We start from the raw sequence: 57,671 nt of genomic DNA on the forward strand, positions 1-57,671 counted from the left end.
AAATATTTTATATATATAATATAATACATAATAATTAAGTATGATATACCATAATTGAAATGAAACCAAATATTAATAATAATAATTGTAATTGATTATAATATACATGTTTTTCATTTTTTTTTACGTATATCTATCTATATCGTTTTATATCTGTCATGATCATTTAATCAATTTATTATTATGCTGACTCCAGCAACTTTAAAAATATACAACGCATCAGCCGGTTCGGGAAAAACTTTTTTTTTGGTAAAAAATTATCTTTATATCTTATTCAAAAGCGTTCATAACGATGAATTTAAACGTGTTTTAGCCTTAACTTTTACAAATAAGGCTTCTGAAGAAATGAGAAGACGCATATTACAATGTATAAAAGAATTTTCTAATCAAAAAGTTAGTGAAGAATATCGTTCTTTATTCTCTCATTTTGAAAAAGATTTAAAACTAACAAAATATCAGCTATCCAAACGTGCTAAAAAAATATTATCTGCCATTTTACATGATTTTTCTTCTTTTTCTATAAGTACTATAGACAAATTTACTTATAGAACTATTCTATCTTTTTTCTACAAAAAAAATATAGATTTAGAAATGGATACCAATAGGGTTTTATTGAAAATAATTGACAATCTGCTATTAAGACTCACAAATTCAGAAACTTGGTCAAATGTTTTGGTACAATTTACCTTGGAAAAATTAAAAGAAGGAAAAAATTGGGATATACGAAATGAACTGTTTAAAATTGCTTCCCTTATAGTAGAAGAAAATAGTTTTTTTCCTATAAAAAAAATAAAAATGTATTCATTTCATGATCTGATTCTCCTAAAAAAAACTTTGTTAAACAGAACTAAAAAATTTGAAAAAAAATGCAAAAAACAAGGAAAAAAGTTTTTTGAATTTTTGAAAAAAACATCCATTCAAAAACATTCATTTTTTCATTCAGATTTACCTAGATTTTTCAAAAAATTATGTCAAGGAGATCTTTTTATAAATCCTTTTAATAAAAGACTTGAAAAGTTTATTCATATGGGGATATTATATTGTAAATGGATAGATATAGATCAAAAAACATTGATCTCTAAAAATAGAGATAAAATACTTCTTTTATATCAAGAAACAAAATCTCTATACAAAAAAGACATTTCTTCCTATCTTTTAGATAAACTTTTTTTAAAAAATTTTAGTGTTTTATCAATAATACATGAAATAGAAAAAGAATTACATTCCTTAAAAGAAGAAAGGAAAATTCTTTTAAATGCAGAATTAAATAAAATCCTTTATGAAAGGATTATTCAAGAACCATTTCCTCATATTTATGAAAAAATGGGAATCCAATATAAACATTATTTTATAGATGAATTTCAAGATACTTCATTTTTACAATGGCATAATATTAGAATTTTAGTTGAAAATGCTTTATCAGAAAATGGTTCAGCTATGATCGTAGGAGACCCTAAACAATCTATATATAGGTGGAGAGGTGGAGATCCTAAGCAATTTCTTAATTTAATTTCTTATTCATCCAAATCTTATCATAAACAAGTTTTTACGATAGAAACTAATTTTCGCAGTTATGAAGAAATTGTAAAATTTAACAATTCCCTTTATCAATCTGTATCTAAAATTTTTCATTCTTCCATTTACCAAAATATCTATAAGAATTCCAAACAAAAAATATTAAAAAAACCTGGAGGATATGTTGAATTAAATTTTCTTTGTGTAGAAAAAAATAATTATAAACAATATGTTTATTTACACATAAAAAATAGAATAAAAAAATTGTTAAAACAAAAGTACAAATTATCGAACATAGCTATCTTAGTTAGAAGTAACGAAGAAGGAAATTTTTTATCTGAAAAACTTATCAGAGATGGATTTATTGTAAATACTTCCGTATCACTTCTTATAAAGAATCATTTAGAAATAGAAATAATTATTTCTTTTTTTTATGTTCTTATCAAACCTCATTGTTATCAAAAAAGAGCTTATTTGATTTTGTTATTGTTACAAAATAAATTAATTTGTACTAGAAAAAAAAATCATGATTTTTTGATGGAAATTATTTTTTTACCATTAAATATTTTTTTGAAAAAAATTTTTTTTCAAAAAAAATCATTCGACTTAAATAATTTATATCGTCAATCTATCTATGATCTAGCAGAACAAGTAATTCAATCATTAGGTTTTTTCAACAACAATCAATCTTCTTATTATAATAAGACTTCATCAATTTATTCTTTTTTAGACTTTATTCATAGAACAATGAAAAGTGTAGGGAATTCCATTATAGATTTTTTAGAATCTTGGGAATTCAAAAAAAAAAAAGAAAGCATTATTGTTTCTGATAATATAGATGCTATTCGCATTATGACTATTCATCAGTCTAAAGGATTACAATTTCCTGTTGTCCTTCTTCCTTTCACAGACTGGAATGCTTGTTCAAGTTCAAGGAAAAAAAAAGAAGGATCATGGATTAATGTTCCCCCTCATTTATATCATGGATTAAATGCGCTCTATTTAGAAATAGAAGCCTCTTTTCAAAAGATAGATGATAATTATATCAAAAATTTTTATGAGGATTATTTATCAAATATTAGGTTTGATAACCTCAATTTGTTATATGTTGCAACAACCCGTTCTGTAGAACAATTATTTATTTTTTCTAAATATGAAAATGATAAATCTGTATCTTTTTACATTAAAAACTTTTTACGTGAAAAAAAATTATGGAATAAAAAAAAATTTCAGTATTCTTTTGGAGAAGAAAAAAATTTTTCATTAAAATAAAAAATATATTTTAGTTTGTTGTTATGTTCTTTTGTTTTTTTATTGAACATGTTTTTCTGCATGATAAGAAGATCGGACTAAAGGTCCACTTTCCACATATTTAAATCCCATTTCCAATCCTATTTTTTTATATTCTTGAAATTGTTCCGGTAAAACAAAAGAATGAACAGGGAAATGCTTAAAAGAAGGTTGTAAATATTGTCCCAATGTCAAAATATCAACTTTAGAATTCTTTATATCTCTCATTGTTTCTAATATTTCTTTCTTTGTTTCACCCAATCCCAACATGATTCCTGTTTTTGTCCTAATACTCTTATTTATTTTTTTAATAAATTGTAAAACTTCAAGACTACGATTATATTTAGCTTGAATCCTAACTTTTCTTGTTAATCTAGAAACTGTTTCTACATTATGAGAAATAACTTCCGGTTTTATATTAATGATTTGATCTATTATTTTTTTTTCTCCTTTAAAATCAGGAATTAATGTTTCTATTGTAATAGATGGATTAAGATCACGAGTTACTTTTATAGTTTTTATCCATATGGAAACACCCATATCTTTTAAATCATCTCTATTTACAGAAGTAATCACCGCATGTTTAATTTTCAATATTTTAATAGATTTAGCCACTTTTTCTGGTTCTTTCCAATCTACTTTTTCAGGACGTCCTGTTTGAACTCCACAAAATCGACAAGATCTTGTACAAATATTTCCTAGAATCATAAAAGTAGCGACTCCTTTTCCCCAACATTCTCCTATATTAGGACAATTCCCACTTTGACAAATCGTATTCAATTTGTGTAAAGAAACTAATTTCTGTAATTCATTATAATTTTTCCCCATTGGAAGTTTTACTTTTATCCAACTAGGTTTTTTTTTAATTATATTCATGGTCATTATTTTTTTTATTAGATTAGAATCAAATTAATTTTTTTTATAAATTTGTTCGTTTTTTTTGTGTTTTTTTTATGGAAATATTAGTCAAAGATATTATTTATCAATTAGAGGATTTAGCTCCTATAGAATATGCAGAATCCTATGACAATATAGGTTTAATCGTAGGATCATATGATCAAAAAATAAAAAATATTCTCATCACTTTAGATATTACGAAAGAAGTCATTATTGAGTCTATAAATAAAAAATGTAATTTTATTATTTCATTTCATCCTATCCTTTTCAAACCAATCAAAAGTTTAACTGGAAATACTTTTTCAGAAAGAGTAATAATTTCTGCAATAAAATATAATATAGCAATTTATATAATTCATACCAATTTAGACTCTATATGGGAAGGAACTCATTCTTATTTATCCAAACTGTTGGAATTTAATAGAGAAAAAGTTTTGCTTCCTAGAAAAGGAATTATGAAAAAATTAACAACATATGTTCCTATCTCTCATGCAGAAAAAGTAAGAAATTCTTTATTTGAGGCAGGAGCTGGGAATATTTCTAATTATAGTCATTGTAGTTATAATTTTGATGGATTTGGAAGTTTCATGGGAAACGAAAAAACCAAACCTTTTTCTGGAAAAAAAGGTGTTTTTCATATGGAAAAAGAAACTTGTATTAATGTTATTTTTCCATATCATAAATTAAATGTAATCAAAAAAGCACTTTTTACAAGTCATCCTTATGAAGAAATAGCTTACGAAATTTATAATATTGAAAATATAAGTTCTTATCTAGGAATAGGAGTGGTAGGATTTCTTACAGAAGAAATGAATGAATACGATTTTCTTATTTATTTAAAAAATAAAATGAATTTACCATGTATACGACATTCTCCATTTACAGGAAAAAAAATAAAAAAGGTAACAATGATAGCAGGTTCAGGAAGTTTTGGAATTGAAACTGCGATAAAAGAAAAAGCGAATGTATTCATTTCATCTGACTTAAAATATCATGATTTTTTCAAATCAGAAAATAAAATTTTGATTGTAGATATAGGACACTATGAATCTGAAAAATGCACGAAGCATTTACTAAAATATTTTTTAAAAAAAAAATTTGTTCATATTTCTATTTTTGAATCAGAAATACATACTAATCCAGTTAAATATTTCTATTAAAAAAAAAATATTATGGAAAAATGGAAAATAAGAAACAATCAGCTGTAACTGTAGTAGATAAATTAAGAGTTTTATATAATATTCAATTAATAGATTCTCGTATAGATGAAATACGAAATTTTCGAATCAATATTCCCATAGAAATAAAAATTTTGGAAGAAGAACTTGAAATAATGAAAAAAAAATTAAAAAATATTCATCACGATATTCTTTCTCTCAAAGAGAATATAGATAGACAAAACAAAGTCGTTAAATCATCAGATTTATTCATAAGAAAATATGAAAAACAAAAGAATAATATAAGAAAAAATAACAAAGAATTATATTCACTCGAAAAAGAAATTTCTTATCAAAAATTAGAAATTCAATTATCTAAGAAAAAAATCAAAGAAATTCATCTAAATATTCATAAAAAAAAAGAAATTTTAGAAAAAAAAAAGGAAATATTAAAAAATAAAAAAGAGCATATTTTTCATAAAAAAAAAGAATTAAATCAGATTTTTTTAGAAAATGAAAAAGAAGAAAAGATTTTACTAGAAAAATCTATTTTTTTTTCTAAAAAATTAGATAATAGTTTATTAAAAATTTATAAAAAAATAAGAAAGGGTGTAAAAAATGGGATAGCTGTTGCTCCAGTACAAAGAGGAGCTCCCTTAGGATCTTATTTAGCAATTACTCCTCAAAAATATTCAGAACTTATACAACGGAATAAACTGTTAATAGATGAACATAGTGGAAGAATATTAATAGATTATGAATTAGCTGAAGAAGAAAAAAAAAAATCTTTTATTTTTTGTTCAAAAAAACAGAAAAAGTAAAAAAAATTCTCTATTTAGAAAATCAATACTACAAAAAAATAAAATTATGGTACGTACTTACTCTTCCAATGAAAGAAAAAAAATCAAAATAAAAGATTTTGAATTGTTGGAGGCAAACTCTGGTAAAAAAAAATTTTTAAAAAATTTTTTTTCAGATAAGGCAACTGTAATTATGTTTATTTGCAATCATTGTCCGTATGTTAAACATATTAATGCAGAATTAGTTCGTTTAACGAATGATTATACCAAAAAAGGAGTTTCTTTTTTAGCTATAAATTCTAATGATATAGAAAAATATCCGGAAGATTCTCCTGAAAAAATGAAGGAAATCTCTCATCAATTACGTTATCCATTTCCTTATTTTTTTGACGAAACACAAGAAGTTGCCAAATATTATGGAGCTCAATGTACTCCTGAATTTTTCATATTTAATGGAACAGGAGAATTATGTTATCATGGACAATTAGACGATTCTAGACCAACAAATGGAATCCCAGTTACAGGATACGATGTCAGAAACATATTAAAAGATCTTATAATAAATGGAAGAGAAATCAAAAATATTATTACAAAACCTAGTTCTGGTTGTAATATTAAATGGAAAACATAAGATTTTTATAATAATTAGGAATTATATTTAAAAAATAATCAATAGATTCGGAAAGACTTTTTTCTAACGTTCCTCCTGCAGCATTTTTGTGTCCACCTCCTCCAAAATGTTTTCTAGCAAATTGATTGACATCAAAATGACCTCTTGAACGAAAAGAAATTCTAATTGGATATTGTTTTTTTTCTTCAAAAAAGAAAACAGAAAAAACAATGTTTTTTATTCCTAATCCATAAGTAATAATCCCTTCTGTATCTCCTTGCTTGTAGGGATAAAAATTAATATCCGATGCATTAATACTTGTATAAGCTGTACGATATTTTTCTATCACTTTCAATTTTTTTAATGCTTTAGACAAAAGTTTTAACCTATTTTCGTTGTATTTTTCGTGTAAATGATTGTATATTTTTTCTATGTTAATTCCTTTTTCTATTAATTTTCCTGCAATAAAATGAGTTTCAGACGTCACAGAAGGGAAACGAAAAGAACCTGTATCCGTCATTATACCAACGTATAAACACGTAGCTATCTCTTTATCGATTTTATCTAAATGATTCATTTCAGATATTAATCTAAATACTAAAATGCTGGTAGATGAAGCTGTTGGATCTGAAAACATAAAATCAAAAGAAAATGGATATGGATGATGATCTATTAATATTTTTTTTGCTTTAGAAAATAAAAAAAATTTATTTATAGTATTTATTCTGGAATAATTGTTAAAATCTATAAAAAAAATGTAATCGGAATCTATAATTTTTTCTTTTACCAAAGATTGAGTTTTTTCTGAGAAAACAATAATATCTTTACTTCCAGGAAGCCATTTTAAAAATTCAGAATATTCTGTAGGAGATATTAAATCTACATCATGTTTAAGTTTTCTGAAATAAAATAAAAGAGCTAAAGAAGAACCTAAAGCATCTCCATCTGGATGAACATGTGGTAATAATACAATTTTTTTTCTCTTTTTTCCGTTAATGCTAGAAAAAAACATATATTTTTAATTATTTTTTTTCAATCCTAAATCTTCTCCTTTTTTTAACATCATGAAATAAGCAGAATGAAATTCATTGGATATTTTTCCTTCTAAAATAGATTCTTTAATAAAATTTTTTATGATCCCTATTTCTTTGCATGGATGAATATGGAAAGCTTTCATAATATCATTTCCTGATATAGGAGATTTCCAATTTTTTATACGATCTTTTTCCTCTAATTGTTTAATCCTTTTCATTAAAAGACAAAAATTTTTTTTATATTGTTTCTTTTTTTCTAGATTGTTTGTAGTGATATCTGCTATACATAATTTGATTAAATCTCCTATATCTTCCCCCATATCAAATAATAATCTACGTATAGCAGAATCTCTAGTATTTTTTTCTATTAATGCAATAGGCCTGTAACTATGTTGTATCATTTTTTTTACATACTTCAGAGGGATTCCTTTTGGTAACTTTAAACGTTTAAAAATATTCGTAACCATTTTGGATCCTACAAATTCATGCGAATGAAAAGACCAACCTATTTTTGGTAAAAATTTTTTAGTATAAGATTTTCCTATGTCATGAAGTAAAGCGGCCCATCTTAACCAAATAGAATTGGTTTCTTTACTGATATTATCTACTACTTGTAAAGTATGATAAAAATTATCCTTATGTTTATATCCGTTTTTTTCCTCTATTCCTTGCAACAATGTTAGTTCTGGTAATATTATTGATAATAATCCAGATTTATATAATAAAAATAATCCTATAGAAGGATTTTTAGATAAAAGAATCTTATTGAATTCGTCTATAATTCTTTCTATAGAAACAATATTGATTCTATTTTTATTTTTTTGAATAGATAGAAATGAAGATTCTTCAATAAAAAATTGAAGTTGAGTCGCAAAACGAATTGCTCTCATCATTCGTAATGGATCATCAGAATAAGTGATATCTGAATTTAATGGAGTTTTTAAAATTTTTCTTTTTAAATCTAACAACCCTCCAAATGGATCTATCAATTCCCCATAATTATTTTCATTTAAGCTAATAGCTAAGGCGTTAATTGTAAAATCTCTTCTATTTTGATCATCTTGTAATGATCCAAATTCTATAACAGGATGACGACTATGAGAACAATACGATTCTTTTCTAGATCCTACAAATTCTATTTTTTGATTATTATACTCTAACATAGCAGTTCCAAAACGTTTAAATATATTTATTCTAGGAGAAGGTTTTATATATTTAGAAACTTCTTTTGCTAGGAGAATTCCTTCTCCTATAGTTAAAATATCTAAATCTTTGGAATCATTTTTACCTAATAAAAAATCACGAACATAACCACCTACGACGTAACAATCTTGTTGTATCTTCTTGGCTGAACGACTAACAATGCGAAATATTTCCTTATTATGAAGAGCAGAAACTAATTTCATGGAAATTACATCCGTAATATTTTAATCTTATTATTTGAAACAATTTTAATTATGGAAGAACCATTATATCTAGATTTTTCTTTTCTACGAAAATTCACTGCATAATCTATTTGATTTAAAATAGAAGGATTAATTTCAGAAAAAGATTGAGGAGGAGGAAATCCTGATAAATTAGCAGAAGTAGAGACTATTGGTCTATCTAATTTTCTAATTAAATGAGCACAAAATGGATCTTTTGTTAAACGGATAGCTAGAGTATTGCTTTTATTTTTTTTACTAAATAAATTCGTAACTGTTTTACGAATATTCTCGTATACAATAGTAATGGGTTTTTTCCTATGAGAATAATTCTCATTTATTAATTTTATAACTAAATCAGGAATCTCTTTTACTAATTCGGATAAACGCTCCATACTTTCCACTAAAAGTATCATATTTTTAGAAAGATTTCTGTTTTTTATTTTATATATTTTCTCTACAGCATGTAAATTAAAAGCATCACATCCCAATCCCCATACGGTATCTGTAGGATATAATAAACACTTTCCCCTTTTTAAAAAAGTTACACTTTTTTTTATTTCTCTATAAAAAAAAAACATAATAATTAATTCACAAGATTATGTGTTCTTAACGCTTCGTTTAAAGAAGTTTTTTTGTTCGTACTCTCTTTTCTTTTTCCTATAATTAACGCACATGGAATAGGATATATCCCTGAAGGAAATTTTTTTGGATAAGATCCAGGGATCACTACAGAAGATTTAGGAATAATTCCTTTCATCTCAACAGGTTCTTCATTTGTCACATCCAAAATTTTAGTAGATGAAGTTAAGACAACATTTGCTCCTAATACGGCTTCTTTTTCTATAAGAACTCCTTCTACTAAAATACATCTAGATCCAATAAAAACATCATCTTCTATAATTACTGGAGAATCTTGTATTGGTTCTAAAACTCCTCCTATTCCTACTCCTCCACTTATATGAACACGACTTCCAATTTGAGCACAACTTCCTACTGTTGCCCATGTATCTATCATCGTATTTTCTCCTATATAGGATCCTATATTTACATAAGAAGGCATCAAAATGACTCCAGGAGAAATATAAGAACCATAACGAGCTACAGCATGAGGAACTACACGAATTCCTTTATCTTTAAATTTATTTTTTATAGGAATTTTATCATAAAACTCTAATGGTCCTAATTTGAATACATTCATTTTTCTAATAGAAAAGTATATTATTATAGCTTTTTTTACCCACTCATTCACTATCCACTTTCCACTTGAAAATTCAGCAACTCTTATATTTCCTTGTTCTATATGATCAATAACTTCAAGGACCACATTTTGGATATTACTATCTGTATTCCACGTCTCTTTCTTATTATTCCAAGCTTTTTCTATTTTAATTTTCAGATTCTCCACTTTTCACAAATCTTTTTTATAAAAAAACAAAAGTAGTAAAAAATAAATAAGATAACAAGTATATCTTTGTTTTTTAAGAAGAAAGAATGACAAAAATATTGGGAATAGATTATGGAAATGTAATCACTGGATTATCTATAACAGATTCTGAAAAAATATTTGCATTTGGACTAAATGCAATCCCTACTCAAAAATTAATGAATTTTTTATCTATGCTTATAGATAATGAAAAAATAGAAAAAATTGTTATAGGATTACCAAAAACATTAAATAACAAAAATGCTTTAATAGAAAAATCTATTCAAAAATTTATTTATAAATTTCATAAAAAATATCCTCAAATTATTATAGAACGATTAGATGAACGGTTTACATCTAAAATGGCTTTTTATACTATGATTGAATTAGGATTCAAAAAAAAAAAAAGAAAACAAAAAATAATTTTGAACCAAATTAGTGCTATTCTCATTCTGCAATCTTATCTTAAAAAAATAGAAAAAAAATAAGGTATGGTTTTACCTATAGTCATTTATGGTAATCCTATTCTTAGGAAAAAATGTATAGATATCGATATTTTTTCCTTTTGCAATAGGAATAGGAGAATAAAAAAAAAAGAAATCAATCAATTAATAAAAGATATGTTTGAAACTATGCACACAGTCAAAGGAATAGGATTAGCAGCTCCTCAAGTTGGAAGAAATATAAGACTTTTCATAATCGAAGTAGAAACGACGACATATTTAGAATATGGTAAAAAAATAGATAATAATTATAAAGAGGTTTTTATTAATGCTAGAATCTTAAAATCTTATGGAGAAGAATGTCAATTTTACGAAGGATGTCTTAGCATTCCTGGAATCATGGGATTTGTAAAGAGAAAATCTCATGTATTAATAGAATATTATGATCATAATTGGAAAAAAAAGAAAAAAATTTTTAAAGGGATATGTGCTCGAGTGATTCAACATGAATATGATCATCTTAATGGAAAACTTTTTATAGATTATTTTTCTTACATGAAAAAAAAATTAGCAAAAAGAAAACTAATTAATCTATTAAAAACAGTACAAAAAAAATGACTATGATATAAAATTATGAAATAATATGATCAACTAATTTTTTGAAAGTCTCTGGATCGTTCATAGAAAAATCGGAAAGAAACTTTCTATTGATTTTAATTTTTTTATCGGATAATTTTTTCATAAAAACAGAATAGGAAATTCCACCATGTTTACGGATTCCTGCATTAATACGTTGAATCCAAAGAGATTTAAAATCTCTTTTCTTTTTTTTTCTACCTGAAAAAGCATAACTAAAAGATTTTTCCACAGCATTTTTAGCAACTGTATAAACTTTACTTCTTGCTCCATAAAAACCCTTTGCTAATTTAAGTATTTTTTTTCTTCTTCGTCTAGAGGAAACTGCATTTGTAGATCTAGGCATAAGTTAAAGTTGTTTCTTTATATTTTTTTGATCTGAATTTTTCAATATCGAAAATCTAGAAAGATTTCTTTTTCTCTTTTTCGATTTTTTGGTTAAAAGATGATTTTTGAACGCATGTTTCTTTTTGAGATATCCATTAGATGTTTTTTTAAATCTTTTTTTTGATCCTGATTTTGTTTTTAATTTAGGCATATTAAAATTTTTTAGGAGATAATATCATATACATTCTTTTTCCTTCCATAACCGGCATTTGCTCTACTTTCCCATATTCTTCAATTTCTTCTGCAAATTTTAACAATTTTATTTTTCCTTGATCTTTGTACACGATAGAACGTCCTTTAAAAAAAACAAATACTTTCACTTTATCTCCACGCATTAAAAATTTTTCAGCACTTTTTATTTTTACTTTTCCATCATGATCCCCGATTTGGGGCCCAAATCGTATTTCCTTAGTATTAACTTTAACTTGTTTTGCTTTAAATTGTTTTTTTTTCTTTTTTTGTTCATACAAAAACTTTTTGTAGTCCAATATTTTGCATACTGGTGGATTCAATTTAGGATTGATTTCAACCAAATCTAATTCTTTATCTTTAGCAAGTTGAAGAGCTTCTTGAATAGAGTAAATTCCATTTTTTATAAAAGAATCTACACCAACCAATCTAACTTCATGGAAATCAATATTTTCATTGATCCTATGTCCCTCTTTTTTTTGTGGTAGTGGACGGAAAACTTTTTTCTTTCCTCTTAAAAATTTCTTTTTTATAATGATAGATATATTTAATTAAATTCTTTTTCTTTAAAAATGGTTTCTATTCCATTAGGAATAGTGAATAATCCCATGTGACCTAACCCATGACGTCTAAGTGAAATCATCTCATTTTTTTCTTCTTTTTCTCCTAATATAACCATATAGGGAATTTTATGATCTTCCGAATCTCTTATTTTTTTATTAATTTTCTCATTTCTACTATCAATAAATACACGAATATCGTTATTTATCATCAAATTTAAAATTTTTTTTGCATATACTATATATTTATCACTTATAGGAAGTATAACTACCTGGTTAGGAGCTAACCATAAAGGTAGATTTCCCTTTGTATGTTCTATGAGAATAGCTATAAGACGTTCTAAGGAACCAAAAGGTGCACGATGAATCATTACGGGACGATGTTTTTCATTATTTTTTCCTTTATAAGACAAATTAAATCTTTCAGGTAAATTAAAATCTATCTGAATAGTTCCTAGTTGCCAGTTTCTCCCCAAAGAATCTTTGATAAGAAAATCCAATTTTGGTCCATAAAAAGCAGCTTCTCCATAATTTATAGATGCTTGTATTTTTTCTTCTTGAACTATTCTTAAAATAATTTTTTCAGCTTTATCCCAATTTTTTTCTGATCCAAGATAGGTTTTTTTTGGATCTCTAAGAGAGACTCTCACTGTGTACTCTAAAAAACCTAGACGACGAAATACGTAAAAAACTAAATTTATTACTTGTTTAAATTCTTCTAATAATTGATCATATGTACAAAAAATATGTGCATCATCTTGTGTAAAACATCTAACTCTTGTCAGACCCTGAAGTTCTCCAGTTTGTTCATAACGATATACTGTTCCAAATTCTGCAAAACGTTTAGGAAGATCACGATAAGACCATTCCTGTGAACTATAAATTTCACAATGATGAGGACAATTCATTGGTTTTAAAAGAAATTCTTCTTTTTTGCTAGGAGTTTGAATAGGTTGAAAACTATCTTCTCCATATTTATTCCAATGTCCGCTAATAACATATAATTTCTTATGTCCAATATGTGGAGTAATAATCATTTCATATCCTGATTTTTTTTGAATATTGGTTAAAAATTCTTCTAAATTTTTTCTAAAAATTGTTCCTCTAGGCAACCATAATGGTAATCCTCTTCCTACTCTATCAGAAAAAATAAAAAATTTTAGTTTTTTACCTATTTTTCTGTGATCTACTACTATATTTGGATCTTCTTTTGTTGAAGTTGAAACTGAAGATTTATCTGACATACACTTAAAAAAAACCAGAAAAAAATTTTTTTAATAACTCTAAAAGAAGTTACGAGTTTTTTCTTATAATATAACTTATTATAAAAAAAAGAATAAATATAATACAGAAGCAATTATACTTCCTACAATAGGTCCTAATACAGGAATGAAAGCGTAATTCCAATTACTTTTACCTTTTCCAGGTATTGGAATGATAGAATGTATGATTCTTGGTCCTAAATCACGAGCAGGATTTATAGCATATCCAGTTGTTCCTCCTAAGGATAACCCAATTCCCAATACAATTAAAGCTGATGGAAAAGCTCCTAAAAAACCTAATTTTACAATAGAATATTTTTTTTCATTTAAAAAAATCAATTCTTCTGTAAGAAAGAAAGAAACAAATACAAAAACAAAAGTAGCAAAGACTTCGCTTAAAAAATTTGAAAAAAAATTTTTTATAGAAGGAATTGTAGCAAAAACAGATAATTTATCTTGTTCATTTTTAGTTTCTAAAAAATGATCTTTATATAAAATCCATACTAATAAAGATCCTAACATTGCTCCTATAAATTGAGAAATAATATAATAAGGGACAAGATCCCAGTTAAACTTACCAACTATAGCTAAACCTATTGTCACAGATGGATTTAAATGTGCTCCACTATAAGGAGCAGAAACTAAAATTCCCATAAAAACAGCTAAAGACCATCCAATAGAAATAGTCAACCATCCTCCATCTTCATGTCCTTTAGTTTTAGACAGAATTACATTTGCTACAACTCCATTTCCTAAAAAAACCAGTATCATTGTTCCTATTATTTCTGCATATATTTTTGTCATGTTCAAATATAAAATAAATAAAAAAAATATTAGTTTTTTAGTTAAGTTAGTTTAGGAGTAAGAGGAATAAGGAAAATAAATAGTAGTAGTAAAAGGAATAGAATAAGTTCACCAACCACCTACCTATCTATTCCTTATTACTAGAAGACCAAGAACGAGTTGTTTTTATTGCTCTTTTCCAACCTTGAATTCGTTCCCAACGACTTGACATTCCTTTTGGTTCAAAAACTTGTTCTAGTTGCCATTTGTCTTGAATCTCTTCAAGACTTGTCCAATAATTGACTGCTAATCCTGCTAAATAAGCAGCTCCAGCTGCTGTAAGTTCAGATATTTTAGATTTTACAACTTTGACATTTAAAATTTCAGATTGAAATTGCATTAATAATTTATTTACTGTTGCTCCTCCATCTACACGAAGTTCTTTGATAGAAATTCCAGAATCTGCTTCCATAGCTTTAAGAACATCCATATTTTGAAAAGCAATACTTTCCAAAGCTGCTCGTACAAAATGAGCAGAAGAAGTTCCTCTTGTAATTCCAACAATAGTCCCTCTTGCTTGTTGATCCCAATAAGGAGCTCCTAACCCAGAAAAAGCTGGGACCATATACATTCCTTCTGTATTTTCTACAGAAGAAGCAAGTGTTTCCGCTTCACTAGAAGATAATAATAAACCTAATCCATCTCTAAGCCATTGAACAACAGCCCCTGCAATAAAAACACTTCCTTCTAAAGCATATTGAACTTGATCTTTTATTTTCCAAGCAATGGTAGTTATTAAATTATTGTTAGAAAAAACCGGGGTTTCTCCTACATTCATTAACATGAAACAACCCGTCCCATAAGTATTTTTTACCATTCCAATTTTCGTACACATTTGACCAAAAAGGGAAGCTTGTTGATCTCCTGCAATTCCAGATATAGGAATTTTATGAGAAAGAATATGACCTGTTGTATATCCAAAAATTTCACTAGAAGATTTAACTTCTGGAAGCATTGTTTTTGGAATATCAAATAAATCTATTAATTCTTGGTCCCAATTCAGTGTATGAATATTAAAAAGCATGGTACGAGATGCATTAGTTACATCTGTAACATGAATTTTTTTTCCGGTTAAATTCCAAATTAACCATGAATCTACAGTTCCAAAAGCTAATGTTCCAGAATGAGCTTTTTTTCTAGCACCTGGAACATTATCTAAAATCCATTTAATTTTAGTGGCAGAAAAATATGGATCTATAATAAGGCCTGTTTTCTTTCTAATCATTTCAGTCAATCCATCACATTTGATTTGATCACAATAATTTGATGTCCGTCTGTCTTGCCAAACAATAGCATTAAAAATAGGTTCTCCTGTTTTTTTATCCCATATAACAGTGGTTTCTCTTTGGTTAGTAATTCCTATTGAAACAATATTTTCTCCTTCTAAATTTGCCTTTAAAACGGCTTCCAAAGCAACTGAAGCTTGCGTAGACCATATTTCTTCTGCATTATGTTCTACCCATCCAGGATAAGGATAAATTTGTGTCAATTCTCTTTGAGCAACAGAAATAATGTTTCCAATTTTATCAAAAATAATAGCTCTAGAACTAGTCGTTCCCTGATCTAATGATAGCACATATTTTTTCATAAGCATATATGATAATGGTGTTCCAACTTTTCTCTAATCTTCTTCTACTTCTTATTCTTATACTTCTTTCTTCTACTCGACTCTACTTACTAACTATTCTACTATTGGATAATAATATTGCATAGCTAACTTTTTGAAAGAAGATACCTGTGATTTTTTCCATTCTTCATTTCGAGAAAGTTCTTGAGCCATTAATGCTGCTACTCTTGGGGCTATATCTATTGCTATTTTAGCATTTAAGAATAATAAACGAAATCTTCTTGCTAAAACGTCTTCAATTGTTCTAGCCATTTCATGACGTACCATCCATATAACTTCTGCTTTAGTACAATAATAAGAAGAAGTGTTTTGTGAAATTAATGAATCTCCTAGTAAAGGATTATCTTTTATTAGTTTTTTTATATGATATTCATCTTCTCCATATTTATTCCAATAAGAATTGGAATTTTTGCATTCATAAGAAACGGATCCATAAATTTTTAAATTTCTTGTTGAAGAAGGGACTTTATTTAAATTTCCTATTTCAATAGCTTTATTAACAGTTTCCTCTGCCATTTTTCTATATGTCGTCCATTTTCCACCTATAATTGTAACTAGTCCAGAAGGACTTATCATAAGTTTATGAGATCGAGAAATATCTTTAGGAGCCGAAGTAGGAGGATGAGTATGAGGAATAGGAGAAGATAAATGATGAGAAACAACAAGAGGCCGCAATCCTGAAAAAGCACTTAATATATCCGATTTTTTAGGAGAATGAACAAAATATTTTTTAAAAGTTTGTAAAATAAAATCTATTTCTTTCTCTAAAGGTTTAGGTTCAAGAAGACACTTATCTAAAAAAGTATCTGTGGTTCCTACTAAAACGTGATCATACCATGGGACACTAAACAAAATCCTTCCATCCGAAGTTTTTGGGATAACTATCGCATTAGAACTACTAAAAAAATATTTTCTTAATACAATATGTGTCCCTTGACTCGGTTTAATCAAAATAGGACATGTGCATTCATCCATTTTGGAAATGGAATCAGAAAATACTCCAGTAGCATTAATAACTGTTTTTGAATAAATAGAATATTTTTTTTTTGTTTCAATATCATAAGCTATAACTCCAGATATTTTATTTCCAACTTTTTTGATAAGATTTTTTACTTGAAAATAATTTAACAAAACTCCTCCTTTTTGAACACAAGTTTGGGCTAAATTAATAGCTAAACGAGCATCATCAAATTGACCGTCATAATATAAAATTCCTCCTTTTAATTTTTTATCAGGTTTAATTTCAGGAAAAATTTTTAATATTTCATTTCTGGATAAAAATTTTGATTTTCCAAAACTTAATGCCCCAGACAACCATTCGTAAAGTTTTAAACCACTCCAATACAAAAACCCCATTTTCCAACTAAAAATTGGAATAACAAATCGTTGTTTTTTAACTAAATGAGGAGCATTTTTCAACAAAAGGCCTCTTTCTTGTAATGCTTCATAAACTAATTTTATATTTCCTTGAGCTAAATACCGTATTCCTCCGTGAACCAATTTAGTACTTCTACTCGAAGTTCCCTTAGAAAAATCCGATTGTTCTAAAAGAAGAGTTTTATATCCCCTAGAAGCTGAATCCAAAGCAATTCCTAATCCTGTAGCTCCTCCTCCAATAATGATAACATCCCAAATTTTTATATCCTCTAAAATGTTCAAAAATCTATCTCTATTTAACAAAAAACTTTTCATCATGGTTGATTCATCATATAATAATTATTACAAACACGGAATAATGTTCATATTCTTTTTATCCTACAATTTTAGGATACAAAAATTATCAATATTAAATTGGACAAAATTAAAAATATTTTCAATAAAAGACAATTTCTATTACAAATAATTTAATTTTATCATTGATTTATTTTTTTATTTTTGATAATAAATTTTTTATTATTTGTTGTCCATAATGAGAATTAGAATTAATAGTTTTCATCATTCTACTTATGCTAGAAAATTGTTTTAAAAAAAGATCAATTTCTTTTAATGAAATTCCAGATCCTTTTGAAATTCTTTTTTTTCTTCTTACATTGTCAAGTTTTTTTGGATTATTTCTTTCATTAGGAGTCATAGATAGAATAATGGATTCTATTTTTTTGAAAGAATTTTTTTTATTTTTATCAAAAAAATTTTCTATTCCAGGAATCATGGAGACAATATTCCCTATGTTTCCTATTTTTTTTATTTGTTGAATTTGTTCTAATAAATCATTAAAATTAAAACGATTTTTTGAAATTTTATGAAAAATTTTTTGAGTTTTTTCCTCATCAAATTGTTCTTGAACTTTTTCTACAAAAGAGACTATATCTCCCATTCCTAAAATTCTATTAGCTATTCTATCTGGATAAAAAATTTCTAGATCTTCTATCTTTTCTCCATTGCTAATAAATTTAATAGGTTTTTCAACAATACTAGACATAGTAATAGCGGCACCACCTCTGCTATCTCCATCTAATTTGGTCAGAACTATTCCATCAAAATTCAAAATTTTAGAAAAAATTTGAACAGTATTGATAGCATCTTGTCCCGTCATTCCATCTACAACAAACAAAGTTTCATTTGGTTGACATGATTGATAAATTTTTTGAATTTCATCCATCATTGTTTTATCAATAGCCAATCTTCCAGCAGTATCAATGATAATCACATCGTGTTCTTTTTTCTTAGCATAAGAAATAGATTTTTGAACAATTTCTATTACATTTTTACTTTCTTTTTTAAAGAAAAGAGAAAGATTCATTTGATCTGCAATAATTTTCAATTGATCTATAGCTGCAGGACGATAAACATCTGCAGCTACTAATAAGGGGGATTTTGATTGATTTTTTTTTTTCAAAAAAAAAGCTAACTTGGAAGAAAAAGAAGTTTTTCCACTTCCTTGTAATCCACAGATTAAAATAATGGAAGGTTTTTTTTTGGAGATATTTATTTCTACACTTGTTCCCCCCATAAGAGAAACAAGTTCATCGTAGACTATTTTAATGATTAATTGTTTTGGATTTAAAGAAGTAAGAACTTTTTTACCTAGAGATTTTTCTTTGACTTTTTGAATAAACGTTCTGGCAATTTTATAATTCACATCTGCATCTATAAGAGCTATACGGATTTCTTTTAGTGTGTTTGCAACATTGATTTCAGTAATTCTATTATTTCCCTTCAAAAGATGAAGAGCTTTATCCAGTTTTTTTTGTAATTGTTCAAACATAATTAATTGTTGATTGTTGAATTAATAATTGTTTTTTATTTTATTCTTTTTCTTTTATTTTTTTTTTATTATTACATACGATCCAGCATTTTTATGCCTAATAACCTCATTCCAGATTTTAAAATATTTCCTGTAATATGAACAATATTCATTCTAATATTACTCTGAATAATATCTAGAGGATTTATTATTTTTTTATTTTGATAAAGATGATTAAATATCTGAGAAACTTCATAAATATAATTAGCAATCAAAGAAGGATTCAACTTTTCTGCTGATTTTTTTAATATGAATGGATACTTTTGAAGAATTTTAATCATATTTCTTTCATATGTATCAAATTTAGCATTATCCCAATATTCATGAGTTAATGAACATAAATCAAAAAATTTTCGTTCTAAAGAACGAATTCTAGAATAAGTATATTGAATATATGGGCCTGTATTTCCTTTAAAATCTATAGATTTTTCAGGATAAAAAAGAATTCTTTTTTTTGGATCGACTTTAAGAAAATGATATTTTATAGCTCCTATTCCTATTATTTTAGAATATTCTTCTTGTTCTTCTTTTGAAAAATCTTTTAATAAATTTTTTTTAGCAATGGAATACATTTCTAATATTAGACTATCCGCATCTATAATGTTTCCTTCTCTAGATTTCATTTTACCACTTGGTAAATCAACCATTCCGTAAGAAAGATGAGATAATTTATTGGCCCATACATATCCCAAACGGGATAATATCCTAAAAAGGACTTGAAAATGATAATCTTGTTCTTTTCCTACAATATAAATTAACTTATCTATCTTATATTTTCTAAACCGTTCTACAGCAGTTCCTATATCTTGAGTTATATATACAGAAGTTTGATCCGATCGTAAAAGAAGTTTTTGATCAAAACCTTCTTTTATCAAATCTATCCAAATTGATCCATCTTTTTTTTGGAAAAAAATTCTTTTTTTCAGACCTTCTTTTAGAATATTTTTTCCAACCTCATAAACATTACTTTCATATTCTACTTTATCAAAAGTTATTCCTAGTTTTTCATAAGTTTCTTTAAACCCCTTATAAACCCATTTATTCATCTTTTTCCAAAGAACTATAGTTTTTTGATCTCCAGATTCCCATTTTTTTAATAAATTTCTAGACTTTTGTAGAATTGAAACCTGATTCTTATTCTGTTGATCTTTGGAATTATTTCTGATTTCTTCACGATAAACTTTATCAAATAAACAATAATATTTTCCTACAAAATGGTCTCCTTTCATTCCTATACTATCTGGAGTTTCTCCTTTCCCAAACTCTTTCCAAGCTATCATCGATTTGCATATATGTATTCCTCTGTCATTAATTATCTGAATTTTTATTATTTTATGTCCAACCATTTTTAATATTTCTGATATAGAGGAACCAATAAGACTATTTCTAATATGACCTAAGTGAAGAGGTTTATTGGCATTAGGAGAAGAGTATTCAACCATTATATTTTTGGATGAAAATTTGAATTTTAAATCATATAAGTAATTGTTACTTAACATTTTTTTTAAAAGATGAAGATAATAATTATCCTCAAAAATAAAATTTAAAAAACCTCCAATAATAGAAAAGGAGATCAATCCCATTAATTGATTATGGACATAATTCCCAATATGTTTTCCAATTTTTTCTACAGGTTCTTTTAATTTTTTAGATAAAGGAAATAAAATTAAAGTAATATCTCCTAGATATTCTTTTTTGGTATATTGAAAGTCTAATTTCGGACAAGGATTTAATCCATATAAAATAGATATGGATTGTTTTGTCACTTCCTCTATAGATTTAAAATCATTAGTAGTATTATTATTACTCATTATACTCATCCATATAAAACTAAATTCTTAAATCTAAGAATAACATTTTAATTTAATTAATTATATTCTTTTCTGCAGAAGAATTCTAGTAGAATTTTTCTGAAAATAAAGTAGTCTAGAGAGAAGAGAGACTCCTTAACTTTAAGGATAAAAAAAACTATTAGATACTCTATTTAATTTTATAATATCTATTATCCCCTATAAAATATCTCCTTAAGTCAAGTAAAGTAAGTCAGTAGTAGTTAATTTAATATAGGTTAAGTAGAAAATTTTTTTAATCTAAATCTCCATCCAAAAGGATCTTCCGATAAATTATGTTGTATGTCTAATAAATTTTTTTTTAATCGAAGAGAAATTCTTTTTTTCTCTGGAAGATCCGGTAGAGAAAAATCTGTTCCTTGATAACTAATTGTTTTAAAATAATTAACAACTACTGCTGTCCCACATCCAAAAGCTTCTTTTAAGACTCCATTTTTTAATCCATCTATAATTTCTGAAACTCTTAAATCTCTTTCTTGTACATCTATTCCTTCTTTTTTAGCTAAAGAAAGAATACTATTACAAGTGATTCCACTTAATATATTCTCGTTAGCTTGTGGAGTAATAAGTTTATTTTTTAACCAAAAAAAAACATTCATCGTTCCAGACTCTTCTATTAATGTATGAGTGGAAGAATCAGTCCATAAAACCTGATCAAACCCTTCTTCTTTTGCTAATTTCGTGGGATAAAAAGAAGATGCATAATTTCCAGAAGCTTTAGTAAAACCTACTCCTCCTGATGCAGAACGACTATATTTTTCTTCTATTTTTATTTTTAAAGAATCTTTATAATAATAAGAATCTGCAGGTGTAGAGATAATCATAAACAAATAATCATTAGATGGTTTAGCGGATAAAACCCCATCATCTATTGCAATTAAAAAAGGACGAATATATAAAGATTGTCCATAATTTTTAGGAATCCAATCTCTATCTATATCTATTAATTTTTTTAATCCATTCATAAAAATAGATTCTGGAATAGTAGGCATTTCCAAACGAATAGCAGATTTATTTATTCTTTTAAAATTTTCTTTTGGACGAAATAAAAAAACTTCTTCATTTTTATCTTTATAAGCTTTCATTCCTTCAAAAACAGCTTGTCCGTAATGAAAAACAAGAGAAATAGGAGAAATCCATATATTTCCAAATGGTTTAATCATGGAATTCTTCCATTCTCCATTTCTAAACTCGGAACAAAACATATGATCCGAAAAATGATTTCCGAAAGAAGAAATATGATTAAAATTTATTTTATCTATTCTTGAATGCAAAGTTTTTTCTATTTTCATACAACAACAATAAAAAAACTCAATTTTTGTTTGATACAAAGATAATAATAATTATTTTTTTTATCTACGACTATCTATTTATTATCATGCATCATTTGCAATACTTTTTCCACTACATTTTCAACAGAAGGTTTTGAAAAATAATCTCCATCAGATCCATAAGGAGGACGATGTTCTTTAGCTGTAATTGTAATAGGAGGATTATCTAAATAATAATATCCATTTTGTTCTTCCAATATTTTTTGTAGAAGATAAGCAGATGCACCTCCAGGCACATCTTCGTCGATAATTAATAATCGATTTGTTTTTTTTAAACTTTTTCCAACATCCTTTTGGATATCAAAAGGTAATAAAGATTGAATATCAATAACTTCAGGATATATGTTATGAATTTTAGACAATTCTTCTGCGGCTTCATTCACAATTCTCCATGTAGAACCATAAGTCACAATAGTAATATCTTTTCCTATTCTTGTTATTTCTACTACTCCTATTGGAGTTCTAAAATAACCCAAATTTTCTGGTAATTTTTCCTTTATTCTATAACCATTGAGGCATTCTATCACTAAAGCTGGATCATCTCCAGCTAACAAAGTATTATAAAATCCAGCCGCTTTTACCATATTCCTAGGAACAAGAACTAAAATTCCTCTTAAATAATTAATAATCCCACCCATAGGAGATCCAGAATGCCATATACCTTCTAAACGATGACCTCTCGTTCTAATAATAACAGGAGCCTTTTGACCTCCTCTGGTTCTATATTGCAAACAAGCAAGATCATCACTCATAATTTGCAAAGCATACAATAGATAATCTAAATATTGAATTTCAACTATAGGACGAAGTCCACGTATTGCAAGACCTATTCCTTGTCCAAGGATAGTTGATTCTCGTATTCCAGTATCAAAAATACGTGTTTTTCCATATTTTTTTTGAAGTCCTTCCAATCCTTGATTGACATCTCCTATTTTCCCAACATCTTCTCCAAAAATTAAAAGATCAGGATATAATTCTAATAATTTGTCAAAATTATCTTTTAAAACAATTCTACCGTCTACTTCAAAAATAGTATTTTTATTATATATCGGAAGAACTTCCGTTATTTTTACAGATGCTTTTTCAGATAAACTATACAAATGTGAAGAATAGTTCTCTTGTTCTTGATTGTATTTTTTTTTTACCCATTTTTTTAAAAAATCTTTTTGATAAGATTTTTCTTTAGAAAGAAAATATAAAGATTTTCGTACAACACAAAAAATGGATTTTTTTGTATATAAGTATTTATAAGCATGTAATTTTTTTATAAATTTTTGAATCCATTTTTTATTAGGAAATGTATCTTGCAATTTTTGTAGAAAAAAAACAGCTTCATTTTTTATTTTTTTAATAGGTTTTTGAAAAGCTTCCCAAGCTATTTTTTGTTCTTTTTTAACATATTCTTTGGCTTCTATATCTATTTTATTTAAAGAATAAACATTAGCAATATGACGAAATTCCCCTTTATTTGTTTTAAACCGAAAATTCAAAATCCAATCTCTAAATTTTTTGATTCCATCGTTTTTCATTTCCCATTCTAAACGTTCTTTTGATTTATATCTTTCATGAGATGAAGATGTAGAGTGTCCTTGAGGTTGAGTTAAATCAGTAACATGAATAATTACTGGAATATGTTCATAACGAGCTATTTTTTCTGCTTGAACATATGTTTTTGTCAGATCTATATAATTCCCCCCATTTACACGTATAATTTCTATCCCATTTTCTTTTGTTGTTCTCTGAAATCCAGAAAAAAGATCACTGAGATTTTTTTTTGAAAATTGGTACTTATTAGGAACTGAAATTCCATATTCATCATCCCAAATAGAAAGAATAATAGGAATTTGCAAAACTGATGCAGCATTCACAGTTTCCCAAAATAAACCTTCAGAAATACTTGCATTTCCAATAGTTCCAAATGCTACTTCATTTCCATTGTTAGAAAATATTTTATGTGTTTTTCTTAAACTTTTTAATTCTTTATAAATTTTAGAAGCTTGAGCAAGACCTAATAATCTTGGCATTTGAGCCGCTGTAGAAGAAATATCCGCAATAGAATTCTTTTGTTCTACAAGATTTTTCCAACTTCCATTATAATTCAATAAACGTGTACCAAAATGTGCCGTCATCATTCTTCCAGATGAGACAGGTTCCGCTTCTAAATCAGAATGTGCATATAACTGAGAAAAAAAACTTCTTACATTCAAAACTCCAATAGCCATCATAAAAGTTTGATCTCTATAATAACCAGATCGGAAATCTCCATTTTTAAAAACTTTTGCCATAGCTAATTGAGGGATTTCTTTTCCATCTCCAAATATTCCAAATTTTGCTCTGCCATTTAAGACCTCTTTACGCCCTAAAAGACTTGTTTCACGACTAATACGTGCTAATTTATAATCATTTAAAATCATCTCTTGAAACGAATCAAAAGATGAAATTTCATAATTAGAATTAATATTCTTACTACTGTTAGTAGTATGATTCTCTTTATTCATGATCAGGAATACAAAAATTTTTTTTTGTAAAATACAGGAATTTTCCTTACAATGTAAGGAAATGACATAAATAACAAATAATTTAGTTGTTGTTAATTAATTGAAAAAATATATTTATGATTTCTCATTTAACTGGAAAAATTACATGTGCCATTATAAAACCTGACGCCGTTAAAAAAGGATATATAGGAAATATCTTATTTCAAATTACAAATGCTGGATTTCATATTAGAGCGATTAAAATGATGGAACTTTCAAAAAAATCTGCTAAAAAATTTTATTCAGAACATAAAAAAAGTTCATTTTTTGAATCTTTGGTCAAATTTATATCTTCTGGTCCTATTGTATCAATTCTCTTAGAAAAAGAAAATGCCGTGAAGGATTTTAGAACTTTAATAGGAGATACAAATCCAATTTACGCAGCAGAAGGAACCATTCGAAAAAAATATGCAAGTTCTTTAGAAGAAAATGCTATTCATGGATCAGATAGTAATCAAAATGCTTTTAAAGAATGTCAGTTTTATTTTTCTAATAGAGAAATTTTTTTGACAGAATATTTTTATTAGGATTATGATTCAAAATTTGCAAATTTTGTAATTTGTTGTAAAATTTGAAAAAATGAAAAAAGTTTTTTTAATTACAATTTCTACTATTTTCATATTTTTATTTGGAATAGGAATATGGATAACTGGAATATACAATCAATTGGTTAAACTGAATGAAAATATAAAAACACAATGGGGACAAGTAGAAACTGTTTATCAACGTAGAGTAGATTTAATTCCAAATTTAGTTAATACAGTAAAAGGATCTGCTTCTTTTGAAAAGAAGACATTAAATCAAATAATAGAAGCAAGAGCAAAAGCAACTTCCATTAATATAAATTCAAATGATTTGAGTCAAGATAAAATAAGAAAATTTCAAAATGCACAAGAAGGATTAAACAATTCTGTTAGTAGATTATTATTAATTGTGGAAAACTATCCGGATATTAAATCTACACAAAATTTTTACGAATTACAAAATCAATTAGAAGGAACAGAAAATCGTATTAGTGTAGAAAGAAATCGTTTCAATGAAAAAGTAAATAATTTTAACACTTATAGAAATCAATTTCCTAAATTTATAATTGCAAATTCTTTTTCTCAATTTAAAGAAAAAGGATATTTTCAATCTCAAATTTTATCAAAAAAAGCTCCTATTATAGATTTTCATGATCATAATTAGAAAATCAATCAATTTAAAAACAGATAAATCATAAATAATAATAAATTTACTCATAATAATTGGTTATATTAGGGGTATATTTTTATAAAAAGTATGATTTTTCTATTTTGTTTGAAAAAAAAGTTCGTGATGAAAAACTACATAATAAAAACTTTCAATTTTTTATTCTTTTTATTTATTACAACTAATTTAGTGCAAGGGAAATTTTACATCCCTGATCCTCCCCAAAAAAGAATATATCCTATTCAAGATTATGCAGGTGTATTGTCTAGAAGACATATAGTGACCTTAAACAAAAAACTTATTTCATATTCTAAAATGACATCTACAGAAATTTTAGTTTCTATAGTTCAAGATATTCATGGGGAAGATCCAAATATTTTGGCTTCTAAATGGGGAGAACAATGGCGTATTGGAAAAAAATATAATAACAATGGAATTATTATATTATTATCCATCAAAGATAAAAAAATATCTATCCAGAATGGATATGGAATAGAACCCTATTTGACTGATTTGTCTACTAGACATATTATACAAAAAATAAAACCTATGTTAAAAAACAATCTTTATTATAAAGCTATAGATTTTAGTACTAAAGAAATTTTTCAAAAATTGAAAAAAAAATATAAAAACAACAAAAAAAAACAAAATAATAATTATTTATGGATTTTTTTTATTCCTATAAGTCTTTTTTTTATTACATTTTTCCTTTCTCAAAAAAATGAGATAGAATTTTCTTCATTATTCATGAATACATTTTTTTTAACTGATTTTTTATTCAGAAATCAATTCCACCAACATGATCATGATGAAAATGAAGATAATTTTGATGGATTTGGTGGAGGAGGATCATTTGGAGGTGGTGGATCTAGTGATAACTGGTAAAATTTTATTTTCTATTGATTTGATTTATTCTTAAACTTAAAATGTTCTTTAAGAATAGCTATTTTTTTTAATGTATCATTTTCTTTCTTTTTTTCTTTTAAAAGAATTTGTTTTGGAACAGATGTTACATATTTTTCATTAGATAAATTTTTACGTATCATTGATAATAAATTGGAAAAATATTGAATTTTCTTTTCAATTTGAATCAAATCTATTTGATTAGATTGATCATTAAAATTATCCTTATTTTCTAATTCTAAAAAATATCTTTCTTCCCCTAAAAGGAAGGAAAAAAATTGTATTTTTTCAGGTTTTTTTAAAACAGGAATAATTTTAGATAAGTTTGCTAACTTTAAAATGATTGAATCACATTTTTTTTTATTTTTGCTGTTTCTTATTGAGAATAACACAAGTTTTTTTTTATAAGGAATCTTTCTTATATTTCTGATATGACGGATTTGAGACACAATTTGTGTAGCTTTTTCAAAAGAAACTAATATATCATGATTATAGGATTTTTTTTCAGGCCAAGGAGAAATAATTAATGCTTCTTTTAAAGTTCTTTTTTTAAGAAGATTCCAAATTTTTTCTGAAATAAAAGGCATATAAGGATGCAATAATTTTAACACATTTTCAAAACATTTAACAGTATTTAAATACACGATTTTGGATATTCTATTATCAGAAGGTTTAATAATTTCAAGAAAATAAGAACAAAAATCATTCCAAATAAATTTATATAAAATCATTAACGATTCATCCAATTTATATTCTTGAAAATATTTTTCTAAAATTTCTAAAACATAATAAAAACGATTTTCAAACCATGTGAAAGCAATCTTAGATGATACAGAAATATTTTTTTTATTTTTTGATCCTATTTTCCAACTTTGAATTAAACGAAAAGCATTCCATATTTTGTTAGAAAAATTTCTTCCTTGTAAACATATTTTTTCTTCAAAATGAAAATCTTTTCCTGCACTAGTTCTAAACATAATTCCCATACGCACAGCATCTGCTCCATATTTTTCAATCAAATTCATAGGATTGGGAGAATTGTTTAATGATTTAGATATTTTTCTATTTTTAGAATCTCTCACTATTCCAGTAAAATAAACATTTTTAAATGGTCTTTTTTTTTGAAAAAAAAATCCTGCCATAATCATACGTGATACCCAAAAAAATAAAATATCCGAACCTGTAATTAAATCCTCAGTAGGATAATAATAAGAGATTTCATGATTATTAGGATGATGAATTCCGTCAAATACAGATATAGGCAAAATCCAAGAAGAAAACCAAGTATCTAAAACATCTGTTTCCATCCAAATTTGATCATATCTCAATTTTTGATTTTTGCTTTTATTTCTGGCTTTTTTTAATGCTTTTTCCAAATTTTCTGCTACAACAAAATCATCATTATGTTTTCCATAATAATAAACAGGAATACGATGTCCCCACCATAATTGTCTAGATATATTCCAGTCACGAATTTGATCCATCCATTGAAAATAAATCTTTTCAAATTTATTTGGATGAAATTTAATTTCCCCATTTTTGACTGCTTGTATAGCGGGAATAGATATTTTTTTCATTTTTAAAAACCATTGAAGAGATAATTTTTGTTCTACTATAGATTGAGTTCTTTCTGAAAAACCTATTTTATGATTATAATTTTCTTCTATATTAACTATAGTTTTCAACTGACATAATTCTTTAATGATTTTATTTCTAACTTCAAAACGATCTATTCCTTTGTAATGAAGTCCTTTTTCATTGAGAGTCGCATCTTCATTAAAAATATCTATAATCTCTAAGTGGTATTTATCCGCAATATTTTTATCATTGATATCATGGGCTGGAGTTATTTTTAAACATCCCGTTCCAAAATTTGGATCTACGGATAAATCTTGAATAATAGGAATTTCTCTGTTTATTATTGGAACTATAACCTTTTTTTTTCTTAAATGAAAATAACGGATATCATTTGGATGAAAACAAACAGCAGTATCTCCAAATATTGTTTCAGGACGAGTTGTAGCAACAGTTACATAATTTTTTTCTCCTTTTATTGGATATTTTATATAATAAAGTTTTCCTATTTGTTCTTTATAGATCACTTCTTCATCAGAAAGAGTAGTTCTGGCTTCCGGATCCCAATTAACTATATGATAACCTCTATATATATATCCTTTTTCATATAAATCTATAAAAATTTTTGTAATAGATTGAGATAAATTTTTATTCATAGTAAATTGAGTTCTATTCCAATCACAAGAACATCCTAATTTTCTTAATTGATTAAAAATAATATTTTGATGTTTTTTAGACCATTCTAAAACATGAGACAAAAATTTATCTCTTCCTATAAGAATTTTAGATAAACCTTTTTTTTTTAATAAGTTAACAACTTTTGCTTCTGTAGCAATAGAAGCATGATCCGTTCCAGGAATCCAACAGGAATTGTACCCTTTCATTCTAGCATATCTAACCAATATATCTTGTATAGTGTTATTCAAAATATGTCCTATATGAAGTATTCCAGTAATATTGGGTGGAGGCATCAAAATTGTATACGGGGGCCTATTGTCTGGATAAGAAGCAAAATGATTCCCCTTCATCCAATGATGGTATATTTTTTCTTCTACAGACTTAGGATCATATTTAATAGAAATATCCATAAATTGCTTTTTTTTTAAAAAAAATTGAAATATTAATAATGACAATTATTCTAATTGCCTCTGTTTCTAAAAATGGATTTATAGGAAAAAACAATAAACTAATGTGGCATTTACCTAATGATTTAAAACGTTTTAAAAAACTCACTCTTGGAGAAGTCGTTCTTATGGGACGAAAAACTTTTGAATCCATTGGAAAAATTCTTCCAAAAAGAAAAAATATTATTTTAACAAAAAAAAACATCCATTTTTTATCCAATCATAATATAATAAAAAATAACAGGAATAGTGTTAAAATCTTTTCTTCTTTAAAAGAAATATATCATTATTTAACTTATTATAAAAAAATATTCGTTATAGGAGGAGAGAAAATCTATAATTCGACAATAAAAAAAGCAAATATTATAGAATTAACTATTGTTCATGAGAAATTTTATGGAGATGCAAGATTCCCAAAAATAGATTTAAAAAAGTGGAAAAAAATATATGAATTTTCTTATGAAAAAGACAAACATCATTTGTATGACTATAGTTTTATCAGATATGAAAGAAAAAATACTTCATTCTCTTCTATCTAATTCTTTCTTAATACGTGCTGCAAGTTCATAACATTCATTCACTACTGCATGATTTAATAAAGCATTAAGATCTTTTTCAGTCATTTTTTCTAAATCTTGTTGAGTTTTTTCTTGAAAGAAAATAGGAATAGTATTTTCATCAACACCTCCTTCATAATTCTCACTATCTTCTTTATCTTTATCAATAGGAAATCCATTTTCAAAATAGATACCCGCTTTATCAAAGATTTCTTTTGTAGTATAAATAGGAGCTTGAAATCTAACAGCTAAAGCTACTGCATCTGATGTTTTTGAATCAATTTTATGTTCTTTTTTATTTTTTTCATTATCTTTATTATTATCTCTATCTTCTCCTTCAAATAAAATATAAGAAAAAAATATTCCATTTACTAATTTATAAATTACAACTGCTTTTAACTTAATATGAAATATTTTTGCAAAAGTAAGAAATAAATCATGAGTAAAAGATCTGGAAGGATCCCTTTTCCCCAAAGCAGAAGCAATGGATTGAGCTTGTAAACTTTCTATAATAATGGGAAGTTTTATTTTTCCAGACTCCTCTTCTTCCAGTAATAAAACATATATCCCAGATTGTATTTGACTTAAGGAGATTCCACGTATAACTAATCTGATAAGTTGTTCCATAGAAAAAAATATATAAAAAAATATTGATTAAAGTAAAGATACTAAATTTGAAAGTAATTTTTTGTTTTTTTATTCTAATTTTAATTCACGAATTAATAAATAATACTAAAGAAGAAAATAGAAAAAAAATATAAATTTTTTTTTCAAAAAATTGTCGTTATATGGAATATTTTTTTTTATATATTTATAATGTAAAGTGAGTGAAAATGAGAATGAAAATAAATATCCCTCTATTTTTATTTATTTACTTTATTCCGAGTGTAACTTAAAATTAATTATTATTATGAATACTAATAAATTTCTAATTCCAACAATTTTTTCTTTAACGTTCGTATTTTTTCTTCTATCCTGTAATGATGAAGAAATATCTTCTTCTACTTCTACTACTACTATTCCTGATACTCCTAATTCCAACATTCTTTCTAAGGAAAATCTAGATTCTCAATTTCCAAATTCTTATCCTTTTCCTCTTCCTCCTCATTATCCTATTACAGAAAATTTTAATTACTACAATCCTAATCAGGAAGAAAAAAAAGATCCTATTCTAACGACTAAAGATATTTCAGAGATTGATCCTGAAGTTTTATCTAAAAAAATAAAAGAAACAGGAGAGAAAATAGAAAAATTAGAAAAAGAGAGCGAATATCATCATAATGAATATTATGATATGGTAAAAGTTCAAAAAAAAATCTTGAGTAAGATAAAAAAAAATAAAATGCTGATGAGATCTTCTCCTGTTGGTTCAAAAGAAAAATTGGAAGCTAAGAAAGAATTTGAAAATCATAAAAAATTGGGAAAAGAAAGATTAAAAAAACTTAGAGAAAAAAATAATTTTTTGAATCAAATTATCAATACTATATCAAATACAAAAAACGAACAATTAAATCTTAAAAAAATACAAGAAAAATTATTGCAAAATCAAAAAAAAACAAAAAATACTACTGATATAGATAAAAATCCTTCTTCTTCTACTACGGAAGAAAAAACAACCATCACACAACAACAATAACAACAGAAGAAAAAGAAAAAAACAAACGATAAACAATAAATAATTGTTTGAATTTCGATACGGAAAGGAAAATTTCATTCCCTTTCCGTTATTGATTTTATTGTTTTTTATGTTTGTTTATAAAATATAAATTTTTATGAAAAAGATGACCTTTCGGGAAGTAATCGCTGAAGCGATGAGCGAAGAGATGAGAAGAGATAATTCTGTATATCTCATGGGAGAAGAAGTGGCTCAATATAATGGGGCTTATAAAGCCTCTAAAGGAATGCTAGATGAATTTGGACCAAAAAGAGTGATTGACACTCCTATATCAGAATTAGGATTCTCTGGAATAGGAGTAGGTTCTGCCATGAATGGATGTAGACCTATTATTGAATTTATGACGTTTAATTTTTCTTTGGTAGCAATGGATCAGATTATTAATAACGCGGCGAAAATACGTTATATGAGTGGAGGACAATGGAATATTCCTATTGTTTTTAGAGGACCAACTGGTTTTGCTGGTCAATTAGGGGCGACACATTCTCAATCTTTTGAAAGTTGGTATGCAAGTTGTCCCGGATTAAAAGTCGTCATTCCATGTAATCCATATGACGCAAAAGGACTTTTAAAATCTGCAATAAGAGATAATAATCCCGTAATTTTTATGGAATCTGAACAAATGTATGGAGATAAAATGATGATTCCAGAAGAAGAATATATTCTTCCTATTGGAAAATCAGATATAAAAAAAGAAGGAACTGATATAAGTTTAGTTTCTTTTGGGAAAATAATGAAAATGGCTTTAAATATAGCAAAAAAACTAGATAAAGAAAATATCAGTGTAGAAGTAATAGATATTCAAACTATTCGTCCATTAGATTACGAATCTATCCTTTTTTCTGTGAAAAAGACTAATCGTTTAGTGATTTTAGAAGAATCATGGCCATTTTCTTCAATAGCATCTGAAGTTACGTATGTAATACAAAAAAAAGCATTTGATTATTTAGATGCTCCCATTAATAGAATCACGATTCTTGATACTCCTGCTCCTTACGCTCCCAATTTAATTCAAGCTTGGTTTCCCAATGAAGAAAAAATAATAAAATCTATCAAAGAAACTCTTTATTATACATAATTTTTATGGTTATGTCTTATTATTAATTAATAAATAGCTTGAACTATTTTATAAATATTTTCTGGTTTATCCATTGTATAATAATGAATCACTTCTATTCCAGAATTTTTTAACTCTTTAGATTGATGTATAGCCCATTCTATTCCAATAGAAGAAACTATTTTTTTATCTTGAGCTTTTTCAATTTCTTTTACCAACTCATTGGGAATATTTAAATAAAAACGAGAAGGAAGACTATTCAACTGTTTTTTAGAAGAAATAGGTTTAATTCCAGGAATTATAGGAACAGATATTCCTTCTGATCTACATTTTTTAACAAAAGAAAAAAATTTTTTATTATCGAAAAACATTTGAGTGACAATATAATTAGCACCTGCTTCTATTTTTTTTTTCAAAAAAAATAGATCACTTTCAATATTTGGAGCTTCCAAATGTTTTTCAGGATATCCAGCGACTCCAATACAAAAATCAAATAATGTCGTATTTTTTCGTTCGAAAGTTTTATCAAGATACTTTCCTCTATTCAAATTTTTAACTTGTTTTACCAGTTCTACTGCATATTGATGTCCATCTTTTTTAGCAAAAAAACTTTTTTCAGATTTTAGAGGGTCTCCTCTAAGAACCAGCACATTATCTATTCCTAAAAAATTTAGATCTATTAAAGCGTTTTCCGTCATTTGTCTATTAAAACCACCACAAATAAGATGTGGAACCGCATCTATTCCGTATTTATTCATAATTGCAGAACAAATTCCTACAGTTCCTGGACGTTTTGAAATAGTTCTTTTTTGTAAAAGTCCATTTTCTTTTTCTACATAAATAAATTCTTCACGATGATATGTCACATCAATGAAAGGAGGATTGAATTCCATTAAAGGATCCAAAGTATAAAAAATATCTTTAATATCATGTCCTCTTAAAGGAGGTAAAATTTCAAAAGAAAACAAACTTTTTTTAGCTTTAGCTATATGATCAATTACTTTCATCTCAAAAACTACTTTAGTTATTTTTAATTTATTTGATATAATCAAATCCTGTATAAGGAATTAAAACTTTTGGAATGTTAATTTGATTTTTTGTTTGATTATTTTCTAATAAAGCGGCCATAATACGCGGTAAAGCTAGAGCGCTTCCATTTAAAGTATGACATAAATCGATTTCCCCTGTCATAGTTTTATATCGAAGATGTAATCTATTTGATTGAAAATTAGTACAGTTTGAAACTGAACTCACTTCTAACCACTTTTTTTGTCCTATAGAATAAACTTCAAAATCATAAGTCATTGCAGAAGAAAACCCCAGATCTGTTCCACTTAAACGAATAAGTCTAAACGGAAATTCTAAAGATCTTAAAATTTTTTTAATATGCGAAATCATTTCATCTAAATAATAGTAAGAAGTATCAGGTGTAGTGATTTGAATAATTTCAACTTTTTCAAATTGATGCAATCTATTTATACCTCGTACTTTAGATCCATAAGATCCGGATTCTCTTCTAAAACAAGAAGTATAAGTTGTTGCTCTAACAGGGAGATCTTTATACGTAAAAAGATTATCTCTAAAACAATTCATAAGAGGAACTTCTCCAGTTGGAAGAAGATAAAGATTATCTTTTTCTATAAAATACATTTGATCTTCTTTATCTGGTATTTGTCCAGTAGCATATACAGACATTTCATTAATAAGATAAGGTAAACTATACTCTAGATACGAAGCACGTATATTTTGATCTAAAAAATATTGAATTAAACTTCTTTGCAATTTAGCGACTTTTCCAAGATAAACGGAAAATCCAGATCTACATATTTTTGTTCCTAAATCTGAACTAAATAAATGAAATTTTTTGGATAACTCCCAATGAGGAAGAGCTTCTTCAATGGTTTTTGTTGTTGTCCTATTATTAGGACTCCAAACAGCATCTTCTGTATTTTTCTCTTTGATTTTTTCGTCAGGAATATTAGGTATTTGATTTAGTTTTTCTTCCAAATTTTGAACAATATTTTTGAATTCTATATTTAAATCTTTTTTTTTCTTTTTAAAAAAAATAGATTCCTCTTTCAAAGAATTGATTTGTAAAGAATTCCCTCTTTTAAGAATAAGATGACTTATTTTTTTAGAGATCAGATTTTCTTTTTCTGATATTTTATTCAGAATATATTGTACTTTCTTTTTTTTTTGATCTAAAATTAATATTTCATCTATCAGATGAATTTTATGAAATTTTCGTTTACTTAATCCGAATAAAACTTTTTTTCTATTTTTTCTTATAAAAGATGTTCGAAGCATATCAGCATAATAAAGAATTCAAATCATATTATCATATTTACAAAATACAAATATTATATTATTTTTTATATTTGTAAAATGCGAAGGTGTTTCTATAATAGAAAAAAATTAGATCAACATTTTTTGAAAGATAAAAATATAGCTGAAAAAATTGTCAAAAATCTTTCTTTTCAGAACTATAATACAGTTGTTGAAATAGGACCAGGATTAGGAATCCTAACTAATTATTTGCTAAATGTATGTTCTAGGGTTTTTTTAATAGAAATTGATGAAGAATTAATCTTTTTTTTAAAAAAAAATTTTTCCATTTCCAATCATCAAATAATACATAAAGATTTTTTAAAATGGAATCCTGAAGAAATTAAACTTAAAAATTTCGCATTAATTGGAAATTTTCCTTATAGCATTTCTTCTCAGATATTGTTTCATATATTGAAATATAATCAATATATTCCAGAATGTATTGGAATGTTTCAAAAAGAAGTAGCAGAACGTATAATTTCTCATGAAGGGAAAAAAACTTATGGAATTTTATCCGTTCTTGTACAAACATTTTACGATGTAAAATATCTTTTTACTGTTAAAAAACATGTTTTTTTTCCTGTTCCCAATGTACAATCAGGAGTTATTATCCTAAAAAGGAAAGAAAAAAAAATAGAGATTTGCAATAAAGATCTTTTATTCAAATGTGTAAAAATGGCCTTTAATCAAAGAAGAAAAATATTGAAAAATTCTCTAGAATTTTTTATAAAAAAAATACCAGATTTTTATAATCTTCCATTTTTGAACAAAAGAGCAGAACAATTATCCGTAAGAGAATTTCTTCAATTAACCAATGAAATAGAAATTAGAAAATGACTAAACTATTAAATGGAAATCAATTGTCAAGAGAAATAAGAAAAGAAATATCTAAAAAAATAGATCAAGATATACGAAAGAAAAAAAAACGTCTTCCTCATCTTGGAATTATTTTATCAGGAAACAATAGTTCTAGTTTGACATATGTTAATAGTAAAATACAAGAATGTAAAAATATAGGAATACAATACTCTTTAGTCCATTTACCAGAATACAGTTCGGAACAGGATATATTAAAAGAAATTCAAAAAATGAATAATAATTCATTAATAGATGGTTTGATTGTACAGCTCCCTCTTCAAAAACATATTAATGAGGAAAATATCATTTTATCTATTAATCCAAAAAAAGATGTAGATGGATTTCATCCTGAAAACTTTGGAAAAATGTCTTTAAATATGAATGCTTTTTTTCCTGCTACTGCATTAGGAATATTAACTCTTTTAGAGAGAAATCAGATAAAAATATCTGGAAAACATACTGTAGTTGTTGGAAGAAGCAGGATTGTAGGAAGACCAATCAGTATTTTAATGAGCAGAAGACAAAATCCTGGAAATAGCACTGTAACTCTCACTCATAGTCACACTACTAATATAGAACACTATACAAAACAAGCAGATATAATTATTACAGCAGTAGGAGTTCCAGGTTTTTTAAAAGGAAAAATGATTAAAAAAGGGGCTGTAATTGTAGATGTAGGAATCACCAGAATCCAAAATAATGAAAATAAATCTTTTTTAATAAAAGGAGACGTTGATTTTCATAGTGTTTATGGAAAAGCTTCTTATCTGACACCCGTCCCAGGTGGAGTCGGTCCCATGACACGGATTATGCTTATAAAAAATACTTTAATAGCTGCATTAAATAGATTGAATAATTCATGAAAAAAAAAAAACTATAACGACTATTACTACTAATAATAATCAAACAACAACATCTTTTTTTCCTGTCAAAGAATCCTTTTATTCTCTTCAAGGAGAAGGACATCATTCTGGAATAGCTGCTTATTTTATTCGTTTAGAAGGATGTAATATAAGATGTGATTGGTGTGATACTAAAACAAGTTGGAACATAAATAAAAATAATTTTTTAACAGTGAATCAAATTATTCATAATATAAATAGTAAAGTGAAAACCATAGTTATTACTGGAGGGGAACCTATGATGTGGAATTTATCCCCTTTAACTAGAATTCTTAAAAAAAAAGGATATCGTATTCATGTAGAAACTTCAGGATCCTATCCTATTCATGAAGATTTTATTGATTGGATTACTATATCCCCTAAAAAAAAGAAACTTCCTTTAAAAGAAAATTACAAAAAAATGAATGAGTTAAAAATTATTATTTGTGATGAAAATGATTTTTTTTTTGCGGAAGAACAAGCAGGTTACGTAAAAAAAAATTCGCATTGTGTATTATTATTACAACCTGAATGGAATCAAAACATAAAAATCATTCCAAAAATAATTTCTTATATAAAAAATCATCCTAAATGGAAAATTTCTCTTCAAATTCATAAAATGTTAAATATTCCTTAATCATTATCTTTTTTTAAATGTCTTTTTTTTAAAATTTCTATAACTTCTTGAATAGAAGAATTTTTACTATATAAAAGTATAAGATAATGAAATAACAAATCTGCAGATTCATTTAAAAACAAGTTTTTATTCATATCTTTGGATTCAATAATAACTTCTACAGCTTCTTCTCCAAACTTTTGAGAAATTCTATTAATCCCTTTTTTGAAAAGTTTAAATACATAAGAATTTTTGTTTTCCTTATTAATTTTATTAGAAATTATATTTTCTAAATAAAATAAAAAATTGATTTTATTTATTTCTTTCCAACAAGTATCCGTTCCTTTGTGACAAACAGGACCTGTTGGATTGACTTTAATTAATAATGCATCTTGATCACAATCAATTAATATATTTTGAATCAAAAGATAGTTCTTACTGATTTCTCCTTTAGTCCATAATCTTTTTTTAGATCTACTATAAAAAGTTAGTTTTTTTTCTTTTATGCTTTTTCTATATGCTTCTTGATTCATATAACCTAACATTAAAACTTTATCTGTTTTTGAATCTTGAACAATAACAGGAATCAATCCATCTTTAAAATTAATTTTTTCTTCTTGAATATATTTTTCCATTTTATAATATAATAAATAATATAATAGTCATTCGTAGTAAATAAGGAGTAGTAGTTCGATTATTCTAATCGAATAGGAATGTTCTTATTGATTAGATAATTTTTTAATTCAGGGATTTCTATTTCTTTATAATGAAAAATACTAGCAGCTAAAGCTGCATCTGCTTTTCCATTTTTAAAAACTTGATAAAAATCTTCTAATTTTCCAGCTCCTCCTGAAGCAATAACAGGAATAGAAAGTATTTCAGATATTTTTTTAGTGATATCTAAAGCGAATCCACTTTTTGTTCCATCATGATTCATTGAAGTTAGTAAAACCTCTCCTATTCCTCTATTATAAGCTTCTTTTGCCCAATCTAAAGTTTTTCTTTTAGTGAAAACCCTTCCTCCATTTAAATAGACCCACCATTCATTTTTTTCGTATTTTGTATCAATAGCTAAAACAATACATTGACTTCCAAATCTACTAGAAAGACTTTCTAAAAGTTTTGGATTTTCAAAAGCTGCAGTATTAATAGATATCTTATCTGCACCTGCAGATAATAATAATTCAACATCTTTTTCTTTTCTAATTCCTCCACCTACAGTAAAAGGAATATTAATATGACGAGCTATTTCTCTTACTAAACTCAATAATAAAGTTTTACGTTTTTCATTTGTAGCTGTAATATCTAAAAATATTAATTCATCTGCTCCTTGTTTTGTATACCAACTTCCCAATTCAATTGGATTTCCAGCATCTTTAAGATGTTTAAAATTCACTCCTTTTACAGTTCTTCCATTTTTTATATCTAAACAAGGAATAATCCGTTTATTAGCTAACATTTTTTATTTTTTTGATTATTCTTTTTTTTCCAATTCATAAGTTCTGATAATGATATTTTATTTTCATATATAGCTTTTCCTATAATCGCTCCATAGCATCCTAAATCGGATAATTGATTTATATCTTCCATATTTCTAATTCCACCACTTGCAATAAATTCAATATTTGGAAATTTTTGAATAATTTTTTTATATAAAGAAAAAGAAGGTCCAGAAAGAACTCCGTCTTTAGATATATCCGTACAAAAAATTTTTTTTATACCATGACTGCTTTTTTCTTTTAAAAAATCCCAAAAAGAAATTTCAGAAACCTTTGTCCATCCATTAATCGCTATTTTATTATTCTTCTTAACATCCACTCCAAGTAATATTTTGTTTTCTCCGTAAATATGAATCCATTTTTTTAAAAGAAAAGGGTTTTGTACAGCAATACTTCCAACAGTAGCTATATATCCTCCACTGTCAAAAACAAGACGAACATCATTATCTGTATGAATCCCTCCACCAAAATCAATAATTAGATGTGTATATGTCGCTATTTTTTCTAATACTTTCCAATGAACCACTTTCCCTTTTTTTGCTCCATCTAAATCTACCAAATGCAATCTAGATATCCCATTATCTTCTAATAAAAATGCAACATCTAATGGATCATTATTATAAATTTTTTTCTTATTATAATCTCCTTGTATTAAACGAACACATTTTCCATCTATAATATCTATAGCAGCAATAATATTCATTAGTTTGAATTTTTTTTATTATAAACGAATAAAATTTTCTAATATTTTATGTCCTACATAAGAAGATTTTTCCGGATGAAATTGTACTGCATAAAAGTTTTTTTTTTGTAAAGCAGCGCTATAAGAAACTATATACTCTGTTTTAGCTACAGTGTATTTTCCTAAAGGAGCATAATAACTATGTACAAAATATTGATAACTTCCATCTGGAATCTTTTCAAATAAAGGACCTTTTAAATTGTGAATTGTATTCCATCCTATTTGAGGAATTTTGTCATTTTTATTTTCTGATTGAAATTTTTTTACTAACAAATCAAAAATACCTATACATGTAGTACTTCTTTCTTCTGAATGCTTACAAAGCAATTGCATTCCTAAACAAATTCCTAATACTGGTTGTTCTAATTTAGAAAGAAGAATATCTAATTTTTTTTTTTTCAAGTGTTTCATAGCAAAATTAGCTTCTCCTACACCAGGTAGGATAACTTTTTCAGCTTTTTGAATAGATTCTTGTGAATCTGTCACCACCGCTTGTACTCCTATTCTTTCCAAAGAAAAAAGAACAGACTGGACATTTCCAGCAGGATATTTTATAATAATTGTTTTCATAATTATTTTTTTCATTAAATTTTACAAGATCCCTTTAGAACTCGGTAAATGTAATTTACGATTAGGATCTTTTTGTATAGACATCTTGATAGCTTTGGCAAAAGCCTTAAAAATAGATTCTATTTTGTGATGTTCATTATTTCCTGTAGCATGGATATGAATGTTGCATTTTGCAGATGAAGAAAAAGATTGAAAAAAATGGAAAAACATTTCCGTAGGAATTTTTCCTATTTTTTCTCTGTAAAATTGTACTTTCCAAGATAATTGACTACGTCCTCCAAGATCCAATGCAACTGTGGCTAAACAATCATCCATAGGAAGTGAAAAAAAACCGTAACGTTCTATTCCTCGTTTATCTATAGCTTGATAAAATATTTCCCCTAAAGTTATTCCAGTATCTTCTATTAAATGATGTTCATCTACATGAATATCTCCTTTTGTATGAATATTTAAATCTATTAAACTATGAAACGAAATCTGTTGTAAAAGATGATCAAAAAATCCAATTCCCGTTTGTACATGAGATTCTCCTTTTCCATAAAGTCGAATAATTATTTTTACATCTGTCTCTAATGTAGTCCGTTTATGGACAAGAAATTTTTTGGATGTCTCTTTTAATTTTGATAAAAATTCATAAATTTCTTTCCAATTATCAGTTTGTAATACAACTACATTTTTGATTAGAATATCCTTATTTATTTTTCCAAAATAAAATTTTTCTTCTTTTTTTGTAAGTTGATCATTATTATGATGTTCCTTTATCCATATGGATTTACATCCTAAATTTTTGGCAAGTAAAACATCTGTAATTCGATCCCCAATAACAAAAGATTTTGATCTATTATAATTAGAGTTTTTTAAATAAGAAGTTAGCATTCCTGTCCCAGGTTTTCTATTGGGAGATTTTTCTTCTGGAAAACTTTTATCTATATGAACAGAAGAAAAATTGATTCCTTCTGTTTTTAGAATTTTTAATATATGATTGTGTATAGGCCAAAAATTTTTTTCTGGAAATTTTTCAGTGCCTAATCCATCTTGATTGGTCACCATGACTAAATCATAATTCAATTCATGAACTATTTTTGATAAAAAAAATATAACCTTTGGATAAAAATTTATTTTATTAATGTCATCAATTTGATAAGTAGGAGGAACTTCTTTAATGATTGTTCCATCTCTATCTATAAATAATATTTTTTTCATTTCAATTTTATACAATTACTTTCTTTTGTATGAGACATTTAAACATTTTTCAGAATATTTTTTAATTTTTTTTATTAAATATTCATTTTCCTCATGAGTTCCTACTGTTATTCTTAAACATTCATTACATAAAATAATTTTTGAACGATCTCTTACTATTATGTTATTTTCAATCAAATATCTATAAAGATTTTTTGAATATTTGGTTATTTTAACTAGCAAAAAATTTGAAGAACTAGGATATACTCTCTCTATTATGGAAATCTTTTTTAGAGATTCTTCCATATACTTTCTTTCCGAAAGAATATTTTTTAAATGATAAAAAAATAGATCTTTATTATCCAATGCTTGGATCGCTATTTTTTGCGAAATTTGACTAACATTATATGGATATTTTATTTTATTCATCCATTGAATAATTTCTTCAGAAGTAATAGCGATTCCTATTCTCAATCCAGCTAATCCCCAAGATTTAGAAAGCGTTTGTAGAATAATCAAATTAGGATATTGATCTATTTCTAGAGAAAAAGATTCTTGATCTGAAAAATCAATATAAGCTTCATCTAAAACAACTATTCCTGTAAATTTTTTTATAATATTTTGAATATCCTTTTTTTTTATATCATTTCCAGTAGGATTGTTCGGAGAACAAATAAAAATGATCTTACTATATTGAGTGATTACATTTTCTATTTTTTTTAAATTTAATTGATATTCTTCTTTTGTTAGAAAAATTTTTACAACATCTACTCCATGAATTTTTCCGATAACTTCATACATTCCATAAGTAGGAGGAAAAATAATAGAATGATCAATCTTTGGACGAGAAAAAATACGATAAATTAAATCAATTATTTCATCACTTCCATTTCCTAAAAATATTTTAGATGAAAAAACATTTTTTATTTTTGATATTTTTTCTTTTAATTCCATTTGAAATGGATCTGGATATCTATTATATGAATTAGAAAATGATAAAGGAGATCCAAAAGAATTTTCATTAGCATCTAAAAAAATAAAATCTTTTTCTTTTTGAAATTCTTCTCTAGCTGAGAGATAAGGATCTATATTAAGAATATTATCTCTTATTAAGGAATTTAAATCAAAATTTGAACAGGTAATAGATTGTTGATTCATAATTCATTATTTAATCTAATTTTAATAGATTTTTTATGTGCTATTAATCCTTCTTCAGAAGATAAAATCTCTACACATTTTGATAAATTTCGTAACCCTTTTTTAGAAATTTTTTGAAAAGTCACTTTTTTAAGAAAACTATCTACAGATACCCCACTATAAGATTTAGCGTATCCATATGTAGGAAGAACATGATTTGTTCCAGAAGCATAATCCCCCATACTAACTGGGGAATAATTTCCTAAAAAAACGGATCCAGCATTTTTTATTTTATTTCCCCAATAAGAAGCATTATGACAATTAATAATCAAATGTTCTGGAGCTACTTTATTAATTAAATGAATACATTCTTCCAAAGAAGAAAGAAGAATTATTTTACTATTTTTTAAAGATTTTTTAATAATATCTTGTCTACTAGATAGATGTAGTAATTGTTTTTTTAATTCTTCTTTGACTTTTTTTATCCAAAAGTCGTTAGATATAGTAACTAAAAGAATATAGCTTTCTGAGTCATGTTCTGATTGAGAAAGTAAATCAGAAGCAACATATTCTGGATTAGCAGTTTCATCTGTTAAAATTACGATTTCTGAAGGACCAGCAGGCATATCTATAGAAACAATCCCTTTTTGGGATACAATTTGTTTAGCTATTGTGACATAGGAATTCCCTGGACCAAATATTTTATAAACAGAAGGAATACTTTCCGTCCCATAAGCCATAGCGGCAATTGCTTGAGAACCCCCAACTTTATATATTTTTTGTATTCCTACATATTTAGCCGTATATAAAATAGACGGATGAATTTTTCCATTTTTATTTGGGGGAGTACATAAAACAATATCTTTACATCCAGCCAATGTACTAGGAATTCCTAACATTAAAACAGTAGATAACAAAGGAGCAGATCCTCCTGGAACATACAATCCTATTTTTTCTATTGGAATAGATTTTCTCCAACATGTGATTCCTTGGGATACCTCTATTTTTGATTCTTCATGTATTTGATTTTGATGAAAACATAAAATATTTTGATATGCTATATCAATAGATTTTTTTAAACAATTTGAAATTTTCAAATTTGATTTATCAATATCTTCTTCTGTTACTTGAATATTTTTTAAATTAAAATGATCATATTTTTTTGTATAAGCTTTCAAGGCAATATCTCCATATAATTTTACATTATTGATAATAGATAATACTAAATCCGTTAATTGATGAACATTTTTCACAGGTCTTTTTATAAGATTTTTCCATGTTTTGTATGAAGGGTAAGAGTACACTTGAATATCATCCATATTATGGTATATTTTTTATTTACAGTATAATTTTTTCTATTGGAAGGACTAATATATCTTGTGCTCCAAGTGCTTTTAAATTTTCTATTATCCCCCAAAAATCATTTTCGTTTACTACAGAATGGACAGAACTACATTCTGTATTTGCTAAAGGAAGAATTACTGGACTTTTAATTCCGGGAAGATAAGAGATTATTTTTTCTAATCTTTCATTAGGAACGTTTAAAAGAATATATTTATTATTTTTAGCTTTTTTTACAGCTCGTATCCTAAATAATAATTTATCCATTATGATATTTTGTGGAGATCCTAAATGAAGATGAGAAGCTAAAACAGCTTCGGATTGAAGAATGGTTTCTACTTCTTTCAATCCATTCATAAATAATGTAGATCCACTACTCACTAAATCACAAATACAATCAGCTAATCCGATTCCAGGTGCAATTTCAACGGCTCCAGATATTTCATGAATTTCTGCTTGTATATATTTTTTTTCAAAAAATTCTCTTACTAAAAAAGGATAACTTGTAGCAATACGTTTTCCCTCTAAATCATTTAGATCATTATATCTAATAGATTTAGGGACAGCTATAGAAAGACGACATTTTCCAAAACCTAAAGTTTCTTTAATTTGTATTCTTTTTCTTTTTTCCAAAAGAACATTTTTTCCTACTATTCCTATATCAGCGACTCCATCTTCTAAATATTGAGGAATATCATCATCTCGTAAAAAAAGGATTTCTAGTGGAAAATTAAGGGCTGTTGTTTTTAATTTATCTATACCAATATTAACCTCAATGCTGCAATCTTTAAGCAACTTGATAGAGTCTTCATAAAGACGTCCTGATTTTTGAATGGCTATTTTAAGTTTATCCATAGGAAAAAATAACAAAAGCTTACTCTTTGATTATTCTGTAAGCTTTTTTTATTAGTTAGTAATCTTTCATCATAATTATATATATTATAGTATCTATAGATAGTAGATAAAATATATAGATGAACTAGATTAAAATTGATGCATCATCATAATAATAATGAATGAATAATGCATTACAGCAAATATAAAAAACTATTTTGAATATTCTTTAACCTTTTCGAAACTCTATTTTAGACCTATTCAATTTTTTCAAAAGAAATTAGATGATTAACTTTTAATCAAAATTTTTTTTAGAAAATGAAAATTGTTAGTTATAATATCAATGGAATTAGATCTGGAATTAATAAAGGATTATTTCATTGGATTGAAGCATGTCAGCCAGATATTTTATGTTTTCAAGAAATTAAAGCTTTTCCAGAACAAATAAACACAAATATTTTAGAAAGTTTTGGATATTCCCATTACTGGTTTCCTTCCAAAAGAAAAGGATATAGTGGAGTAGGAATTTTATGTAAAAAAAAACCAAACCATGTAGAATATGGAATAGGATTAAATTCTATTGATCAAGAAGGAAGAGTTATACGTATAGACTTAAAAAAAATATCAGTCATAAACCTTTATCTTCCTTCCGGAAGGAATATGAAAAAGAGATTGAATTTTAAATTTTATTTTATGAATCAATTTTTTGATTACATCAAAAAAATTAAAAAAAAATTTAATAATCTCATTATTTGTGGGGATTACAATATTTGTCATCAAAAGATAGATATTTATGATCCCATAAAAAATATGGAAATTTCCGGTTTTTTACCAGAAGAAAGAAAATGGATGACACATTTTTTAAATTTAGGATTCATAGATAGTTTTAGAAATTCCGTTAAGGAAGCCAACCATTATAGTTGGTGGAGTTATAGTTATAATGCTAGAAAAAATAATAAAGGTTGGAGGATTGATTATGCCATGGTTAGTACATCTTTGAAAAAACAGATAAAAAATGCTTACCTACTACCTGAAATAAAATATTCAGATCATTGTCCTACTGTATTAGAATTAGAAGAAGAAATTATTGAATAATGACCTGACTGGGATTCGAACCCAGGACCCTTACATTAAAAGTGTAATGCTCTACCAGCTGAGCTATCAGGTCAATTTAGAAAATGCAAGACGATTTTGTTTGTTTTATTTTATATATATGAACAACAAAGATACTACTAATTTTTTTATATTTTTATGTTTTATGAATGAATATGAAAGTGACTTTAATCGGATACATGGGTAGTGGAAAGACTTCTATAGGAGAAATATTGTCTAAAAAATTGAAATTTGATTTTTATGATTTGGACGATCTTCTTGTCAAAGATCAACATGACTCAATTTGTAATCTTTTTAAAAAAATAGGAGAAAATTCTTTTAGAAAAATAGAGCATCTAATGCTTAAAAAAATCTTAAAAAAGAACAAAAAATATATTTTATCTGTTGGAGGAGGAACCCCTTGTTATTATAATAACATTGATTTATTGAATAAATTCTCAAAAACTTTTTATCTAAAAACTAATAGTTATACATTGTTCAAAAGATTATCTTTAGAAAAAAAAACGAGACCATTAATTGCTCATTTGTCTAAAAAAGAATTATTCAAATTTATTATTAGTCATTTCTCAAAAAGAATTTTTTTTTATGAGAAATCTTTTAGAAAGATAGATATTACTGGAAAATCCAAAAAAGATATAGTTCAAGAAATAACACAATTCATCATTAAATAATATGAATCAATTGTCATACAACAAATATGATCATTTTTTTTTAGATACAATCATAAACAATTTTCCAATAAAAAATAAAAAAATATGCGTTGCTGTAAGTGGAGGATTAGATAGTATGGTTCTTTTAAATTTATTACTTCATATTCCTAATACTATATTAGGTGTTGCGCATTGTAATTTTGCACTGAGAAATAAAGAATCTAATAAAGATGAAGATTTCGTGAAAAAATTTTGTTTAAAAAATCATATAACATATCATATTAAGCGATTTAATACCTTTGATTTTTCTAAAAAACAGAAGTTATCTATACAAATGTCAGCTAGAAAACTTAGATACGATTGGTTTAATGAATTATTAAAAAATTCATATGAGTTGATAGCATTAGGACATCATTTTAATGACTCTATAGAAACTTTTTTTATAAATTTAATGAGGGGAACAGGAATCAAAGGATTATTAGGGATACCTAAAAAAAATGGAAAATTCATTCGTCCTCTTTCTAGTTTTACAAAAGAAGAAATTTTGTCTTATGCTAAAAAAAGAAATCTAAATTGGAGATTAGATAAAAGCAATCTAGATGATAAGTATTTAAGAAATAAAATACGTTCAGTAATATCTGTTTTTTCCTTTTCTTTCAAAGGAATAAAAAAAAGTATTGATTATCTTCATCAAGAGAATTTTTTAATAGAAAAACAAATTCAAGAAATTAATAAAAAAATAACAGTAGAAAAAAAATATAATCCATTTTATTGGAAAATATCATGTAATCAAATCATGAATTTACAACCTTTATCTTTTTATTTATTCAAATTATTTTTTTCTTATGGGTTTTCTAATCATATAAAAAGTTTAAAAAATCTTCTTTATGCACAATCAGGAAAACAATTAATATCTAAAAAATATCGTATTATTAAAAACAGAAATTTTTGGATTTTAATCTCAAATTCATTTTTATTTGCAAATAAAAATAAAGTTTTTTTGATCCCCAATATCATCAAAAACAATGATTATAGTAGAAACCTATCATTACCTGTAAATGTAAAATTTTCTTTTCATACAGAAATAGAAAAAAATAAACCAATGATATCGTTTATAGATTTTGATAAAATTCAATTTCCGTTGAAATTAAGAACATGGAAAGAAGGAGATTATTTTTATCCTATAAATATGAAAGGAAAGAAAAAATTAAGCAAATATTATAAAGAAAAAAAATTTTCTCTTTTGGAAAAAGAACAAACATGGTTATTAGTAAATGGAAATGAAGATATTATTTTAGTTTTAAGAAATCGTTTAGATGATAGATTTAAGGTTACAGAAAAAACAAAAAAAATATTAGGAATAAAAATATAATTGTTGGATTTCAGTAATCCAATTTCAATTAATATTTTTTTTTAATTTTGATAAGAATTAGTTGTTCTATGAAAATACATAATTTCAGTGCAGGCCCCTCTATTTTACCTAAACAAGTAATTAGAAAATCAGCTCAATCTGTAATATCTTTTAATCAAAGTGGATTGTCTTTACTTGAAATTTCTCATAGAAGTAAAGATTTCATAGAAATAATGGAAAAAACAACAGAATTAGTTAAACGGACTATGAATTTAAATGATGATTATTCCATTTTATTTCTTCAAGGGGGGGCGACCTTGCAATTTACAATGGTTCCATCTAATTTAATGAATAGAGAAGCAGCTTATTTAGATACAGGAATATGGGCAAATAATGCTATTAAAGAAGCGGAAAAATTTGGTAAAGTAAGGATTCTTTTTTCCGGTAAAAAAAAAAACTATACATATATATCTAAAAATTATAAGGTTCCAAACGAAGTAGATTATTTTCATTGTACTTCCAATAATACTATTGTTGGAACACAAATGAAAATATTTCCTAATACTCCTATTCCAATGGTTTGTGATATGTCTTCAGATATATTTAGTCGAAAATTAAATTTTTGTCAATTTAGTTTGATCTATGCTTCTGCACAAAAAAATGTAAGTTCTGCAGGAATGACTATTGTTATTGTAAAAAAAGAAATTCTTGGAAAAATTAAAAAAAGAAATATTCCTTCTTATTTAGATTACATGATTCATATTAAAAACAATAGGATTTTCAATACTCCAAATGTATTTTCTATCTATACTTCCATGTTAACATTAGAATGGATAAAAAATAAGGGAGGTCTTTCCATTCTAGAAAAAGAAAATGAATATAAAGCTCAATTATTATATGATGAAATAGACAAAAGCAATCTATTTGAAAACAAAATTCATAAGGAAAATCGTTCTAATATGAACGTTACTTTTTTTTTAAAGAAAAAAAATCTAGAAAATAAATTTAATAAAATGTGGAAAAAAGAAAACATTGTTGGATTAGATGGACATAGATATTTAGGAGGATATCGCGCTAGTATTTACAATGCTTTATCATTAGATAGTGTTCGATTTTTAATACACATAATGAAAGAATTTGAAAAAAAATTTTCTTAAACATGAATCATATTAAAAATCGTTTTCTTTTTGTAAAAAGATCAATCCCAAAAAATATAAAAATTTTAGCAGTATCTAAAAACCAAAATGTTTCTTCTATAGAAAAATTGTACAAAATAGGACATAGAGATTTTGGAGAAAATTATGTACAAGAAATGGTAAAAAAATATCAAAAATTACCAAAAGACATTCGTTGGCATATGATTGGAAGAATTCAAAGCAATAAATTAAAAGACATTGTCCCTTTTATTGATTTAATTCATAGTGTTCAAAAATTTGAACATATTCAAATCATAAATAAAATAGCATTAAAACATAATCGTGTTGTAAATTGTCTATTACAAATAAAAATTTGTAATGAAAAAAATAAATCAGGAATAACATATCAACAAGCCAATAACATATTGGAAGATAAAAGATATAAAAATATGAAAAATGTAAAAATTATTGGCCTAATGGGAATAGCATCTTTCCAAAAACCGATTCAAAAAATACGTTATGAATTTGATTTTTTGAATAAAATATACAATGATTATAAAAATAAGTATAAACATTGTTCTATTCTTTCTATGGGAATGAGTCGAGATTATCCCATAGCTATAGAATATGGAACCACTCTTATTCGTTTAGGAACATTTCTTTTCGGAAATAGAAAAAAAAATAAAACAATTTAATTTTTTTTTAATGCTGTTCTTGCTTTTTTTTATTCTATATTCTATAGAAATAGAAGAAGAGAAGAGAGATTCTAAAAAGATTTAGACCATACCACCATTACTTACACAAAAAAAACCATTCCCTATCAGTATCAGTTTATGAGAGAAATATTCTGTATAAAATTGAACTCCAAATTTCTAGATTTTTTTTTGTTACAGGATTTTTTGTTAAGTTATCCAATATGAATATTTTTATTCATCTTGAAAAACATTTTCTCTATTTAAACTATCAGAATAGACAACAACAATTTACCATTAGAATTAGATAATAAGATATTATTTGGATTACATTAACTGTATTTATTTATTATGCAAGGAATAAAAGAGAATTTTTTTGTAAATTGACAATCAGAATATTCTCTCATAATAATAATGTATTTGAATGAAAAATGCTCCCTAATAAGGGAGCCAAAAGTTTTTTTTGAATAGTTCTATAATACATGATGAAAAAAAGAATACCATTTCATTCTCTAGACTAAAGATGATTTTAGAGATGATATTAACATGAACTTAAATATTATATTTTTTCATATTTGTGTGGTTTTTAATTATAAATAGTATAATTTTTAGTTTAATTATATAAAAATATTCATATTTTATTTTTTTTTTTATGTTTTCTTTCATAGGAAAAGGAGTAGAAATCATGGATCAAAAAAAAATAACAGAATTTTATAGTCCTACTGATCAAGATTATCAGTATTGGACTGAAGAAAATAACCAAAAAAAAATTTTAGAAACAACATCTATTTCTATGGAAAAGGATTATTCTCACAATTTTTTTTTATTTAGAAAGGATCATTTTGGATTTTTGACGAATCGTGAAAATAATTTTAATATAGAATTAATACAAAAAAATCTTACAAAATCATTGAATCACAATAGTGATCATAACAACAACTTTTTTAATGATATTTTTTTTTCTCCTGAAAAAATTAGATATTTTGATGTAAAAACACCTACTTCTGAAATTTTCTATTCTGTAAATTTTCTTCAAGAAAATGCTTTAGGAGTTTTATTTACTCAAAGTCCTAATAAAAAAATGAATTATTCTATAGAATATAGAAATAGAATAAGAAATCATCATGGGAATGAACAAGAACCTAATTTTGAAAAACAGTTATTCTTAACAACATTTGTTTATCAAGACCAAAAATCCTCTCATTTTCAAAAATTGTGGGGACATTATTTGTATCAAAATTTTTCTAGTGAAAAAAAAAGAAAAAAACCTATTTGGGAGACTACAAATAATAATATTTTTTTTGAGAAACAAAATTTTTTTTATGAAAGATTTTATATAAATATTATTCAAAAAATTTTTCCTTTTTTATCATGGTTGGATAATTATCAACCTATTTTAAAAAATCATATAGAGTATACAAAATATTTCAAAAAACATTTTCTTTCTAAAGAAGTCATTCAAAATAATATGATCAATTATTATCATTTAAAAAATGAATGTTCTTTGATTTTTGGAAGAGAAGAAAAAGAAAGGTATAATGTTGAAATAGGGGTTATTTATGATAGAATTCGATATCAACTATTTTTATTAAATAATCTCTTGAATAAAAAAATTTATAAGAAAAAAAAAGATTTAAATGTTATTTCTATAAAAGGAAAAATTGATCATATCATTAATAAAATTTTTGAATTTCATTCAAATGGAAAATGGATGGTAAATATAGAAAATAATCATTTTAAAAATTATTTACAAGCCAATACTCAATTGAATACATTATTGTTTTCAAAATTTCATTTTTTAACTCAATTGAGTATTGAAAATACTAATATTTTTCCTGATATTATTCATTTTTCTTTCTTTCAAAAGAATAAGGAATGTGACAACAATAACAAATATTATTATGACACTATGAATGGATTTTATACAAAAAAATCTATAATTTTCTTTTTTTTTCCAAAAAAAGAAGAAAATTTTGATATTTCTTTAAAAATATCTAAAATGAATAATTCTTCTAACAAAGAGAAAGTTCCAAATTTTTTGCATTGGAAATATATCAATTCATGTGAATTCAAAATAGGAACAATTCATAATATATGGAAATTTCAATTTAATAATGTTTTTTTGTATCAAAAATACAATTCTGATCAATTAATTTTTTCTATTCCAAATTTTATTTCAAGAAATACTATCTCTTATAAAGATTCTTATTTTGATAAATCTTTATTTATACAAACTGGAATTTCTATTCATTATTTTAACAAATTTTATCATCAAGATTTTTCTTCTTATCCTTTTGATTTATTTTCTTTTTATTCAGGAGAAAATGAATGTTATCCAAAGAAAATTGTTAGAAAAATACCTTTGTTAGATTATTTTTTAAATTTCAAAATATTTAGAGTTATATTTTATGCAAGTATACAAGATCTTCAAAATCTTATTATAAGTGATCCGATAATAATAACAAATACAAATGAAAAAACTAATGATGATAATAATAGGAATAGGGATAGTGTTAGGATTAGGAAGAGGAAAATAAAAAAATATTTTTCTATCAAAGTAGGTCTATTATGGAATCTTTTTACTTGAGTTAAAAATTTTTTTAACACAAAATATGTAATTTTATTATTGTTAAGTGATATGAAAGAATTTTTTTGTTTTATTTTATCTTTTTCTATAACTTTTTTCTTTTTATTTTCAAAAGAAAAAGAAGAAGAAAAAAAAAATGAAAAGCAAAATGTCCTTAAATATATCAAGGAATATGCTAAGTTTTCTATTGAAGAAATGGAGAAGTTTGGAATCCCAGCTAGTATTAAATTAGGACAGGGGATTTTGGAATCATCTAGTGGAAATAGCCCATTGGCAAAATTAACAAATAATCATTTTGGAATAAAATGTGGAAAAGATTGGAAGGGAGATATTTATTATCATGATGATGATCTTCCAAAGGAATGTTTTAGAAAGTATAAATCGGTTAGAGAATCTTTTAATGATCATTCAAAATTTTTGAAAAAACCTCGTTATTCTGAATTATTCCTTTTAAAAAAGAAAGATTATAGATCTTGGGCAATTGGACTGAAAAAAGCAGGATACGCAACTTCTTTAAAGTATTCAAATCAATTGATTTCTCAAATAGAAAAGTATTCTTTGTGGATTTTTGATGAAGAAACTTCTCAAGGAATAGAGAAAAGAATAGATAAATATTTAACTGAAATAAAGATGAAAAAAACAAAAAAAACTATTTTCGAATCTTTTTTTCAAAGTCATTTCTTTAAAAAGATTTCTTTTTTTCTGAAAAAATACGTTAAACTGGAAAAAAAATAATTCTCGTATGAATCCTAATAATTTAAAATATAGTCCTAATCATGAATGGATTGGTTTGGATGAAAAAAATAATAAAAAAACTTATGTTGTTGGAATTACTCATTTTGCTCAAAACGAATTAGGAGATATTATTTATTTAGATATAGATGATGCTATTGTAGAAACGGAAATAAAAGAAGGAAATGTATTTGGAACAATAGAAGCTGTTAAAACTGTTTCAGATTTATTTATGCCAGTTTCAGGAAAAATCCTTGAAATTAATCAAAACTTAAAATCAAAACCAGAATTGATAAATAAAAATTCTTATGATGAAGGATGGATTCTTCGAATTAGAATTTTGGATAAAAAAGAATATGATAAACTAATGTCTTTTGAAGAATATAATAATAAATATCTAAAAAATGAATAATAAAAAATAAAATGATTATTTAATTATGAAAATAACTGAAAATTTTCATTTTCTTGATAATGAAAAAATTGAAGAAAAAATAATTGATTTTAAACATAAAAATATTACTTGTGTTCGTTTTTTAATTCCTTCTATTCATTGCAGTTCTTGTATATTAATTTTGGAAAAATTGTCTAATCATCATAAATATATTTTTGAATCTACAGTCGATTTTACCAATAAAAAAGTTAGAATCACATTTAATAATGAAAAATTAAAACTAAGTGAGTTAGCAAAATACCTTGAAAAAATTGGTTATAAACCGTCTATTAATTTTGAATCCATAAAAGAAAATATGAAGGATGTAAAAAAAAATGGAAAAATATTTAATAGAAAATTAATAGGAAAATTAGCTATTTCTTTTTTTTGTTTTGGAAATATCATGCTTTTATCTATTCCAGAATATGTGGGAGCTTATGAAGAAGATTTATGGTTTTTAAAAAATCGTTATTTTTTCCGTTATTTAATGATTATTCTTTCTTTACCGATAGTTTTCTTTTTTTTCATAGATCATGTAAAAGATGCATTTTTAGGATTCAAAAAACATGTTTTTAATAATATAAATGTTCCAATATCTATTGGAGTATTAGTTCTATTTTCATGGAGTTGTTATGAAGTTTTTTTTGATTTGGGATCCGGATATTTTGATAGTCTTGCTAGTTTTTCTTTATTTTTACTCATTAGTAAAATGCTTCAAATTCATACTCATAATAAAATACTTTCTTTTGATAATAATTATAAATCTTTTTATCCTATTTCTGTAACAAAAATCCATCATAAATATTATGAAAAATATGAAAAAGAAGAAAAAATTTTGCTTTCTTCTTTAAAAAAAGGAGATATCATTCTCATTAAGAATGAAGAAATCATTCCTGTAGATTCTGTTTTAATGAAAGGAAAAGCAATATTAGATAACAGTTTTATTACGGGAGAATCTCATTTGGTTTCTAAAAAAATAGGGGATCGTATTTATGCTGGATCAAAACAAAAAGGAGAAGCTATTTTTTTAGAAGTGATTAAAAATGTAGATCAAAGTTATTTGAGTTTATTATGGAAAAAAAATTTCCGTGATAAAAATAAAAAATTATTTTATTTTAATTCAATAACTAATCAATTAAGTCGATATTTTACTCCTATTGTTTTAATCATTTCTGTCATAACTGGAATTTATTGGTATTTTATTAATGTGGAAAAAGTATTTCAAACCACTTTTTCTGTTTTAATCATTACTTGTCCTTGTGCATTAATCCTTTCAACTCCATTTATACTGGGAAATATCATACGGTTTTTTTCTAAAAAAGGATTTTATGTAAAAGATATTTTTACAATGGAACGAATTTCCACTATAAGAACTTTAATTTTTGATAAAACAGGAACTCTTACGGATACAAATAAAGAGAAAATTTTTTTTGTAGGAAATCTAAAAGATCACGATAAAAAAATCATTGCTTCTTTGTTAAGAAATTCGAATCATCCTTTGAGCAAGAGAATATTTGAAGAATTATCTGTCAATATAAAAGAATATTATCCTATAAAAAATTTTCAAGAAATAATTGGAAAAGGATTAAAAGGAATAATAAATAATGTTTCAGTTAAGATTGGATCTCAAAAATATTTAGGAATTCATAATCATTTCTCTTGTTGCGAGAATAATAATATAAAAAAAAAAACAAATACAACAACAAGTGTTTCTATTTCTATAAACAATAAATTTATAGGTTCTTTTTTATTTAGAAATTATTATCGTAATGGAGTAAAAAAAATATTTCAAAATCTAAAAAAAAAATATAAGATCATTATTCTTTCCGGAGATAATAATAAATTAGAAAAAAAATATTTAGAATCTATTTTACCCAAATCAAGTAAAATATTTTTTAATCAAAGTCCAGAAGAAAAGTTAAATTATGTGAAAAAATTACAAAATAAAGGAGAAAAAGTAATGATGTTTGGAGATGGAATTAATGATTCTTCTGCATTAAATCAAAGTGAAGTGGGAATTGCTGTCTCAGAAAATCCTAGCAGTTTTTTTCCAAGTTGTGATGCTTTTATTCAGTCTGATCATTTAGATCAAATTTTTTTATTTCTAAAAGTTTCTAGAATTTCTATCATATTGATCATAACTAATTTTATAATTAGTTTTTTTTATAATGGAATAGGAATCATATTTGCTGTAACTGGATATTTAAAACCTTTTATAGCTGCTATTTTAATGCCTTTGAGTTCTTTATCTGTTATTATATTTTCTATATTTTCTACTTGGATAATTTCACGTAGATTTTTATCTTAAATTTATTTTTTTGAAAAAATTTTTAGGTGTATATGGATATATTAATTCTTATGATATTATCTAGTATTTCTTTAGGGGGTATTTTTCTGGTTATTTTTTTAATCAGTCTTTATTCTGGACAATTTGACGATTATGAAACTCCTAGAGTTAGGATTTTAATTGATGATTTTTATCAGGATGATTCTTGTGAGAAAGAAAAAAAATGAATAATAATTTTTTTATGTTATTTTATTATGAGGAAAATAGAACTAGAAACATACTATTATAATAATCGTATTGTTAAAGCTTTTCTATATGCAACTATTTTTTGGGCTACTGTCGGTTTTTTTGCGGGATTAGTTATTGCTCTCATGTTATTTTATCCTGAATTTCCTGAATTTTTATTAGGAAATAAATTGAGAAATTCGCAAGGAATAATGGGGTTTGGACGTTGGAGAATGTTACATACCAGTACTACTGTTTTTGCTTTTGTTGGAAACGTTATTTTTACAGGATCTTACTATTCTTTGCAACGTCTTTTAAAAACAAGAATTTTTAGTGATTCTCTTAGTTGGATTCATTTTTGGGGATGGCAAATATTTATTCTTTCTACTTGGATTACTTTTTTATTAGGAATCAATACTAGCAAAGAATATGCTGAACATGAATGGCCTATAGATATATTGATTTTTTTTATTTGGATTGTTTATGGAATAAATATGATAGGAAGTATTTTAAAAAGAAAAATCAAACATTTATATGTTAGTGTTTGGTTTTTCTTAGGAACATGGGTCGCTGTCGCTATGTTACATATATTTAATAATCTTGAATTACCTATTTCGCTTATATCTTTTAAAAGCTATTCTATATATGCTGGAGTACAGGATGCTTTAATGCAATGGTGGTATGGACATAACGCAGTTGCATTTATTTTAACAACTCCTATACTTGGATTAATGTATTATTTTGTTCCAAAAGCATCTAACCAACCTATTTTTTCCTATAAACTTTCTATTATTCATTTTTGGTCATTAATTTTTATATATATATGGGCTGGACCACATCATTTAATGTATACTTCCCTTCCTAATTGGGCTCAAATGTTGGGAACTATTTTTTCCATTATGTTAATTGCTCCTTCTTGGGGGGGGATGTTAAATGGATTGTTAACCTTAAGAGGAGCTTGGAAAAAAGTAAAAAAAGATCCTATTTTGAAATTTTTTGCTGTAGGAATTACTTGTTATGGAATGGCAACTTTTGAAGGTCCTATGCTTGCCACTAAAACACTTAATTCTATTGGGCATTTTACAGATTGGGTTATTGCTCATGTTCATTTAGGAACTTTAGGTTGGAATGGATTTATGGCTTTTGGAATAATTTATTGGCTAACACAAAAATTGTGGAATACCAAATTATATTCCATTTTATTAGCCAATATTCATTTTTTTTTAGGAATATTGGGAATTATATTGTATGTATTTCCTATGTATTTTGGATCTGTATTACAATCTGAAATGTGGAAAAAATTCAATCCTGATGGGACTTTAACATACAAAAATTT

54 protein-coding genes and 1 tRNA gene (1 of these 55 only partly in view) are annotated in these 57,671 nt (G+C 25.7%); 26 read left to right on the top strand and 29 right to left on the bottom strand.

The features are described from left to right. Positions 1-183 precede the first annotated feature (183 nt). The gene (locus H0H53_RS00815; protein WP_185870640.1) at positions 184-2,787 is read left to right on the top strand and encodes a UvrD-helicase domain-containing protein; all 2,604 of its coding nucleotides are present in this window, start codon (positions 184-186) and stop codon (positions 2,785-2,787) included. Positions 2,788-2,826: 39 nt separating this feature from the next. On the opposite strand, the gene lipA is transcribed toward H0H53_RS00815, so the two are convergent. Continuing rightward, the gene (gene lipA / locus H0H53_RS00820; protein WP_185870641.1) at positions 2,827-3,681 is read right to left on the bottom strand and encodes a lipoyl synthase; all 855 of its coding nucleotides are present in this window, start codon (positions 3,679-3,681) and stop codon (positions 2,827-2,829) included. Between the two features lie 77 nt (positions 3,682-3,758). On the opposite strand from lipA, the gene H0H53_RS00825 reads away from it, so the two are divergent. The 3 genes from H0H53_RS00825 to H0H53_RS00835 are packed head-to-tail and all read left to right on the top strand — an operon-like array spanning position 3,759 to position 6,290. Continuing rightward, entirely contained in the window at positions 3,759-4,862 is a 1,104-nt protein-coding gene (locus H0H53_RS00825; RefSeq protein WP_185870642.1) for a Nif3-like dinuclear metal center hexameric protein, read from the top strand. 20 nt (positions 4,863-4,882) lie between these two features. Then, positions 4,883-5,680, top strand: a complete 798-nt coding sequence (locus H0H53_RS00830) for a zinc ribbon domain-containing protein (protein ID WP_185870643.1) — start codon at positions 4,883-4,885, stop codon at positions 5,678-5,680. A 46-nt stretch (positions 5,681-5,726) separates the two neighbouring features. Continuing rightward, positions 5,727-6,290: a thioredoxin family protein gene (locus H0H53_RS00835; protein WP_185870644.1), complete on the top strand. Its 564-nt coding sequence runs from the start codon at positions 5,727-5,729 to the stop codon at positions 6,288-6,290. On the opposite strand, the gene H0H53_RS00840 is transcribed toward H0H53_RS00835, so the two are convergent. From H0H53_RS00840 to H0H53_RS00855, 4 genes are read right to left on the bottom strand one after another with little or no spacing between them, the layout of a single operon-like run. Next, positions 6,274-7,281: a DHH family phosphoesterase gene (locus H0H53_RS00840; protein WP_185870645.1), complete on the bottom strand. Its 1,008-nt coding sequence runs from the start codon at positions 7,279-7,281 to the stop codon at positions 6,274-6,276. The two genes, H0H53_RS00835 and H0H53_RS00840, sit on opposite strands and share 17 nt — an antisense overlap. A gap of 6 nt (positions 7,282-7,287) precedes the next feature. Next, positions 7,288-8,709 (bottom strand): CCA tRNA nucleotidyltransferase, encoded by a 1,422-nt coding sequence (locus tag H0H53_RS00845; protein WP_185870646.1) that lies wholly within the window; start codon positions 8,707-8,709, stop codon positions 7,288-7,290. Between the two features lie 5 nt (positions 8,710-8,714). After that, positions 8,715-9,308: an L-threonylcarbamoyladenylate synthase gene (locus H0H53_RS00850; RefSeq protein ID WP_185870647.1), complete on the bottom strand. Its 594-nt coding sequence runs from the start codon at positions 9,306-9,308 to the stop codon at positions 8,715-8,717. Between the two features lie 5 nt (positions 9,309-9,313). Next, entirely contained in the window at positions 9,314-10,135 is an 822-nt protein-coding gene (locus H0H53_RS00855) for a 2,3,4,5-tetrahydropyridine-2,6-dicarboxylate N-succinyltransferase (RefSeq protein WP_185870648.1), read from the bottom strand. Between the two features lie 86 nt (positions 10,136-10,221). Between H0H53_RS00855 and ruvX the strand changes: the two genes are divergently transcribed. Both ruvX and def read left to right on the top strand, forming a co-directional pair. Further along, positions 10,222-10,641, top strand: coding sequence for a Holliday junction resolvase RuvX (ruvX, locus tag H0H53_RS00860; RefSeq protein ID WP_185870649.1), 420 nt, complete (start codon positions 10,222-10,224; stop codon positions 10,639-10,641). Between the two features lie 3 nt (positions 10,642-10,644). Beyond that, positions 10,645-11,214 carry a peptide deformylase gene (def, locus tag H0H53_RS00865; RefSeq protein WP_185870650.1) on the top strand — a complete coding sequence of 190 codons (570 nt, stop codon included), beginning with the start codon at positions 10,645-10,647 and terminating at the stop codon, positions 11,212-11,214. A gap of 13 nt (positions 11,215-11,227) precedes the next feature. Here def and rplT read toward each other — a convergent pair whose 3' ends face one another. The 11 genes from rplT to H0H53_RS00920 form a co-directional block, all read right to left on the bottom strand. Further along, positions 11,228-11,578, bottom strand: coding sequence for a 50S ribosomal protein L20 (gene rplT, locus H0H53_RS00870; protein ID WP_185870651.1), 351 nt, complete (start codon positions 11,576-11,578; stop codon positions 11,228-11,230). Positions 11,579-11,581: 3 nt separating this feature from the next. After that, positions 11,582-11,770, bottom strand: coding sequence for a 50S ribosomal protein L35 (rpmI, locus tag H0H53_RS00875; RefSeq protein WP_185870652.1), 189 nt, complete (start codon positions 11,768-11,770; stop codon positions 11,582-11,584). A gap of 1 nt (position 11,771) precedes the next feature. After that, positions 11,772-12,236, bottom strand: coding sequence for a translation initiation factor IF-3 (gene infC / locus H0H53_RS00880; RefSeq protein ID WP_317168600.1), 465 nt, complete (start codon positions 12,234-12,236; stop codon positions 11,772-11,774). A 119-nt stretch (positions 12,237-12,355) separates the two neighbouring features. Continuing rightward, the gene (thrS, locus tag H0H53_RS00885) at positions 12,356-13,612 is read right to left on the bottom strand and encodes a threonine--tRNA ligase (RefSeq protein WP_185870653.1); all 1,257 of its coding nucleotides are present in this window, start codon (positions 13,610-13,612) and stop codon (positions 12,356-12,358) included. Between the two features lie 78 nt (positions 13,613-13,690). Beyond that, positions 13,691-14,434, bottom strand: a complete 744-nt coding sequence (locus tag H0H53_RS00890; RefSeq protein WP_185870654.1) for an MIP/aquaporin family protein — start codon at positions 14,432-14,434, stop codon at positions 13,691-13,693. 127 nt (positions 14,435-14,561) lie between these two features. Further along, on the bottom strand, positions 14,562-16,067 hold the full coding sequence (gene glpK, locus H0H53_RS00895) for a glycerol kinase GlpK (RefSeq protein WP_185870655.1): 1,506 nt from the start codon (positions 16,065-16,067) through the stop codon (positions 14,562-14,564). Between the two features lie 87 nt (positions 16,068-16,154). Continuing rightward, positions 16,155-17,795 (bottom strand): glycerol-3-phosphate dehydrogenase/oxidase, encoded by a 1,641-nt coding sequence (locus H0H53_RS00900; protein ID WP_185870656.1) that lies wholly within the window; start codon positions 17,793-17,795, stop codon positions 16,155-16,157. Positions 17,796-17,961: 166 nt separating this feature from the next. Then, a complete protein-coding gene (ffh, locus tag H0H53_RS00905; RefSeq protein ID WP_185870657.1) occupies positions 17,962-19,305 on the bottom strand; it encodes a signal recognition particle protein in 1,344 nt (447 codons plus the stop codon). Between the two features lie 71 nt (positions 19,306-19,376). After that, positions 19,377-21,164, bottom strand: a complete 1,788-nt coding sequence (gene argS, locus H0H53_RS00910; protein ID WP_238784279.1) for an arginine--tRNA ligase — start codon at positions 21,162-21,164, stop codon at positions 19,377-19,379. 248 nt (positions 21,165-21,412) lie between these two features. After that, the gene (locus H0H53_RS00915; RefSeq protein ID WP_185870658.1) at positions 21,413-22,486 is read right to left on the bottom strand and encodes a branched-chain amino acid aminotransferase; all 1,074 of its coding nucleotides are present in this window, start codon (positions 22,484-22,486) and stop codon (positions 21,413-21,415) included. Between the two features lie 74 nt (positions 22,487-22,560). Next, on the bottom strand, positions 22,561-25,023 hold the full coding sequence (locus H0H53_RS00920) for an alpha-ketoacid dehydrogenase subunit alpha/beta (protein ID WP_185870659.1): 2,463 nt from the start codon (positions 25,021-25,023) through the stop codon (positions 22,561-22,563). A 116-nt stretch (positions 25,024-25,139) separates the two neighbouring features. On the opposite strand from H0H53_RS00920, the gene ndk reads away from it, so the two are divergent. The 3 genes from ndk (at position 25,140) to H0H53_RS00935 (ending at position 27,138) form a co-directional block, all read left to right on the top strand. Further along, positions 25,140-25,589: a nucleoside-diphosphate kinase gene (gene ndk, locus H0H53_RS00925; RefSeq protein WP_185870660.1), complete on the top strand. Its 450-nt coding sequence runs from the start codon at positions 25,140-25,142 to the stop codon at positions 25,587-25,589. Positions 25,590-25,641: 52 nt separating this feature from the next. Then, positions 25,642-26,250, top strand: a complete 609-nt coding sequence (locus tag H0H53_RS00930; RefSeq protein ID WP_185870661.1) for a LemA family protein — start codon at positions 25,642-25,644, stop codon at positions 26,248-26,250. A gap of 129 nt (positions 26,251-26,379) precedes the next feature. Continuing rightward, positions 26,380-27,138 (top strand): TPM domain-containing protein, encoded by a 759-nt coding sequence (locus H0H53_RS00935; RefSeq protein WP_185870662.1) that lies wholly within the window; start codon positions 26,380-26,382, stop codon positions 27,136-27,138. Between the two features lie 11 nt (positions 27,139-27,149). Here H0H53_RS00935 and H0H53_RS00940 read toward each other — a convergent pair whose 3' ends face one another. Further along, positions 27,150-29,819, bottom strand: coding sequence for a valine--tRNA ligase (locus tag H0H53_RS00940; RefSeq protein ID WP_185870663.1), 2,670 nt, complete (start codon positions 29,817-29,819; stop codon positions 27,150-27,152). A 38-nt stretch (positions 29,820-29,857) separates the two neighbouring features. On the opposite strand from H0H53_RS00940, the gene H0H53_RS00945 reads away from it, so the two are divergent. After that, positions 29,858-30,394 (top strand): dihydrofolate reductase, encoded by a 537-nt coding sequence (locus H0H53_RS00945; RefSeq protein WP_185870664.1) that lies wholly within the window; start codon positions 29,858-29,860, stop codon positions 30,392-30,394. Here H0H53_RS00945 and H0H53_RS00950 read toward each other — a convergent pair. After that, complete coding sequence (locus H0H53_RS00950) at positions 30,377-31,039, bottom strand: bifunctional nuclease family protein (RefSeq protein ID WP_185870665.1); 663 nt, start codon at positions 31,037-31,039, stop codon at positions 30,377-30,379. The genes H0H53_RS00945 and H0H53_RS00950 overlap by 18 nt on opposite strands. Before the next feature lie 283 nt (positions 31,040-31,322). On the opposite strand from H0H53_RS00950, the gene H0H53_RS00955 reads away from it, so the two are divergent. Both H0H53_RS00955 and H0H53_RS00960 read left to right on the top strand, forming a co-directional pair. After that, positions 31,323-32,048 carry a hypothetical protein gene (locus tag H0H53_RS00955; RefSeq protein WP_185870666.1) on the top strand — a complete coding sequence of 242 codons (726 nt, stop codon included), beginning with the start codon at positions 31,323-31,325 and terminating at the stop codon, positions 32,046-32,048. A 136-nt stretch (positions 32,049-32,184) separates the two neighbouring features. Then, on the top strand, positions 32,185-33,165 hold the full coding sequence (locus H0H53_RS00960) for a pyruvate dehydrogenase complex E1 component subunit beta (RefSeq protein WP_185870667.1): 981 nt from the start codon (positions 32,185-32,187) through the stop codon (positions 33,163-33,165). 26 nt (positions 33,166-33,191) lie between these two features. Here the strand turns inward: H0H53_RS00960 and metF are convergent, their stop codons facing one another. Then, on the bottom strand, positions 33,192-34,151 hold the full coding sequence (gene metF / locus H0H53_RS00965; RefSeq protein WP_185870668.1) for a methylenetetrahydrofolate reductase [NAD(P)H]: 960 nt from the start codon (positions 34,149-34,151) through the stop codon (positions 33,192-33,194). Between the two features lie 28 nt (positions 34,152-34,179). Then, positions 34,180-35,451: a serine--tRNA ligase gene (serS, locus tag H0H53_RS00970; protein ID WP_185870669.1), complete on the bottom strand. Its 1,272-nt coding sequence runs from the start codon at positions 35,449-35,451 to the stop codon at positions 34,180-34,182. 78 nt (positions 35,452-35,529) lie between these two features. Between serS and rsmA the strand changes: the two genes are divergently transcribed. The 3 genes from rsmA to H0H53_RS00985 are packed head-to-tail and all read left to right on the top strand — an operon-like array spanning position 35,530 to position 37,848. Next, complete coding sequence (gene rsmA, locus H0H53_RS00975) at positions 35,530-36,309, top strand: 16S rRNA (adenine(1518)-N(6)/adenine(1519)-N(6))-dimethyltransferase RsmA (protein ID WP_185870670.1); 780 nt, start codon at positions 35,530-35,532, stop codon at positions 36,307-36,309. Next, positions 36,306-37,193, top strand: a complete 888-nt coding sequence (locus H0H53_RS00980) for a bifunctional 5,10-methylenetetrahydrofolate dehydrogenase/5,10-methenyltetrahydrofolate cyclohydrolase (protein ID WP_185870671.1) — start codon at positions 36,306-36,308, stop codon at positions 37,191-37,193. Before rsmA ends, H0H53_RS00980 begins: the two co-directional genes overlap by 4 nt. 22 nt (positions 37,194-37,215) lie before the next feature. Continuing rightward, a complete protein-coding gene (locus tag H0H53_RS00985; protein WP_185870772.1) occupies positions 37,216-37,848 on the top strand; it encodes a 7-carboxy-7-deazaguanine synthase QueE in 633 nt (210 codons plus the stop codon). On the opposite strand, the gene hisIE is transcribed toward H0H53_RS00985, so the two are convergent. The 8 genes from hisIE to hisG are packed head-to-tail and all read right to left on the bottom strand — an operon-like array spanning position 37,845 to position 45,153. Continuing rightward, entirely contained in the window at positions 37,845-38,462 is a 618-nt protein-coding gene (gene hisIE, locus H0H53_RS00990; protein WP_185870672.1) for a bifunctional phosphoribosyl-AMP cyclohydrolase/phosphoribosyl-ATP diphosphatase HisIE, read from the bottom strand. The genes H0H53_RS00985 and hisIE overlap by 4 nt on opposite strands. Before the next feature lie 59 nt (positions 38,463-38,521). Continuing rightward, complete coding sequence (gene hisF, locus H0H53_RS00995) at positions 38,522-39,286, bottom strand: imidazole glycerol phosphate synthase subunit HisF (RefSeq protein ID WP_185870673.1); 765 nt, start codon at positions 39,284-39,286, stop codon at positions 38,522-38,524. Further along, positions 39,280-40,029, bottom strand: a complete 750-nt coding sequence (gene hisA / locus H0H53_RS01000; protein ID WP_185870674.1) for a 1-(5-phosphoribosyl)-5-[(5-phosphoribosylamino)methylideneamino]imidazole-4-carboxamide isomerase — start codon at positions 40,027-40,029, stop codon at positions 39,280-39,282. The genes hisF and hisA overlap by 7 nt, the downstream gene beginning before the upstream one ends. A gap of 18 nt (positions 40,030-40,047) precedes the next feature. Beyond that, positions 40,048-40,638, bottom strand: coding sequence for an imidazole glycerol phosphate synthase subunit HisH (gene hisH, locus H0H53_RS01005; protein ID WP_185870773.1), 591 nt, complete (start codon positions 40,636-40,638; stop codon positions 40,048-40,050). Positions 40,639-40,659: 21 nt separating this feature from the next. After that, positions 40,660-41,841, bottom strand: a complete 1,182-nt coding sequence (gene hisB / locus H0H53_RS01010) for a bifunctional histidinol-phosphatase/imidazoleglycerol-phosphate dehydratase HisB (RefSeq protein ID WP_185870675.1) — start codon at positions 41,839-41,841, stop codon at positions 40,660-40,662. Between the two features lie 15 nt (positions 41,842-41,856). Further along, positions 41,857-42,978: a histidinol-phosphate transaminase gene (gene hisC / locus H0H53_RS01015; RefSeq protein ID WP_185870676.1), complete on the bottom strand. Its 1,122-nt coding sequence runs from the start codon at positions 42,976-42,978 to the stop codon at positions 41,857-41,859. Next, a complete protein-coding gene (gene hisD / locus H0H53_RS01020) occupies positions 42,975-44,276 on the bottom strand; it encodes a histidinol dehydrogenase (protein ID WP_185870677.1) in 1,302 nt (433 codons plus the stop codon). Before hisD ends, hisC begins: the two co-directional genes overlap by 4 nt. A gap of 19 nt (positions 44,277-44,295) precedes the next feature. Then, positions 44,296-45,153, bottom strand: coding sequence for an ATP phosphoribosyltransferase (gene hisG / locus H0H53_RS01025; RefSeq protein ID WP_185870678.1), 858 nt, complete (start codon positions 45,151-45,153; stop codon positions 44,296-44,298). 297 nt (positions 45,154-45,450) lie between these two features. On the opposite strand from hisG, the gene H0H53_RS01030 reads away from it, so the two are divergent. Beyond that, positions 45,451-46,227 carry an exodeoxyribonuclease III gene (locus H0H53_RS01030; protein WP_185870679.1) on the top strand — a complete coding sequence of 259 codons (777 nt, stop codon included), beginning with the start codon at positions 45,451-45,453 and terminating at the stop codon, positions 46,225-46,227. On the opposite strand, the gene H0H53_RS01035 is transcribed toward H0H53_RS01030, so the two are convergent. After that, positions 46,228-46,300 (bottom strand) — tRNA-Lys (locus tag H0H53_RS01035). A gap of 100 nt (positions 46,301-46,400) precedes the next feature. Here H0H53_RS01035 and H0H53_RS01040 point away from each other — a divergent pair. From H0H53_RS01040 to ccoN, 10 genes are all read left to right on the top strand, one after another. Then, positions 46,401-46,916: a shikimate kinase gene (locus H0H53_RS01040; protein WP_185870680.1), complete on the top strand. Its 516-nt coding sequence runs from the start codon at positions 46,401-46,403 to the stop codon at positions 46,914-46,916. A 1-nt stretch (position 46,917) separates the two neighbouring features. Further along, positions 46,918-48,267, top strand: coding sequence for a tRNA lysidine(34) synthetase TilS (gene tilS / locus H0H53_RS01045; RefSeq protein WP_185870681.1), 1,350 nt, complete (start codon positions 46,918-46,920; stop codon positions 48,265-48,267). Positions 48,268-48,335: 68 nt separating this feature from the next. Then, the gene (gene serC / locus H0H53_RS01050) at positions 48,336-49,403 is read left to right on the top strand and encodes a 3-phosphoserine/phosphohydroxythreonine transaminase (RefSeq protein ID WP_185870682.1); all 1,068 of its coding nucleotides are present in this window, start codon (positions 48,336-48,338) and stop codon (positions 49,401-49,403) included. Positions 49,404-49,405: 2 nt separating this feature from the next. Continuing rightward, positions 49,406-50,077, top strand: a complete 672-nt coding sequence (locus H0H53_RS01055) for a YggS family pyridoxal phosphate-dependent enzyme (protein WP_185870683.1) — start codon at positions 49,406-49,408, stop codon at positions 50,075-50,077. A 649-nt stretch (positions 50,078-50,726) separates the two neighbouring features. Beyond that, the gene (locus H0H53_RS01060) at positions 50,727-52,661 is read left to right on the top strand and encodes a putative porin (protein WP_185870684.1); all 1,935 of its coding nucleotides are present in this window, start codon (positions 50,727-50,729) and stop codon (positions 52,659-52,661) included. A gap of 51 nt (positions 52,662-52,712) precedes the next feature. Beyond that, the gene (locus tag H0H53_RS01065) at positions 52,713-53,396 is read left to right on the top strand and encodes a glycoside hydrolase family 73 protein (protein ID WP_185870685.1); all 684 of its coding nucleotides are present in this window, start codon (positions 52,713-52,715) and stop codon (positions 53,394-53,396) included. A 7-nt stretch (positions 53,397-53,403) separates the two neighbouring features. Then, entirely contained in the window at positions 53,404-53,805 is a 402-nt protein-coding gene (gene gcvH / locus H0H53_RS01070; protein WP_185870686.1) for a glycine cleavage system protein GcvH, read from the top strand. Between the two features lie 25 nt (positions 53,806-53,830). Further along, on the top strand, positions 53,831-56,131 hold the full coding sequence (locus H0H53_RS01075) for a heavy metal translocating P-type ATPase (protein WP_185870687.1): 2,301 nt from the start codon (positions 53,831-53,833) through the stop codon (positions 56,129-56,131). A 32-nt stretch (positions 56,132-56,163) separates the two neighbouring features. Beyond that, positions 56,164-56,337 (top strand): cbb3-type cytochrome oxidase assembly protein CcoS, encoded by a 174-nt coding sequence (ccoS, locus tag H0H53_RS01080; protein WP_185870688.1) that lies wholly within the window; start codon positions 56,164-56,166, stop codon positions 56,335-56,337. A 36-nt stretch (positions 56,338-56,373) separates the two neighbouring features. After that, a protein-coding gene (gene ccoN / locus H0H53_RS01085) for a cytochrome-c oxidase, cbb3-type subunit I (protein WP_185870774.1) crosses the window boundary here: on the top strand, positions 56,374-57,671 show its 5' portion. Its footprint extends 895 nt past the window's final position; the window shows 1,298 of its 2,193 coding nt (coding positions 1-1,298); it begins with the start codon at positions 56,374-56,376; its stop codon lies beyond the right edge, outside the window.

It is taken from the genome of Blattabacterium cuenoti (genome assembly GCF_014251955.1).
Lineage (GTDB): Bacteria > Bacteroidota > Bacteroidia > Flavobacteriales > Blattabacteriaceae > Blattabacterium > Blattabacterium cuenoti_L.

Bases quoted from the DNA above. Each gene is read 5' to 3' on its own strand.
- ndk (WP_185870660.1), top strand. From the start codon at position 25,140: ATGATTTCTCATTTAACTGGAAAAATTACATGTGCCATTATAAAACCT.
- ruvX (WP_185870649.1), top strand. From the start codon at position 10,222: ATGACAAAAATATTGGGAATAGATTATGGAAATGTAATCACTGGATTA.
- H0H53_RS00960 (WP_185870667.1), top strand. From the start codon at position 32,185: ATGAAAAAGATGACCTTTCGGGAAGTAATCGCTGAAGCGATGAGCGAA.
- rpmI (WP_185870652.1), bottom strand. From the start codon at position 11,770: ATGCCTAAATTAAAAACAAAATCAGGATCAAAAAAAAGATTTAAAAAA.
- H0H53_RS00825 (WP_185870642.1), top strand. From the start codon at position 3,759: ATGGAAATATTAGTCAAAGATATTATTTATCAATTAGAGGATTTAGCT.
- hisC (WP_185870676.1), bottom strand. From the start codon at position 42,978: ATGAATCAACAATCTATTACCTGTTCAAATTTTGATTTAAATTCCTTA.
- hisD (WP_185870677.1), bottom strand. From the start codon at position 44,276: ATGGATGATATTCAAGTGTACTCTTACCCTTCATACAAAACATGGAAA.
- hisA (WP_185870674.1), bottom strand. From the start codon at position 40,029: ATGAATATTATTGCTGCTATAGATATTATAGATGGAAAATGTGTTCGT.
- argS (WP_238784279.1), bottom strand. From the start codon at position 21,164: ATGAGTATAATGAGTAATAATAATACTACTAATGATTTTAAATCTATA.
- def (WP_185870650.1), top strand. From the start codon at position 10,645: ATGGTTTTACCTATAGTCATTTATGGTAATCCTATTCTTAGGAAAAAA.
- rplT (WP_185870651.1), bottom strand. From the start codon at position 11,578: ATGCCTAGATCTACAAATGCAGTTTCCTCTAGACGAAGAAGAAAAAAA.
- H0H53_RS00930 (WP_185870661.1), top strand. From the start codon at position 25,642: ATGAAAAAAGTTTTTTTAATTACAATTTCTACTATTTTCATATTTTTA.
- H0H53_RS01040 (WP_185870680.1), top strand. From the start codon at position 46,401: ATGAAAGTGACTTTAATCGGATACATGGGTAGTGGAAAGACTTCTATA.
- ccoS (WP_185870688.1), top strand. From the start codon at position 56,164: ATGGATATATTAATTCTTATGATATTATCTAGTATTTCTTTAGGGGGT.
- H0H53_RS00955 (WP_185870666.1), top strand. From the start codon at position 31,323: ATGAATACTAATAAATTTCTAATTCCAACAATTTTTTCTTTAACGTTC.
- serC (WP_185870682.1), top strand. From the start codon at position 48,336: ATGAAAATACATAATTTCAGTGCAGGCCCCTCTATTTTACCTAAACAA.
- H0H53_RS00900 (WP_185870656.1), bottom strand. From the start codon at position 17,795: ATGATGAAAAGTTTTTTGTTAAATAGAGATAGATTTTTGAACATTTTA.
- hisB (WP_185870675.1), bottom strand. From the start codon at position 41,841: ATGAAAAAAATATTATTTATAGATAGAGATGGAACAATCATTAAAGAA.
- H0H53_RS00980 (WP_185870671.1), top strand. From the start codon at position 36,306: ATGACTAAACTATTAAATGGAAATCAATTGTCAAGAGAAATAAGAAAA.
- hisG (WP_185870678.1), bottom strand. From the start codon at position 45,153: ATGGATAAACTTAAAATAGCCATTCAAAAATCAGGACGTCTTTATGAA.
- hisH (WP_185870773.1), bottom strand. From the start codon at position 40,638: ATGAAAACAATTATTATAAAATATCCTGCTGGAAATGTCCAGTCTGTT.
- gcvH (WP_185870686.1), top strand. From the start codon at position 53,404: ATGAATCCTAATAATTTAAAATATAGTCCTAATCATGAATGGATTGGT.
- H0H53_RS00835 (WP_185870644.1), top strand. From the start codon at position 5,727: ATGGTACGTACTTACTCTTCCAATGAAAGAAAAAAAATCAAAATAAAA.
- lipA (WP_185870641.1), bottom strand. From the start codon at position 3,681: ATGAATATAATTAAAAAAAAACCTAGTTGGATAAAAGTAAAACTTCCA.
- H0H53_RS00945 (WP_185870664.1), top strand. From the start codon at position 29,858: ATGACAATTATTCTAATTGCCTCTGTTTCTAAAAATGGATTTATAGGA.
- H0H53_RS00845 (WP_185870646.1), bottom strand. From the start codon at position 8,709: ATGAAATTAGTTTCTGCTCTTCATAATAAGGAAATATTTCGCATTGTT.
- metF (WP_185870668.1), bottom strand. From the start codon at position 34,151: ATGAAAGTAATTGATCATATAGCTAAAGCTAAAAAAAGTTTGTTTTCT.
- H0H53_RS01060 (WP_185870684.1), top strand. From the start codon at position 50,727: ATGTTTTCTTTCATAGGAAAAGGAGTAGAAATCATGGATCAAAAAAAA.
- hisF (WP_185870673.1), bottom strand. From the start codon at position 39,286: ATGTTAGCTAATAAACGGATTATTCCTTGTTTAGATATAAAAAATGGA.
- H0H53_RS00950 (WP_185870665.1), bottom strand. From the start codon at position 31,039: ATGGAACAACTTATCAGATTAGTTATACGTGGAATCTCCTTAAGTCAA.
- H0H53_RS00815 (WP_185870640.1), top strand. From the start codon at position 184: ATGCTGACTCCAGCAACTTTAAAAATATACAACGCATCAGCCGGTTCG.
- thrS (WP_185870653.1), bottom strand. From the start codon at position 13,612: ATGTCAGATAAATCTTCAGTTTCAACTTCAACAAAAGAAGATCCAAAT.
- hisIE (WP_185870672.1), bottom strand. From the start codon at position 38,462: ATGGAAAAATATATTCAAGAAGAAAAAATTAATTTTAAAGATGGATTG.
- H0H53_RS00890 (WP_185870654.1), bottom strand. From the start codon at position 14,434: ATGACAAAAATATATGCAGAAATAATAGGAACAATGATACTGGTTTTT.
- H0H53_RS00920 (WP_185870659.1), bottom strand. From the start codon at position 25,023: ATGAATAAAGAGAATCATACTACTAACAGTAGTAAGAATATTAATTCT.
- H0H53_RS01075 (WP_185870687.1), top strand. From the start codon at position 53,831: ATGAAAATAACTGAAAATTTTCATTTTCTTGATAATGAAAAAATTGAA.
- H0H53_RS01065 (WP_185870685.1), top strand. From the start codon at position 52,713: ATGAAAGAATTTTTTTGTTTTATTTTATCTTTTTCTATAACTTTTTTC.
- ffh (WP_185870657.1), bottom strand. From the start codon at position 19,305: ATGTTTGAACAATTACAAAAAAAACTGGATAAAGCTCTTCATCTTTTG.
- tilS (WP_185870681.1), top strand. From the start codon at position 46,918: ATGAATCAATTGTCATACAACAAATATGATCATTTTTTTTTAGATACA.
- H0H53_RS01030 (WP_185870679.1), top strand. From the start codon at position 45,451: ATGAAAATTGTTAGTTATAATATCAATGGAATTAGATCTGGAATTAAT.
- H0H53_RS00840 (WP_185870645.1), bottom strand. From the start codon at position 7,281: ATGTTTTTTTCTAGCATTAACGGAAAAAAGAGAAAAAAAATTGTATTA.
- H0H53_RS00830 (WP_185870643.1), top strand. From the start codon at position 4,883: ATGGAAAATAAGAAACAATCAGCTGTAACTGTAGTAGATAAATTAAGA.
- H0H53_RS01055 (WP_185870683.1), top strand. From the start codon at position 49,406: ATGAATCATATTAAAAATCGTTTTCTTTTTGTAAAAAGATCAATCCCA.
- H0H53_RS00850 (WP_185870647.1), bottom strand. From the start codon at position 9,308: ATGTTTTTTTTTTATAGAGAAATAAAAAAAAGTGTAACTTTTTTAAAA.
- H0H53_RS00935 (WP_185870662.1), top strand. From the start codon at position 26,380: ATGAAAAACTACATAATAAAAACTTTCAATTTTTTATTCTTTTTATTT.
- glpK (WP_185870655.1), bottom strand. From the start codon at position 16,067: ATGCTTATGAAAAAATATGTGCTATCATTAGATCAGGGAACGACTAGT.
- H0H53_RS00940 (WP_185870663.1), bottom strand. From the start codon at position 29,819: ATGGATATTTCTATTAAATATGATCCTAAGTCTGTAGAAGAAAAAATA.
- H0H53_RS00915 (WP_185870658.1), bottom strand. From the start codon at position 22,486: ATGAAAATAGAAAAAACTTTGCATTCAAGAATAGATAAAATAAATTTT.
- serS (WP_185870669.1), bottom strand. From the start codon at position 35,451: ATGCTTCGAACATCTTTTATAAGAAAAAATAGAAAAAAAGTTTTATTC.
- rsmA (WP_185870670.1), top strand. From the start codon at position 35,530: ATGCGAAGGTGTTTCTATAATAGAAAAAAATTAGATCAACATTTTTTG.